Here is a 48,825-nt window from a genome sequence, read left to right as displayed (position 1 = left end):
GCGGCGTTGGCGATGCTTGGTTCGCTGCGCGGCCGACGACGGCGCACGCTGGCCGCGGACAAGGGGTACGACACGGCGGACTTCGTCGCGGGCTGCCGGGCCATGGGTATCACCCCGCACGTTGCGCAGAACACCTCGCACCGCCGCAGCGCCATCGATGGCCGCACTACCCGACACGCCGGGTATGCGATCAGCCTGCGGACGCGCGCCTGGATCGAAACGCACTTCGGCTGGCTCAAGGCGGCTGCCGGAATGCGTCAGGTCAAGCAGCGCGGCCTCGCGAAAGTCGAGGCGCTGTTTCAGCTGGCGATGGCGGCGAGCAACCTCGTCCGCCTGCCGAAGCTGATCGCCGCGGGGGCCGCGTGATGGCGGCCCCGGCGGGCAAGGTGCGCCCGGAAGCCCGAAATCGGGCTTGTTTCAGAGCGCGGGACGCGCTTGCGGAGCGCTTGAGCAGCGAGAAATCCGCGCTGCCGACCGAGTCGGGGCTTCGCCGGGTCGAATTTCAACAGGCTGCTAGCCGCAGTCCCCGTACAGTGCCTGCAGCGCGGCGATTGCCGCCAGCCCGGCGGTCTCGGTGCGCAGGATGCGCGGACCCAGACGCAGGCCGCGGAAGCCGGCGGCGCGCAGCGTCGCCCGGTCGCGCTCGGACAGCCCGCCCTCGGGACCGACCGCCAGCGCGACTTCCGCGTTCGCGGGCAGCGCCAGTGCGGCCAGCGTGCATTCGCCCTCGGGGTCGAGCGCCAGCTTGATCGTGTCCTGCGGCAGCGCCGCCGCCCACGCCGCCAGCGCCTGCGGTTCGGCCAGCGACGGCAGCCGCGCTCGGCCGGACTGCTCGCAGGCGGAAGCGAGCACACCTTGCCAGTGGGCAAGGCGCTTGCCGGCGCGCTCGGCGTCGAGCTTGACCTCGGTGCGCTCGGTGATCAGTGGCGCGACGGCGGCCACGCCCAGTTCCGTGGCCTTCTGCAGCACCAGGTCCATCTTCTCGCCGCGCGCGAGGCCCTGGCCGAGGATGATGCGCAGCGGCGACTCGCGATCGATCTCGCGCTGGCGAAGGACCTCCGCCTGCGCGCTTTTCTTCGCCACCGACACCAGCCGCGCGTCGTAATCGCAGCCGTCGCCATTGAACAGCACGCAGGCGTCGCCGACGCCCAGCCGCAGCACGCGCAGCAGATGCGCGCTGGCGGCCTCCGGCAGCGTCACGGTGGCGCCGATGGAAAGCGGCGCGTCGATGTAGGTCCTGGTCAGTCGCATGGCGTCGGATAAACGGGCTGGATCGGGAGCAACGGCACTCACGGAGAAAGAAAGAGATCAACGCAGGACGCGGACAAGCACCGGACCGGAAGGGCCGGCAGTCGCTGGATGACGATGCCGCTTCCGCCTCCTCGCCCGCTGTTCCTCCCGCATTCTCCGTGCGCGCAACCGCTGTCCGGTCGTCGGCTCAAGCTGTCGCCGCGGCGATCGCCGTGGCGGTGACATCGGCCAACAGCGTCAGTTCCTCCTCGCCGACGCAGTAAGGCGGGAACCAGTACAGCACGTCGCCGAGCGGGCGCAGCACCACGCCACGCTCGATGGCGTGGCGGTAGGCGCGCAGACCGCGACGGTCGGCGGCGGGGAAGGGGGTCTTGCTGGCCTTGTCGGCAGCAAGCTCGATGGCGAGGATCATGCCGGTCTGGCGCACGTCGGCGACCTGCGGATGGTCGGCGAACGGCGCCGCCAGCTCGGCCATGCGCGCGGCCAGCAGGCGGTTGCGGCCGAGCACGTCCTGCTCGCGGAAGATCGCCAGCGTCGCCAGCGCCGCCGCGCAGGCCAGCGGGTTGCCGGTGTAGCTGTGCGAGTGCAGGAAGGCGCGCTCGCGCGAGTCGTCGAGGAAGCTTTCGTAGATGCGCTCGTGGGTCAGCACCGCCGCCAGCGGCAGGAAGCCGCCGGTCAGCCCCTTCGACAGGCACATGAAGTCCGGCGCGATGCCGGCCTGCTCGCAGGCGAACAGGGTGCCGGTGCGGCCGAAGCCCACGGCGATCTCGTCGGCGATCAACAGCGTGCCGTGCGCGTCGCAGATTTCGCGCGCACGGCGCAGGTACACCGGGTGGTACATGCGCATGCCGCCGGCACACTGCACCAGCGGCTCCAGGATGAGGGCGCAGATTTCGCCCGGATTGGCGGCGAACAGCGCCTCCAGCTCCTCGGCGCGGCGCAGCGCGCACGCTTCCGGCGATTCGCCCGGTTCGGCCTCGTAGGCATCGGGCGAGGGCGCGAACAGCGGCTGCAGCAGCAGCGGCGCATAGACGCGGCGGTACAGCGGCACGTCGGTGACCGAGAGCGCGCCGATGGTTTCGCCGTGGTAGCCGTTGCCGAGTGCGACGAACTTGCGGCGCTGCGGCTGGCCACGGTTGACGAAGTGGTGGAAGGCCATCTTCAGCGCCACCTCGACGCCGGCCGAGCCGTTGTCGGCGAAGAACACCCGCGTCAGGCCGGGCGGGGTGATCCGCACCAGCTCCTCGGCCAGCTGCACCGCCGGGGCGTGCGAGAAGCCGGCGAGGATCACGTGCTCCAGCGTGCGCGCCTGCTCGGCGATGGCCTCGGCGATGCGCGGGTTGGCATGGCCGAACAGGTTGGTCCACCAGCTGCTCACCGCGTCGAGATAGCGCCGGCCGTCGCGGCCGATCAGCCAGGCGCCTTCGCCGCGGGCGATCGGCACCAGCGGCAGGGTGTGCGGGTGCTCGGCCATCTGCGTGCAGGGGTGCCAGAGCACGGCCAGGTCGCGCGCCTGCCATTGCGCGGCCTCTGCTAGCATCGCGGCATCGTCTTTGGTGGTGTCCATACGCAAATGATCCGGGCCCGGCGCATGCAAGTCCAACCCCGCGGTTTCACGCTGATCGAGATCCTGGTGGTCGTGGTCATCCTCGGCATCCTCGCCGCCGTGGTGGTGCCGCGGCTGATGGATCGCCCGGACGAGGCGCGGGCGGTGCGCGCGCAGGCCGACATCCAGGCCATCGTCAGCCAGCTCAACACCTTCCGCCTGCACAACTTCCGCTACCCGACCACCGACGAGGGCCTGGAGGCGCTGGTCAGGGCGCCGGCCTCGCTCGCCGCGACCTGGAAGGGGCCGTATCTCGACCGCGTGCCGAAGGACCCGTGGGGCCGCGAGTACCTTTACCTGCATCCCGGCCGGCACGGCGAGATCGATGTCTGGACGCAGGGCGCCGACGGCCGCCCGGGCGGCGAGGGCGCCAATGCCGATATCGGCAACTGGGAGTAGCCGGAGTTCGGCGCCGGCAAGAAGCATCGCGGCGGCTGGGCGGGTCCGGGTAATTCCCAAACACCGGGACGGGAACGGGATGGCCTTGAGCGAGCACCGAGCGCGTTTCCCGGGTCACGGCTCCCGGTTTCCGGCTCCCGGCTTCACCCTCATCGAACTGCTGGTGGTCGTGGTGATCCTCGCGGCGCTGATCGGAGCGGTGACGCTGGCCTTTCCCGATCTGGGCACGCGTCGCGGCGACAACGCCGCCGCCCGCGTCGAGGCCCTGCTGCGGCTGGCCTGCGAGCGCGCCTTGGCGAGCGGGCACGATGTCGGCATCGCGGTGTCGCGCAGCGGCTTCGCCTTCGGTCATTTCCGCGCGGGCCGCTTCGAGCCGGTGGCGGACTCCCCGGCCGAAGCCTTGCGTCCACGCCGTCTCGATGAGGGCACCACCCTGGCCCTGCAGGTGGACGGCCGCAGTCTCGTCCTGGACGCGCTGCCGCCGGCACGGCCACAGCTCGCCTGCCTGGCGTCCGGCGAGCTCACCCCGTTCGTGCTGGAGCTGAGCCTGCCGGGCGGCGCCACACGCCGCCTGCGTGGCTACCCAAGCGGTGCGTTGGTCTGGGAGGGTGACGATGCGCGTCGCTGAGCGCCAGCGCGGCTTCACCCTGCTGGAAGTGCTGGTGGCGCTGGCCATCCTCGCCGTCGCGATGCTGGCGCTGGTGCGCACCGCGTCGATGGAGGCCGCCGCGCTGATCCAGTCGCGCGAGCACACCCATGCACAGTGGGTCGCGTCCAACGCGATCGCCGAGGCGCGGCTGGCGCGCGACCTGCCGGCGCAGGGCCTGCGCGAGGGCGAGGAGACGCTGGGCGGGCGCCGCTGGCACTGGCAGATGTCGATCGCGCCGACGCCGACGCCCGGCATCCGCCGGCTCGACGTGGCGGTGCGGCCCGACGGCGCGCGCGAGCCGGTGCTGGTGCTCACCGGCTTCGTGGGAGGCTGAGATGGACTTGCGCTGTCTGGACAAGGGCAACAGCACGCACGCCGTGCGTGCTTCTGCTCTTCACCCAATCCAGCGCGGCTTCACCTTGCTGGAAGTGATGGTGGCGGTGGCGATCTTCGCCGTGGTCGCCGCGCTGGCCTGGGGCGGGCTGGACACGCTGGCGCGCAGCCGCCACGCGCTCGATGCCGAGAGCGCGCGGCTCGCCGCCCTGCAGCGCGCGGTGGCGATGTTCGAGCGCGACCTGCGGCAGGCGGCGGCGCGGCCGGTGCGCGATGGTTTCGGCCAGACGCGACCGGCATTGCTCGCCGGTGGTGATGGCATCGAGCTGAGCCGCTTCGTCGGCCAGGGCGGCTGGGTCGGCCCCGCACCGCAGGTCGAGCGGATCGACTGGCAGTGTCGCGACGGCCGGCTGCTGCGCGCGCGCTGGCCGGCGCTGGATCGCACGCCGGCGACGCGGCCCGAGACCGAGGCCCTGCTCGACGGCATCGACGACTGCCGCTGGCGTTTCGTCGATGACGGCGCGGTGATCGCGGTGTGGCCGCCGCAGGAGGCCGATGCCGCGAGGCTGCCGCGCGGCGTCGAGTTCCGCTTCCGCCTCGATGGCGTCGACTACCGGCGCCTGCTCGAATTGCCGCACAACGCGGAGCGCGCGCCATGAGGCGGCAGCGCGGCGTCGCGCTCATCGTCGCCATGCTCGCGGTCGCGCTGGCGGTGCTGCTGGTGGCGGCGCTGCTGGATCGTGGCGAAACCTCGCGCGCGCAGTTGCGCGACCACTGGCGCGCCGAGCAGGGCTGGCAGCTGATGGCCGGGCTGGAGGCATGGGCGGCCGAGATCCTGCGCGAGCAGGCCGCACGCTCCGGTGGCGTCGATGCGCTCGGCGATCCGTGGGCGCAGCCGATGCCGCCGGTGGACATCCCAGGCGCGCGCATCACCGGCCGGCTGCGCGACCTCGGCGGCTGCTTCGACCTCAACTCGCTGGCGCCGCATGGCGTGGCCGACGAGCAGGCCATCCGCCGCTTCGAGCGCCTGCTGCGCACGCTCGGACTCGACCCGCGACTGGCCGCCGAGGCCGCCGACTGGATCGATGCCGACCACGAGCCGCGCGCCGGCGGCGGCGAGGACAGCGCCTACGCCACGCTGGCGCCAGGCTATCGCGTCGGCAACCGCCCCTTGGCGCACGCCAGCGAACTCAAGCGGCTGCGCTCGATGGACATGCGCAGCTGGCAGGAGTTGTCGCCCTATGTCTGCGCGCTGCCGACGCCGGCCCCGCTCAACCTCAACACCGCGCCGTGGCCGCTGTGGACGACCCTGGATGACGCGGTCAACGAGAACATCGCCCGCCGACTCGCCCGCGAACCCGGCAGCGCCTACGGCTCGATGGAGTCGCTGCAGCTCGCCCTGCAGCGCGAAGGCATCGCCGCCGACCTGCGCGGCTACGGCCTCGGCAGCACGTACTTCCTCGCCGAGGCGCAGATCGAGGCCGATGGCATCCCGTTCGCCTACAGCAGCCTGCTGCAACGCCAGGGCCTTGCAGTGCGTGTGGTGGCGCGGATGCGGGGGGCTTATTGACAGGCGGTTGAGAGAGATCCTGTGCTTGGCCAGATCCTGGTCGCCTCCATCGAACTACCGCAAGGTCGATGTGCAGTCTTGGCACACAATAGCCAGGGGTGTTTTCCTGACATTTCGGCCGAGGGTCGCCCGCGGAGGGGTCACTGGCTGTGCAAGCTTCGCGTTCTGCAGCTGCAGGTGGTTTGCGGCGTACGCCGCCGGTGGCTGCTGATGAAGCAGCTCCCGAAAGAGCTGGTCGGGCATGTTCTCGACATGCCAGCCGGAGGCTGCGCTCAGGTGCTTCTCAGCGCGGAGGTGGCGATGCAGGCTCGCCAAGCCGGGCGATATGGAACTCCTCCAGACGGACATTGAGCCGTTCCATGGTCTGCAGATCGAGTTCCTGCCCGCGGAGTTCAGCCGGCAGGTCCATCGTGAGACAGAACACTCGCGCTCCGCGCGAGCAGACAGCCGCAGCAACATGCAGGGGCAGGGTGCCGAAAACCTCGTCACCGGGCATGACCTGTTCGTGGTCCAGGTGACGGACCTCGTTTGCCTGGATCCCGCGTGACCTCAGCCACGCGATGGCTCCCGGGTGCCGGCTCACCAGCCAGCGGTTCATGGCAGGTTCTCCAGGCGCAGGCGCGCGGGCTCCAGCGCCAATCGATAACGCTTCGCGCCACGAGGGCCCTCAGAGACGATGCCGTAGCGCTCCTTTCCTACGGCGCCATAGGTTTTCGAGATGGCCTGGTTGATGCGGCTGATCAGTGGTTCCAGCCACTTGATCGGCTCCCGCGCGGGTTTGCTGCCATCTGGGTCCTCGAAGCTGTTCTCCAGGCTGATGCGGGCATCGGAGTGAAGCCCATAGTGGCCTGCCAGGTCATAGATTTCGTTCAGGTAGCCGAGGTTCTTGACGCTGTTGCGCGCAAATGCAAAGGCATTGCGTTCGATCCATCCACCGTCGCCGTTATGCTGACCTGACAGGCGGCGCATGGCGAGCCAGTGCAAGACCAAGACCTCGCTCTGCTTGAGGGTGAGGTTTTCATCGCCCAGGGTGGCGACCGCTCGCCCCGCCTGGTGGCCAGCCGATCGGTCGATGCGGATGGTCAGCTCGATTCCGCGCGCGGTTCGTTCGGCCCGTTCCACGGCCTCGGAAAAGCTCAGGCGGCGTTCGCTCATGGCTGCAAACGCACAGCTTCCGAGGCGAACGATGGGGATCTCGGCAAGATGGATCTCCGCGTTGGTCGTGCACATTTCCAAGCCTTGTGAATTGCGCAGCGTAACGGGCTGGCGTGGCTTGTAGAAGAAGTCACGATGTTCGGTGAAGCCCTCCGACACCAGGACGTGTGAGACGCGGTCCTGTTCACGACCGAACAGACTCAGGGCATAGCCAAGATAGAACCCCATCGTCTTTCTCCCACCAGCAATCGAAGCGTGGATTGCGGTATCGGGATCTTCCGTCAACTCGGCTACTCGCCGGGTGATGTGGTCAGCGGCAATCTGGTTGTCCTGCGGCGTGATGATGTCGGTCAGCTGCTGGCCGCTGGCATCGCGGAAGATTTCGATGCAGTCGGCATCGAAGTGGATTCCAGTCAGGCCGTATTCCGCACACAGGCGATGGAACATCGCACGGTCGGGGGCCAGCAGAGAAAGTCGAGTCTGCTCGGCACCACGCGAGGTGGTCAGCACCCGGATTTCAGTCGGGATGAAAGGGGGGCGGCTCTTGGCTTCCACTGCCAGTGCATAAAGCGTTTCGGTGATGATCTGCGGGCTGTTGCCGCTCACGCACAACAGTACACGGCGTGGAAACTCGTGGGGCTCCATGACGATGCGGATGGGTACGTGGGTGTGGTGGCGATAATTTAGTGGCCGATCGGATGACTGGCCTGGTCACAAGCTTGCAGAGTCTGCGGTCGTGACGGCAGCGACCCGGTAGCGGCCATTGCCGAAGGCGGCCTGCTTCCCGACATGCAGGTGTACTCCGATCTGGAGCAGCTTCTCGAATGGAGCCAGCGGGCCAGACATCCGGAAACGGCCGACAATGCCGCTGGTCGGGTGGCACTGTCCCTGTCGGCTTGACCAGCGAGTCTCGTGCATCCAGCGAAGCTCGGCCTCGGGCATGGTCACCTCACGTGACCATGCCGTCATCTGGGCGAAGTCGAGTCCCAGTGGCTTGCCGTAAAGGTCGCAAAGCAGTCCCAGTCGGCGTACCAGCCCGATCAGCCAGCGGCTGGCCGTGAATCGGTCCGGTCGCAGGATCTGGCCTCCTTCCTGAAGCCGGAGCGGGCTTTGCAACTCGATGACCAGCTCGCCTCGTTCCCGTGGCGCAGCCACGGTCAGGGGGCCCAGACACAGACTCGGCGCCTGCGTCGGGACCGAGGAGTCCGGGCACCAGCGCCCCTGCTCAAGGCGCATGAGCCGGTCCGGGGCGTACATCAACCGGGCTTTGCCAACCCCGTTGCGGCCAGTCTTCGCCAAGGACGCCAGCACGAGTCCGATCTGTTCCTGGGCGGGGCCCATAAGCACAAACTCCAGACAGCATCCGCTTGCAGTCGCGCTGACCTCATTGAGCACATAGGGAGGAGGCACTGCTGACAGCGAGCCAAGCGCATGAGCCGGTGGTGGCAAGGGGTCGAAAATCCGCCGGTAGTTACAGCTGGCAGGCACTGGGCAGCCGGTGCACTGTTTTGCTCCCGTCACACAGGCCATCTGGCGCAGTGCTGCACCCCAGGCGCTGCGCCAGATGGCCAGCGGGGGCGGTGTGGCAACGGCTCCGCTGCCACGCAGATGCAGACGGTAAACAGAGAGTTCCAGCATCAGCCGGGTGGAAGCTCGCAGTGGCTGATTTCGATGGCCCTGCCTGTCCGCGAGAAGCGGATGCGGACAGGGAGTTTGCCATCCGTGGCCCGCTCCATCTGTTTCTTGCTCAAGCGCTCACGTAGCGATTCCCAGATCGGCTTGGGCACCATTCCCTCGGAATTGCCCACCCGTGCGTAGGCCTTGCCGGTGGGTTTCTCGAACCGGAGCAGAGCGTCGGCTTCCTCATCCTCACTCCGCTCGACATTGCCGTAACGCTCATCGGCCTTGGCCGTGTGCGTGGTCTGCATGGCTTCACTTCCCATCGCACCATAGCCCACGGCCGTCTTGGCACCGAAGCCGAGCCACTCGAAGGCGTGCTGCATCGCTGCTTCCAGCAGCGGTTTCCAGGCTCCGTTTTCAGCAAGGTCTGGAACCAGGCGGCGGAGGCGGACCATGTCACAAGTGACATGAAAGACAAAACGCGAGCCCGGGGGCACCGTGAGGAAGGGGATGGGGTTCGGCTGCCCGCTCTCGTGGGGGCTGGAACTGTTTCCAGCCTTCGTTGCCAGTGTCTGCTGGTAGTAGTGCCCCTGATGCGGCGTCATGATTTCGACCATGAGCGCATCCCCCGAAACCTGCGGAATCACGTCCCAGAACTGCAGCAGACCGCGGAACGCCGGTGAAGCATCTTCACGGCCGAAGAACAGGTCGATCAGTGACAGCCGCACCGGCTGCTTGCTCTCCGGATCGAGCAGCGCCTTGCCGCTGGCATCCGTCAGGAGATGGCTGCACTCCAGGCTCCAGCTGGCCGTGCCGCCCCAGCCGCCATCGGCGAGTTCCTCGGCAGCGCGGCGCACCACCCCTTTCACACCGCTACCGGGCAGGTAGGGCAGGCCGTAGGGGTTCAGGAAGGCAAAGCCGTTTTCCAGCGGATGCTCATTGCCCAGCCCTGTGGTGAAAGGGGAAACGGCCTGAGTATCCAGCACCAGGCGGGCATCTTCGGTGGCCATTGCGGCAAGAGCCTGTTGTTGGCGTTCGAGCAGCGCCCGCATCGTCTGGCGGTCGTCACTACCAAGCCGGGCAGCCTGTTTGAGGGCCGTGCTCTTGTTTTCTTCCTTTTCCTCGCCCCGGCCTTCGTAAACGGTATCGGAGGTGCTCCAGTTGCACTCCCCGGAACGCCGGTCAACGCCCCAGAGCCTGAGGTAGAGCCCGAAACGCAGCCCCGGCGACGCCGTGTCGAAGTTCTGGCCGAGATAGTGGGGGACGGCGGCGATCGGCATGGCTTCAAGCCCCCTTGCGCGCGGAGGCCATCTGGCGCAGCCACTTCAGCCAGGCGAAGGTTTCCACCGTGACCTGACGGTAGCGTTCCGGCTTGCATTTCATCAGCTCTTCCATGAACTTCGGGAACTCCGCAGGGAGGTCCGGGAACTGCGACGCAAGCCAGGCGCGCAGATCCTGTGCCACCTTTTCCTGCGCACCTTTCTTTTCATGGCAGAAGGCCATGACCTGCATCAGTCCGCTGTTCATGATCAGGGCCGGCAGGCCCTTGGCGAAGTTGACGTGCTCCTTGTCGTAGCTGGCGCTCTTGTTCCAGGCATCCTGGGCGCGCTTCTGCTCGAGGGTCGCCATGGCCTTCAAACCTCCATCTTCGCCAGTACCAGGCCGCGGCCGGTGGTGGCGTCACCTCCCACCTGCAGCAACCGGCCATCCAGCACCGTACGCAGTTGCGCCATCACGGCCTCGGCCGGCAGTTGTTCGCCTTCTCCGGTCCGGGTCTGGCTGGCGAGTACCGGGGCGATCAACAGCGATTCGGGAGGCAGGTTTTCGGTGTAGAAGAGCCCGCCATCATCGGCGGTTCCGGTGTCATCATTGATCCGGACGTGAGGCTCGACCACGGTGGCGTGTCCGCTGAAGTAGGCGAAATCGGTATCCGACAACAGCACCAGGTCGGCCTTGAACTTGTCGCGGAAGAACGCGTGTGCGGGGTCCGCCGGCAGGGCACGGCTGGCGAGGTCGTCGGCGATCTTTGCCAGCGCTTCCGATGCCTTGGCGGTGTATTCGAAGGCTTCCAGGTGGAGCCGGTCACCCGTGAGCAGATCCGGGTTGATGATCGCGGCCTGCCCGGAGTCGATGTCCGGAATCTGCCATTCGACGGGGCGGCCCAGTGCTTGCAGCAGACGCTGAGTGCGGGCCAGCGCCTGCGGGCAGCTGGCATAGACGAAGCCGCGCCGCAGGCTGCGCACCGGCATGGCAATCAGCTGTGCGTCTCCAAAGCTGATGGCGCCGGCGTGCAGCCGCGGGCTGCCGGCATCCGGACCGAACAGCGCATCCAGGCGGGCCTGGAGTGCCTCAGGCTGGGCTGCATCCACCAGGGCGGACAGTGCTTGCCAGGCATGACGGACAGCGCCTTTGAGGCCGGAGCCGGCGAATACCGGATGCCCGGTATGGCGTTCGCGCTGGATGGGGTTGTCGATCACGCCCACGGCTTGACCGGCGCCCATATGCACCGGGCTGACGGCGTACAGGAACAGGGCGGCGCGTTGCTCGAACATCGAGTGTCTCCCGGGTCGGTGTCAGACGGTCAGTAAACGGCGAAACAGAAACGGTTGAAGCCCTGGACACGACGCTCGTCATCTTCGCAGGGGCTCGACCACAACCCTTGGTCGGCAAGCTTGGCGAGTGCTTCGGCGGTGGTGCCAGGTTCCAGCTCCAGCCAGTACACGCTGCCGGCGGGAGCCACCCGTTGCGCAGGGCGTGGTTGCTGGGTGGCCAGGTTCCAGCCTGAAACCACCTCGCTGCGAGGCACGGCCGAACACACGATGCGGCCGCGAATGCCGTGCAGCTCGAAAGCAGCGCCCCGAGTGGCATCAGGCGTGCCGCTTCCGGTGGGCAGCCAGCCTTGCGGGAACAGGCCAGGGGTGGTGAGGACCATCCGGCAGCGCCCCGCTCGTGCGATGTGGTCGTAATCCGGGATCGGCCACTCGGCATCGGCCGCGGTCAGTGTGGCCGGGTGGCCATCGCCACCGAAGCGGACGACGGCGGGCGCCGGCAACGTGGCTCCGGTCACGGCGGCCAGAAAGCCCACGCCGGGCGTCATGGCCACCGCCTGCGAAGAGAAGAGGCGGTGATCCTCCGCCGCGCCACGGCTGGCATCCAGCCCGACCCCCACGCGAAGCTCCGTCTTCCAGAGCCGGGCCTGTTCCACCCAGGCGCTCTCCGGAATGGGAGAACCTGCGAGATAGGCGCGCCAGCCCGAAGCACTCAGCCACCACCCGCCCTCGGGCTTGATCCGCTGGGCCTGCGCCAGTACCGGGGCCTTCGGAAGCGGGCAGGAAACCGCGATTCCATGGCCAAGCGCTTGCGGAAGCATTCGGGAAGCCTTGGGTGGGCAACGGCGATCTCCGTCATTCCGGGCCTCACCCAAGCTTTCCTCACCCGGGCTCAGTACCAGATCGGCCGGGGGCGCAAACAGGGGTTCGACCCTGCCGTTGGCCATGCGCCGGGCCAGGTGGAAGGCGGTGAGCGTGAAGGGGCCGGGTTGCGCCGGCGTGCCAAGCGCCGGATGTGGCTGGTCGCCTCTGGCATAGCGCTGCAGATCCACCCGGTCGCAGGCCAGCAGATGGCTGCGCAAGGCACCGGCAGCAACGGAAGGCCAGGGCGGCACGAGGCTTTCGCCAACACTGCCGGCATCACCGAACAGCTTGTTTCCACGCAGGACCAGTACGTCCAGTGGTTCGAGAAAGTAAGCCGCCTGGCTCATGCGCGCATCCTCTCCTGGGCAGGGCCGCTCCCTTCATTTCTTTCCGGCGAACGAAGCCGGACCTCGCGGGCCAGAAATTCGGCAACGCCCAGCAGGTTGGCCATCCATTCGCGGGGCTCGGGGTGCCCGATGGCGGCCTTCACCAGCGCATTGGCAAGGGAACGGGCCTCGGGGTGACTGCTCTGCCGCTGGAACTGGTAGGCCAGCAGCGCGCTCACCATGTCCGGGGCCTCAGCCGGGTCGGGAAGATCGGAGAGCCAGCCCAGGCTGTGGTAAACGGCACGGCGCGAGGTGTCCTCATCGCCAAGGAAGGCAATGCAGCGTTCGAGCAGGAACGCCTGGTTCCATTTGAGCGAAACGTCCAGCTTGCCCCCGGAGCGCTTGATCACACTCAGGCAGAAGGCGTCCCGGCCACCTTCATTCTTGGCGCGCTTTTCGGCCGTCCGGAGTTCACGCAGCACCGCATTCAGTGGGGCCTGATGATGGGCCACCACCAGTCCGGCCGAGGCGGTGGCATGCCTGCCCATCATCCGCATCAGCCGGCCCTTGAGCCAGGCGAAGCCATTCCGGCAGTGCAGGCCATCCCTGTCCTTGCCCAGTTCGCCCCAGTCGGTGTCCTGGTCCTCCGGCAGGGTTCCGCTGTAGGCGTGGCGCAGCCGCTGGGCGCAGGGCAGGAGATCGCGCGCCGGCATGACCGCCAGCACGTCGTCACCGCCCGCATAGATCAGCCTTCCCAGGTGCTCTTCCTCGACCACATGGCGTGCCACGTGTTGGGAAAAGTCATTGAGCGCGGAAGAGACCGCCAGATGCCGGCCCGGCGAGACAGCACGGCGCTGCTCGCCGTAGGCGCGGATCTTGGGGTGCGCCTGGGCGATGCGGTCGAAGCCCACGCGCACCTGCTCGTGGAAGCTCTGCCTGTAGGGGATGGCCGTCTCGCCTTCGCCGCCCAGGATGGCGCCCATGCGGTCGCCGTCGAGCATCAACAGGGCGTAGTAGGTCTCCAGGCGGAAACGCTGGCGCTGCTCGTCCGCGACGGCCGTGGCGAGTGTCCGCCGCACGGCATCGTGGAGACCGGAGGCTTTTTCTTCATTCTCCAAGTCGAGCAATGCCGGGAGAAGCCGTGCCTCCTTGAGCGCTTTCGCATTCGCAGCATGCCGCCGGATCAGCCGGCGGGGCAGGGCCACGGCTTCCGCTTTCAGTTCTTCGGCTTTCGGGAGGGCGTCGGTCAGCCCGCCCTTCTCCAGCCAGGCATCGAGCTGCGCGGCCAAGGCCATGGTGTGGGTGCTGACGGTGAACCGGCCGATATCGTCACGTCCGAGCGCCCTGGCCACTTCCCCGGCGAACAGGGAGGGCCATAGCCGCTTCAGGGCGGCAAGGCCTCCCAGATGTTCGCCCTCTTTCGCCCATGCGCGGCGCTTTTCGTTCACCTGGGACCAGAGCGTGCCCGCCTGCTTGCGTTTGCCCGGTGGCAGATCAAGGTGCTGACGGTCGAGGGTCAGCCATTCCACCTCGCCGCTCAGCGAGTCTCGCCAGCCCGTCTGCTGCAAGAGCGTGAATGGGCGGGTGGCCTTGGCCGCTGCCAGCGCGCGTTCGGCCAACTCGAAGATGGCGGGGTACAGCACCCCGGGGTTGGGGGCGAAGAAACGGACCGGCTTGCCGTCCTCATCCCACTCGATTGCCTCGGAGAGCACCTTCCATGCCGGGGAGGCAAGGAAACCGGCGTCTTCTTCCGTCTGGTTGCCAAAGAAGGGGGCCATGGCCTCACGCAGGGCCGACAGATCGAGGTCGCGCTGCTTCTCGGCATCGCGGCAGCGGATCAGTGCGAAGGGCACGCTGGCCCAGTGCACCTCCGGGAAGCCTTCGAGCTGCTCGCGCATCTGGGCATAGGCCGGGCAGTCCTCCTGCAGCGGCTTGCCGATGGCCTCGAGCAGGGCATCCACGGTGGCCTTGCCTTGAGCCTGAATCCAGTCCCGCGCGGCCTTGGTGCAGGCGTCGGCCAATTCAGCCGCCCGGCTGGCCGGCACCACGGCCACGAAGCGATTGGGCAAGGCAGCGGCGAACAGCGGATTGGCATCACTGGCCCCCTTCTTCCACTCGCAATTGGCGAACAGCGCATCGGGCAGTCCCATGGCATCGCGCAGCCAGAGGTCCACCTGGGCCAGGCCGCGCAGGCGTGGGAACAGGATGGCATCAGGGCCGAGCGCCTCGGCCAGTGGGCGCATGGTTTCCCAAGCCAGTCGCGAAAGCAGGTGCGAGCCGGCCCAGAGATCGTCCAGCTTGCGCGCCTGGGCAATGAAGCCCTGCACCGGCCCGATGCTCAGGGTGAGCAGGGCCGGCTCGCCCTCGGGGTCGCCAGCAAAGGCGCCGGCGAAAGCGGATGTGAGATCCAGGTGATCCCAGATCGAATGATCGGGCACCCGGGTGTCGGCAGGCAGCAACGACCAGAGCGGGCCGAACTTGCCGAGGTCGGTATCACCACACAGCTCCGGCCCGAAGCGCCAGAAGGCCAGGGCCAGTTTGCGCCAGTCGGTGCTGGTTCCATCCCCGGCGCCAAGCGCGACGAGCAGATTGCTGAAATGCTCGAAGGCGGTCTGCTTGGCCGTCTCGATGCTCACCTCGGCCAGTTTTCCGAGGTCGAGCGATTCACCCGTGAGTGGATGCACCAGTTGTGGGCGCTCGGTCCAGCGGACCTGATGATGCGGATCGACAGCGATGGTCTTCTGCTCGCCGGCCTTCGTGGTGACGGTGATCTCCCGCATCGGCCACTGTGGCCGGTCAGCTGCGGCCGCCCACCAGTCGGCACGCTGGACATGCCGGTACATGGACCGGGGAATCTGGCTGCCGAAGCCAGTGCGTTGTGCCAGCAACCGGATCAGCGCTTCGTCATTGTCCGGATCGATGGCATCGGGCAGCGTGTGGTAGCCGAGCAGGCGCGTCAGTGCGCGGGAGGTGCCATTTTCATGGCCAGCTGGGTCGCGCATCAGTACCAGCGCCTTCTCCGCCGGGTCGTGCAGGCGGGCCGCGAGTTTGGTCTGCCAGAGCATGATGTCAGTCATGGTCATGCCTTGATGCGCGAAAGGTTCTGGTGATCGAGATGAGCGTGGACACGCGCCCACACCTGTTCGATGACGAGGCGCTTCGGGGCGAAGGCAGGTGGCGGGAGGTGCGGCAGATGGACGACGAGTCCCCGGACGCGGCCGTCATCGAGACGCTGCAACTTGAAGCGCAGCTGGTTGGGAAGCCGGGCTTCCTTGGGCCAGCTGCCCACGGCATGCTTGGTGACTGGGTAAGCCAGCCAGTGGCGTTCCTGCGGTTGCTGGCCATCGCCTCTGACACGCAGCTGCGAGCGGAGGCTGATCTTGAGACTTGCCAGATCCTGCATCGCCTCGCGCCAGTTCTTGACTGGCCTCGTTGCCCAGATCAGCGGGCCGGCGGCATCCTGGCCGATGGCATGCGGCCAGTCGCGGTCCAGGCAGTCCTGCCAGTTGCGCAATGGAACCTTTCCGGTCAGTGCGGCCGTGCCTTCCCCGGGAGCCAGAGCATAGGAACCCCAACCATTCCGGCTGCGCCCGCCCACGGTGCCGAAACGGTGCATCAGCCAGAGAGTCTGTTCCAGCAGGTCGGCGCCCGGGGCGTCCTCAGGCCATGCCAGAGAAAACAGGGCTGTCTCACCCTCCTGGATCGCCGCATTGGCTTTCAGCGTCTCGCCCTGGCGGCTGTTGCTCACCGGCCCGTAGCCGAGGTAGGTGCTGGCCGAGACCCGGTTCCTGCCATCGGCGGTCGCCACCCTGGGAAGGCTGGTCCAGTCTTTTTTCTTGAGCCTGCCCTCGCTCCAGGGCGCGAGGCGCAAGCGAACCCGGCTCTTGCAGGACTCATCCAGCCAGGCATTGCCGAACAGCTGGCCCTCGACTTCGCGCAGGCGCCGGAAGTCCTCCGGGAAATCATTCTGGGCAGCCCACGCCACCCGGAACCACTGCCGCAGCTGTGCCTTGTAGGGTGGGGTGCGCCAGCGGCCATTCTGTTCCGCATCGCCGAGGAAGGCGGGGCTGTCCATCCGGAGGGTGAAACGCTTGATCTGCATGCCAGGCTCCATGGTGGCAAGCATGGGCCGATGAGCCGTGATGTGCGCATCGGCAAGCTTGCGGCGACTCTCAAGTGTTGTTCATCCGGTTCAGGGTGGCCTCGAGTTCCCGACGAAGCCGCTCCGGGTTCTTCATCAGCTCGGCATGCTTCCGGAAACGTGGCACGGTGCCATGGGCACAGGCATTGCGGACGTTCTTGAGCAGCCAGTAGGCCTCACGTTTCCAGTCGGGGTGTTCGTCGTCCTTCAGTTCCTGCCGGAATGCCTGATCGGCGCGCTCCCGGTCCTCATGCCGGAGCGGGTCACCCTGCATCTCGTGCGTGGCACGGGAGAGAAAAGCCTCCAGCCCGAACACGCTGGCGCGCAGGATGTCGCCTCGTTGCAGAGCCTGCAGTGCCAATGCGTGCTGCCAACCGGCCAGATCCGGTTTCCTGCACCATTTCAACCGCTCCTGCAGCCGCTTCCGGAACAGCTCGGAAGCGCCGGAGAGGGGAGATTCCAGGCGTTCCAGCAAGGGCCTGAGCTCTCGTACCGCATCCTGCACATTGGTCTGGTTCAGCGCGAGCCAGGCCCGTTCCAGCCGCTTGGCCTCGAGCTCGTCCAGACCATCGCGGCAAAGCAGGGGGGCGAAGGCGGAGAAGTCGCCGCTGGCATCCAGCCGCACGAAGGCCGACAACCACTGCTCGATGCCCAGTAGGCCATCGAGGGCAAGAACCGGCGTGATGCCCGGATCGCGCCCGGTCATGTCGAGCGCGCCGTACCAGAGCCCCTTCACCGCAAGCCTGCGTGCATGCGTGAGCATGAGGGCCGAGAGCATCCCCAGCATGGCGAGGTGCCGGAAGCCGTGGGTGACGTCGAAGCTGACTTCGCCCGTTTTCACCTCATCGGCCACGATGTCGAGGATGGCCAGCTGGTCCTCGAAGCTGCTGGCATAGGGGATCAGCCTGGGGCGGACCTTGAAGCCGAAGTGCTGGCCAAGTAACGGCTCGATCTGATCGAGCAGGGCCTGACTGACGGCACCGGCTTCACTCGCATCGATCAGCTCGAGGCGCAGTTCGTCGTTGCCCTCGAGCGGCAGGAACTCCACCAGTGCCGGCCACATGCTGCCCGCAGTGCCGAGGATCAGCATCGCATCCGGCCTGAGGTAGTCGGCCAGGCTCAGGCCAAAGAACGGAGTCTCGCGGATTCCCCCGTCCGGGAAGCGGTAGCGGGCCCTGCGGTACCCGGTGTTCCTGTCCAGCTGCGACTTTCCGAGAAAGCTCACCAGGGTGTGCACACGACGACTCCAGTCCATGGGGCGTGGCGATTACATACGGCATCCGCAACCCGGCCGCAACCGCAAGCTTGCCGTTCGTGCATCGTTCCAGGGCTGGGCCATGCTGGAGCGGCACGGAAGCCAATGCGCCATGGATGGCGCCCGATCGGTCATGGGGGAGTGATGAGCACCCTGCGGCGACTGCACATCGTCTGCTACGACGTGAGCTGCCCGAGGCGGCTGCGGACTGCGCTTGTCCTGGCGCGCCGATATGCCAGCGGTGGGCAGAAATCCGTGCACGAGTGCTGGCTGAATGCCCGCGAGCAGGGCGATTTGCTGGCCGACCTTGCCCGGCTGATCGATGAGGATCGGGACCGCATCCTGTGCGCACGCCTCGATCCGCAGAGATCACCCATGTTTCGCGGTGCCGGCCGCCTCCCGTGCGACGACGACTTCCTGCTGGTGGCCTGACTCATGCGGACTGTCGTGATCGACCGCCAGAATCTGATGCTGCGCCATGAGGGAGGCGCCTTGTGCCTGCGTGACGGGCAGGGCGCAGTGCAGCGCATCCCGCTCGGGCAGATGGACCGGCTGGTGGTCGAGAACGAAGCCCTGATCAGTGCCAATCTGATCCGCCAACTTGCGGGTAATGGGATCCCGCTATTGGTGGCGCGTGGCCGCAGCCGCAGTTCGGCCGCAATCCTCGCCCCTGCGGGCGGCGATGCCGCGCGCCGGCTCCGGCAGATGCGGGCCTGGCTCGACCCGGACCTGCGTCTGCATTTTGCACGTTTGGTCGTGCGTTCACGGATCGCAGGCCAGATCTCCGCTCTGCGTGCCTGGGCCAACATGGTCCCCGTGCACCGCTATCCCCTGAGCCGCACCATGCGGGCCCTGCGCAAACTTTCGCAGAGGCAGCACGCACGTTCCGGGATCGCAACCCTGCGGGGCATGGAAGGTGTCGCCAGCCGCATGTACTTTGCCGCCATGCGCCTGCTGCTGCCGAAGGCGCTGGATTTCCCGGGCCGCCGCCGCCGACCGCCTACCGATCCGGTCAATGCCAGCCTCTCACTGGGCTTCACCCTGCTCCACGGCCGCATTCTGGAGGTAGTGCATCGGGCCGGGCTGGATCCGTCCATCGGTGCCCTGCACGAGCTTGCCTACGGACGGCCCAGCCTGGTTTGCGACCTGGTCGAGAGCGAGCGCGCGCAGATCGAGCGCTGGGTGGTGCGGGCGTTCCGGCAGCAGACCCTGCAAGCCTCCCACTTCAGCCGCACCGCGAGCGGCGTGATCTTGCGCAAGGAAGGGCGGGGCCCATTCTTCGCCACGATCGAGCCGTTGTTGTGCCGCTGTGCCCGACGCAGTGCCCGGCGTGTCCAGCAGCTGATCCAGAACCTTCCGGAGCTGTGACAGATGGCTGCAGACGCCCGGAAGACCCTCTGGATCGACCTTTCCCGCGGCTATCAGCTGCGCTGTGACGGCCCGGCCCTGCGCGTGCAGGCCGAGAGCGGGCAGTCGAGCTGGGTGCCTTGGCACCGGTTGGCCCTGCTCATCCTCGAAGGGCGTGGCGAGATCGGCACGGATGTGCTGATCATGGCGGCGCGCCATGGTGTGAGGCTGCGGGTGATGTCGGCGGGGCAGTCGGTATGCGATCTGGAGCCGGCCGAACCCATAGTCGACCCACTCGATGCGCAGTGGGATGAACTGCTCGAAAATCCCGACTGGCGGCGCTCATGGGCTGCGTTCCGTTTGCGGCAGACGCTCTGGGCAGTGGCGCGCGCCGTGGGGCGGCCAATCCGCCTGGACCTGGCTCTTTTCCTGCGGCAGCCGGGGGCCTTGGCCGCCCGAATCGGTCTGTCGCCTGCCGCTGCCTGCGACGCCCTGCGGCACCTCACCGCGAGCTTCAAGCTGGACGCGCGCTGCCTGCTGTTGGACGCCGGATGGAGTGTTGCCCGGTTGCGCAGGCCCCGGCCCGGCCCCGACCTGTCCGGCTATCTGCGCCGGCAATTCGCCTACGAGGCGCTCGGCCTCTGGCGCAGCACAGGCATCCCAGATGTTCCATCCCGCTGGCACGCCCGGCACCGTGAGCGGTTCCTGGCTCGTGGCCGGTCCAGCATCGATGGCGCATTGCGCTGGCTCGCTGACATCACCTGCCTGCGATGAGCGAACGCCCCCTGCCCTGGCTGATCGCCTACGATGTGCGCTGCCCCCGGCGGCTGCAGCGCCTGCGCCGCTTTCTCAGTCGGGTGGCTGCGCCGGTGCAGTACTCTGTATTTCTGCTCTATGCTCGCAGCAGCGAGATGCACGCGCTGATGGATGTCATGGCCGCAGGCTGGATTTCCCCAGAGGATGATCTGCGGGCCTATCCGGTGCTCGAGTCAGGCGTCACCGCCTTCGGGCGGCCGCGCTGTCCCGAGCAGTGGAGTGGCTGGCTAGCCCTCATCCAGCAGCAGGGAAACTCCGACCAGGGGCAGCCGCTGTAAGGTGTGTTGACCAGGATCAGGATGCAGCACCGGAGCCGGCCGACCACGGGAACCGGTTTTCGTCTTCAAGCCAGATGTGCCCGCAGCCTGCAAGCCCGGAAGATGGTCCTGCCTGGGCCAGTTTGTGCAGGAGCTTGTGATGTCTCGAAACCAAGCCAGACGGCATGATCCATCTTTCGAATCGAAGCAACCAGCCATCGGGCCCGGGGGCTGCGGCAACTTGCTCGCCCCCATCGGTCTGCGCCAAGTGGTCCCGGTAGCAAAGGGGGTGTTGCAAGTTGTTGATGCGGAATGTAAAAATCAGCCGGAGCGGTTCAGATCGCCCCCCCACCAATCGGGGATTAAGAGGCTGGCCAGACGCTCAGCCAGCTCAACGCGGTACGTTCAGATCGCCCCCCCACCAATCGGGGATTAAGAGTCGGTCCCGCCTTGCGATAGCGTCGCTTCGCCTCGTTCAGATCGCCCCCCCACCAATCGGGGATTAAGAGTCATTGCTCGTCCTCCATGCGCCGCTCGACTTCGGTTCAGATCGCCCCCCCACCAATCGGGGATTAAGAGTGTGTGATTGCGATATATCTGTTCATGTCACCCTCGTTCAGATCGCCCCCCCACCAATCGGGGATTAAGAGGCTCGCCCCGCACGCCGCTCAGGTTGCCACGCACGGTGTTCAGATCGCCCCCCACCAATCGGGGATTAAGAGGCAGGTCGCGCGGCAACAGCGCATCGACGGCCAGCGTTCAGATCGCCCCCCCACCAATCGGGGATTAAGAGGAGACCACCGCGTGCTGCAGGTGATAGCGGAATGTTCAGATCGCCCCCCCACCAATCGGGGATTAAGAGGGATGCCAATCTCGCAGATCAACACGCCATCGGCGTTCAGATCGCCCCCCCACCAATCGGGGATTAAGAGTGCGGCCGAACATCATCGCCGGCGTGTCGCCGGTGTTCAGATCGCCCCCCCACCAATCGGGGATTAAGAGGCATCCAGCGCCGCGACCGCATCCTCCGCGCTCGGTTCAGATCGCCCCCCCACCAATCGGGGATTAAGAGCCATTCGATACAGTGCGTTACGCGCAGCATATGGTTCAGATCGCCCCCCCACCAATCGGGGATTAAGAGCGGGGTGGGCCGTTGGGTGGATTGAGCCTCAGCGTTCAGATCGCCCCCCCACCAATCGGGGATTAAGAGGTGTGGGTTGCGCCGGATTACACGCCGGCGCCCGGTTCAGATCGCCCCCCCACCAATCGGGGATTAAGAGGCGGGCTTCACCCGCTTCCGCTCTCGCCTGAGCTGTTCAGATCGCCCCCCCACCAATCGGGGATTAAGAGCTGGAGGGTGCGCGGGTGAGCGGGCAGGCGGGTGATGTTCAGATCGCCCCCCCACCAATCGGGGATTAAGAGCCGATGGTCAGGGTGATGTGCTGGTTCTCCAGCGTTCAGATCGCCCCCCCACCAATCGGGGATTAAGAGGCCTCGAATTCATCGGGTGTCACATCGCGCTCGGCGTTCAGATCGCCCCCCCACCAATCGGGGATTAAGAGTCTCCTGTGGCGTGTGGGTTGCGCCGGATTACACGTTCAGATCGCCCCCCCACCAATCGGGGATTAAGAGGTTGCGGCTGGCGTCGGGGTGGTGGTCGACGAGCGTTCAGATCGCCCCCCCACCAATCGGGGATTAAGAGCGCAGTCCGCGCGCGTAGATGCCGACCGCCACACGTTCAGATCGCCCCCCCACCAATCGGGGATTAAGAGCTCCTATGCGCCACGACACTTTCGACGGATGAAATGTTCAGATCGCCCCCCCACCAATCGGGGATTAAGAGCCGCATATCAGCCAACAAATGCGCCACCCTCGCCCGGTTCAGATCGCCCCCCCACCAATCGGGGATTAAGAGCGACAACATGGCCGCGCAGTTCGCCGTAGCAGATTTGTTCAGATCGCCCCCCCACCAATCGGGGATTAAGAGGTCTGCGCAGGATTCGAGTTCGCGGGCGACGCTGGGTTCAGATCGCCCCCCCACCAATCGGGGATTAAGAGTGGCCGGGCTGGCCGAACACGTCGGGCCGGAGCTGTTCAGATCGCCCCCCCACCAATCGGGGATTAAGAGTGCCCGCCGGTGGCCTGCTCGATAGCAACGCAGCGTTCAGATCGCCCCCCCACCAATCGGGGATTAAGAGCGAGGTTTTCGGTGCTGTCGCCCACCGGGCACTCGTTCAGATCGCCCCCCCACCAATCGGGGATTAAGAGTGTTCATGGGGGGGCTTTACGCCGATGTCGGCGTTTGTTCAGATCGCCCCCCCACCAATCGGGGATTAAGAGTTGCACGCGGCAGACGAGTCGCGCAGGCTGATGTAGTTCAGATCGCCCCCCCACCAATCGGGGATTAAGAGCGCGGAACAGTCCGGCATTGGTACGAGCCCGCGGTTCAGATCGCCCCCCCACCAATCGGGGATTAAGAGCCGGCGACGGCACCGAGCGTCACCCACAGCCACGCGTTCAGATCGCCCCCCCACCAATCGGGGATTAAGAGATCCAAAGCGCCCACGGCCTGAGCCACACAGCATGTTCAGATCGCCCCCCCACCAATCGGGGATTAAGAGAAGCGCGCAGATGGGCCAATTGACGGGCGGTCAGGGGTTCAGATCGCCCCCCCACCAATCGGGGATTAAGAGAGCTGTCCCCCTCGCCGCTGACGATGTAGTAGCGTTCAGATCGCCCCCCCACCAATCGGGGATTAAGAGGGGACGGACGGAAATTGCCATGACATTTCTCCTCGGTTCAGATCGCCCCCCCACCAATCGGGGATTAAGAGGCGCACGAGTGACACGAGACACCGCGCGGACAGCGTTCAGATCGCCCCCCCACCAATCGGGGATTAAGAGAAAATGCGGATGAAGTGTTCGCGCTGCCTTTGGATGTTCAGATCGCCCCCCCACCAATCGGGGATTAAGAGGCCCGCGTCGGCGTTCAGCAGCGCCACAGCTTCTTGTTCAGATCGCCCCCCCACCAATCGGGGATTAAGAGGCTGCGCCGCCTCACGGATCAAAAAGGTTTTGCCGAGTTCAGATCGCCCCCCCACCAATCGGGGATTAAGAGGGTGGCCGAGCTCACCGATGAGCTCGTAAGCGCCGGGTTCAGATCGCCCCCCCACCAATCGGGGATTAAGAGGAGGGCGACACCGCAGACCTGGCAGCGAGCGTCCTCGTTCAGATCGCCCCCCCACCAATCGGGGATTAAGAGGCAAGGGCCGCATCCGCCTTGTCGGCGGACGCGGCGTTCAGATCGCCCCCCCACCAATCGGGGATTAAGAGGGCCAGCTCGGCGCGGTATGCCTCGATGGCGTGTTCAGATCGCCCCCCCACCAATCGGGGATTAAGAGGCCGCGCGGCGGCTGCATTGCAGCCAGCTGGCGGTTCAGATCGCCCCCCCACCAATCGGGGATTAAGAGACCCACCGTGTACGGGTGAGCGTAGGACAGCAGTTCAGATCGCCCCCCCACCAATCGGGGATTAAGAGGCCAACCTGGCTGCCAAGTTGAAACTTGCAGCGTGTTCAGATCGCCCCCCCACCAATCGGGGATTAAGAGAGCAGTGGCTACTGCGCACAATCCGGAGTGTGGCAGTTCAGATCGCCCCCCCACCAATCGGGGATTAAGAGCACAGTGGGCGGACGGAAATTGCCATGGCGTTTCGTTCAGATCGCCCCCCCACCAATCGGGGATTAAGAGCCGGCCGGAGGGGTAGGTGATCCTATATGCCGGGCGTTCAGATCGCCCCCCCACCAATCGGGGATTAAGAGGCCAGTGAACGGAACGAGTAGTTCCATGCGGGCCTGTTCAGATCGCCCCCCCACCAATCGGGGATTAAGAGGTCGCGCTCTACCTGAGCGACGTAGTCGGTTCAGATCGCCCCCCCACCAATCGGGGATTAAGAGCATGGCGACGATGGCGGAAGCGATCTGGTAATAGTTCAGATCGCCCCCCCACCAATCGGGGATTAAGAGCGAGGGATAGCAAAAAGAATTACCGGATGGAGTGTTGTTCAGATCGCCCCCCCACCAATCGGGGATTAAGAGCGCGTGTAGCGCCAGCGCGTGACGCAACGCGGCCGTTCAGATCGCCCCCCCACCAATCGGGGATTAAGAGGCGAGACACCGCGCGGACAGCAGAGACGAGGCTGGGGTTCAGATCGCCCCCCCACCAATCGGGGATTAAGAGGCGCCTGATTTATCTTCTGGCTCATGATTGGTTTCGGTTCAGATCGCCCCCCCCACCAATCGGGGATTAAGAGAGTGACCCCCGCACGGCGCGAGCCACGGCCGCAGGTTCAGATCGCCCCCCCACCAATCGGGGATTAAGAGGTGAGCCTCTCGATGAGGTAATCTTCCTGCGCGATGTTCAGATCGCCCCCCCACCAATCGGGGATTAAGAGATGAAGTCGCGGAACTGCTGGATCAGGTCTTGGTTGTTCAGATCGCCCCCCCACCAATCGGGGATTAAGAGCCAGCCGGGCCGGGCTGGACCGATCAATGTCGATCGTGTTCAGATCGCCCCCCCACCAATCGGGGATTAAGAGGGTCCTGAACGTCGCGGGCGCACGCAACCGCGAAGTTCAGATCGCCCCCCCACCAATCGGGGATTAAGAGGGCCCATGATTTCAAGGCGCGCGCGACGGCTTGGTTCAGATCGCCCCCCCACCAATCGGGGATTAAGAGCCAAGGTTCGGCCGCGCCTTCAGCACGTCGGCCGCGTTCAGATCGCCCCCCCACCAATCGGGGATTAAGAGTTCGAGATCTTCGATCACTGCTAATTCCTCTCGTGTTCAGATCGCCCCCCCACCAATCGGGGATTAAGAGCGAGGACGAGGCGACGCGGTAAACGTCTGTGCGAGGTTCAGATCGCCCCCCCACCAATCGGGGATTAAGAGCGGGCTGGACCGATCGATGTCGATCGTCGGGGTAGGTTCAGATCGCCCCCCCACCAATCGGGGATTAAGAGCGAGTTCGTTGTTCAGGTACATGGCATTTCTCCGTTCAGATCGCCCCCCCACCAATCGGGGATTAAGAGATACGCGCGGATTCGATCCGCGCGGCCGCCTCGAGTTCAGATCGCCCCCCCACCAATCGGGGATTAAGAGCGTGACGCGTGAGCGTATGTAGCGCACCATTACGGTTCAGATCGCCCCCCCACCAATCGGGGATTAAGACGTGCGCAGAGGCGCACCAGTGACGCGACCCACGGCGCGTTCAGATCGCCCCCCCACCAATCGGGGATTAAGACCAGGCTTCAACTTCCTTCGTGGGTAAGCGTCTGGCCACGACACCTACCGCAGCGCCAACGTGTGATCGGGCACCACACTCGTAGACAATCGCATCCAATCCACCAGCCGATCCATGCCGCAGCGCAGATCGATCGGCTCGACCGCCAGGAACCACTGCGACGGCAGCCGCATCAGCCGTCCCTCCGCACGATCGGCAGCAGCCGCAGCGGCGCCACCTCCTGCCCCCACAGCCGACGCCGCCACGCGGCGAACTCCCACCGCGGAATGCCCCACAGCCGGCAGTACACCACCTGGCTCAACCCGCTGCGCACCTGCGAGCGCACATGCGCCCGCCACCGCCACACCTCCGAACACGCCATCGACCGGTCCTCCGTTGGGGAAACCAGCGACGGTCGGGAGATTCAGGTCAGGAAGGAGGGTGTCGTGGCCGGACGCTTACCGCTCGGCCATGGCCTGCATGATCCGGTGCCTGAGCGTCCACGCCGTGCGGTAGCACACGCCCAGGTGCCGCATGAGTTCCAGCGCCAACAGGTTGGTCTTGCTGGCCGTGAGCAGGTGCAGGGCCAGAAACCAGGTGGTCAGGGGCAGCTTGCTGGCCGCGAACACTGTGCCGCTGGTGAGGGTGCTCTGGTGGTGACAGCCACGGCACGGGTAGTACACCCACCCCGCGCGCCGGAACCGCGAGCGCGCCCGGCCGCCGCAGGTCGGTCAGCAAAAGCCGCGGAGCCAGCGTGCGCGATACAACGCCCGGCAGCACTTGGCTCGGCCCCGTACCGCTGGATGAACTCCGCCATCGACAGCCCCGCTCGAAACTGCACCCGGTTCATCGCCATGGCCGCTCTCCTCCCCGGAACATGACGGCCAGCCCGTGCTTCGCGTATCTCAAGTCATGCGACCGCCGGCTGAGCTTCGTCGCTCATCAGGTCGATGTATCGAAACGACAACGAGTCTGACACTGGGGTGCGCGCCTGTGCCTCGACCGGTTCGATCGGGCTTGCCGTGTGCGATCACCACTTGGGACACGTCAGGCCCTTGGGATGCGCTCTGCCGCATGGGCCTTCCGGACGGAAACAGGAAGGGCCTGTTTGCTTCTCCATCTCCCGCGAAAGCGGGAGTCCAGTGTCTTGCACCGACGTCCCAAGTTGCCGCCGTGACTCGGAGCGCGACGCAGCCAAGCTCTTCCGGTTACCGGTTACCGGTTTCCGGCTACCGGCTACCGGCTGCCGGCTTCCGACACCCGCTAGAATCCACCCCATGCCCCGCCTCCTGATCCGCCTGCTTCCCGATGGCCGTGCCGCCTGGCTTGCGCTCGGCCGCGACGGCTGTCCGCTGGGCGCGGTGACGGCCGGTCTGCCGCCTGCCGGTGCGCACGACGAGGTGGTCGCGATTGCGCCGGCCGAGGACGTGCTGCTGCTCGGTGCGCCGCGGGTGGCGCGCAGCGAGAAACAGCTCGCCCGGGCGCTGCCCTATGCCATCGAGGATCGACTGGCGATGCCGGTGGAAACCCAGCACGTCGCCTGGGCGCCGGCGAGTGATCCGGCGCGGGTGCTGGTGGCGGTGATCGCCCGCGAGCGGCTCGACGCACACCTGGCGACCCTGCGTGCGGCCGGGCTGGAGCCGGACGCGCTGGTGCCCGAGCCGCTGCTGCTGCCGGTCGGCAGCCTGCTGGCCGAGCCAGGCCGTGTGCTGCTGCGCGGCGACGAGAGCCATGCGCTGGTGCTGACGCCGGAGGAGCTGCCGGCCTTTCTGCCGGCCGGTCCGGTCGAGGCGACGCTGGCGGCCGGCGCGCAGCCCGATCTGCCTGCGACGGTGATCACACGCCGCGTCGACGACGCGCTGCATGCCTATGCCGCCGCGTTGGTGGACGGGCTTCCGCTCGATCTGCTGCAGGGCGGCTACGCGCCGCGTCGCCGCCGCGAGGGGGCCGCGCGGGCCTGGCGCCACGCCGCCCTTGCCGCCGGCGTCGCGGTTGCGCTCGGCGTCGTGCATCTGGCGGTCGAACGCCAGCAGCTCGCCGCGCACGTCGCGGCGCAGCGCGAGGAAATGGCGCAGCTGTTGCGCGCCGCCGTGCCCGGCACGCAGCGCATCGTCGATCCCGTCCAGCAACTGCGCGCCGCGCTGGCGGCGGGCGGCGAGGGCGGTGGCGATGCCGCGCTCGACCTGCTCGCCGCCGCCGCGCCGGCGCTGAGCGCCGATGCCGCGACCGTGCTCGATGCGCTCGACTACCGCAACGGCGTGCTCGAGCTCACCGTCACCGCGCCCGATGTTGCCGCGCTCGATGCCTTGCGTGCACGCCTGGCCGCCGCCGCGCTGCGGGTGGAGCTGACCGCCGCCACGCCCGGCAGCCGCGGCGTCGAGGGCCGGCTGCGGATCGGGGGCGGCGCATGAGCGCCTGGCTGGCTTCGCTGTCGGCGCGCGATCGCCGCATCCTCGCCGTCGGCGCGGTGCTGGCGGCGGCGATGCTGCTGTGGGCCTTCGTCTGGGATCCGCTGGCGCGCTCGCGCGAGGCCTTGCGCGCGGAAGCCGCCGACAACGCCGCCGCGCTGGCCTGGATGCGCCCGGCCGCCGAACGGCTGATCGCGCGTGGCGGTGTGGTCGTGACGCCCTCGGCCGATGGCCGCTCGCTGCTCGCCCGTGTCGACGCCGGTGTGCGCGAGGCGGGGCTGGCATCGAGCCTGCTCGCCGTCGAGCCGCAGGGCAGCGACCGTGTGCGGGTGCAGTTCGGCGGCGCCGACTTCGACCTGCTGGCCGGCTGGCTGGAACGTGCCGCCGCCGCCGGCATCGTGATCGAGGAGTTTTCCGCGCAGCGTGCCGCCGCGGCCGGGCGTGTCGATGCCCGCCTGCTGCTGCGCGAAGGAGCGCGCTGATGCGGCGTGCGTGGTGGGTCGCCGCGTTCGTGCTGGTCTTCGTGGCCGCGCTGCTGGTGTTCCTGCCCGCGTCGGTCGCCTTGCGGCAGGTCGAGTCGCGCGTTCCCGGGCTGCGCTTCGAGGAGGTGTCCGGCACGGTCTGGCGCGGCCAGGCCGGGCGGGCGCTGATCGGCATGCACGATTACGGCCGCCTGCAATGGCGCGTCCGTCCGCTGGCGCTGCTGCGCGGGATCCTCGATGTCGAGCTCGACTGGCAGGGCGGCGACCGCCATGCGCGGGGCCGGCTGGCCTACGGCTTCGGCGTGCTGCGCGCCGACGCCGTGCGTGCCGAGTTCCCCGCCACGGTGCTGCAACGGGTGCTGGACACGCCGGCGCTGCAGCCGCACGGCCGCGTCGAGGTGAACGTCGCGCGCGCCGAGTTCGCCGGCCGCGAGCCGCGCCTGCTCGAAGGCGATGCCGTCTGGCGCCAGGCCGCCGTCAGCGGCGCGGCGCGCGCCGCGCTCGGCGGGATCCATGCCCGTTTCGGCCTGCAGCCGGATGGCGGCATCGGCGGTACGCTCGACGACGACGGCGGCCCGCTGGCCGTGGCCGGCGATTTCCGTCTCGATGCCGGCGGCTACCGTGCCGAGCTGCTGCTCGACGCCCGCGACGCCGCTGCGGCCGAAGCGCTGCAATGGGTCGGTCAGCCGTTGCCCGGGGGCGGACGTGTGTTGCGGCTGGACGGGCGCTGGCTGGAATTTCCCCGGAGGGAATCGCGTTGAACAGGCAATTGCCGACCATCCACGGCATCGTCGAACGCGACGAGGGCCGCAACCGCATCGAGGAGCTGGACCTGGAGTTCAGCAACGGCGAGCGTCGCCGCTACACGCGCATGAAGCCGCGCGGCCCCGGCGCGGTGATCATTGCCGCGGTTCCCGATCCGGATACGGTGCTGCTGGTCCGCGAATACGCCTGCGGCGTGCATCGCTACGAGCTGGGCCTGCCGAAAGGGCGCATCGACGCCGGCGAGACCCCGCTGCAGGCCGCCAACCGCGAGCTGAAGGAAGAGGCCGGCTTCGGCGGCCGTCGCCTGACGCTGTTGCGCCCGCTGACGCTGGCGCCCGCGTACATGGGCCACCAGACCCATCTGGTGCTGGCCGAGGATCTGTATCCCGAGCGCCTGCCGGGCGACGAACCCGAACTGCCCGAGGTGATTCCGTGGCGCTTCGACGCCCTGCACGAGCTGATGCTGCGCGAGGACTTTTCCGAGGGACGCGCGCTGGCCGCGCTGTTCATCGTCCGCGAATACCTGCAGCGGCGTGGCAGCGGGGGTGGTGATGCCTGAGCTGCGCGAGGGCTGCATCCGGCTGGCGCGACAGGCTGGCGCCGCCATCCTGGCCATCTACCGGCAGGATTTCGACGTCACCGCCAAGGACGACCGCTCACCGCTGACGGCGGCCGACCTGGCCGCACACCGGCTGATCGTGGCCGGACTGACGGCGCTGGCGCCGGACATCCCGGTGCTGTCCGAGGAAGGCGCCGATATCCCCTGGGAGGTGCGCCGGTCGTGGCGCCGTCACTGGCTGGTCGATCCGCTCGACGGCACCCGCGAGTTCGTCAAGAAGAACGGCGAATTCACCGTCAACATCGCCCTGGTCGAGGACGGCGAACCGGTGCTGGGCGTGGTGTATGCGCCGGTGCTCGACCACATGGTCCACGCCGAACGTGGCGTCGGTGCCTTCCTGCGCCTGCCCGACGGCTGCGACGAGCCGCTGCGTACGCAATGCCCCGCGCGGGCGCCGTTGCGTGTGGCCGCCAGCCGCTCGCACCTGGACGAGCGCACCGCCGCCGCATTGGCGCGGATGGGCGAGGTGCAGACGTTCGGCCTGGGTTCCTCGCTCAAGTTCTGCCGCATCGCCGAAGGCCTGGCCGATGTCTATCCGCGCTTCGGCCCGACCAGCGAATGGGACACCGCCGCCGCCCAGTGCGTGCTGGAAGCCGCCGGCGGGGCCGTGCTCGCCCTCGACGGCTCGCCGCTGCGCTACAACCGCAAGGCATCGCTGCTCAACCCCGACTTCATCGCGCTCGGCGACCCCTCGCTGCCGTGGCGGGAGTGGGTGGTTGGAAGCGGGGAACCGGCAGCCGGCAGCCGGTAGCCGGAAGAGCGCGTTGCGCTGTCCCGGCCGCAGCGGGGAAGCGGGCGGGGCGATGGCAAGATGACACAGCACTCCCGCTTTCGCGGGAGTGGCGAAGCAAGCATGTTTTTCCGGTTTCCGGTTTCCGGTTTCCGGTTTCCGAGTCCCGAGTCCCGCCCCCATGTCCACCGACATCGACCGCCTGCTCCACATCATGGCCCGTCTGCGCGATCCCGGGCGCGGCTGCCCGTGGGACGTGAAGCAGACCTTCGCGACCATCGCGCCCTACACCGTCGAGGAGGCCTACGAGGTCGCCGACGCCATCGACCGCGGCGACTTCGACGACCTGCGCGACGAGCTGGGCGATCTGCTGCTGCAGGTGGTTTTCCATGCCCGCATGGCGGAGGAGCAGGGCCGCTTCGACTTCCGCGACGTGGTGGCCTCGATCTGCGACAAGATGGAGCGCCGTCATCCGCACGTGTTCGGGGATGCCAGCGTCGAGGACGCCGAGGCGCAGACCGTGGCCTGGGAGGAGCACAAGCGCCGCGAGCGTGAGGGCAAGGGCGAGGACCGCAGCGTGCTGGCCGGCATCGGCCGCGGCCTGGCCGAGTGGCAGCGCGCCACCAAGCTGCAGCAGCGCGCCGCCCGGGTCGGCTTCGACTGGCCGGGCATCGAGCCGGTGATCGCCAAGCTGCACGAGGAGATCGACGAAGTGCGCGAAGAGCTCGAGGCCGGCGCCGACCGCGACCGGCTGGAGGACGAGATCGGCGACGTGCTGTTCGTCTGCGTCAATCTCGCCCGCCACGCCAGGGTGGACTTCGGTGCCGCGCTGCGCCGCGCCAACCACAAGTTCGAGCGCCGCTTCCGCCGCATGGAACAGCTCGCCGCCGCCGACGGCGTGGACCTGGCCACGCTCGCGCTGGAGCAGCAGGACGCCTACTGGGACCGCGCCAAGGCCGAAGAGAAGAGCAGGAGTGAGTGAGGAGGAGTGAGTGAGGAGGAGTGAGTGAGGAGGAGTGAGTGAGGAGGAGTGAGTGAGGAGGAGTGAGTGAGGAGGCGTGAGTGAGGAGGCGTGAGTGAGGAGGCGTGAGAAACCAGGCTGGACAGCGGCTGCTCCGGGCGTCCGGGTTCTCGTCATCCCGACCAACGCCGGGATCCATTGAAAGGCCACGTCGCGGCCACGGCCGCGTCAGTGGCAACGACGCCGGGCTTTCCCTCGTTTCTCACGCCTGTTCACTCGTTTCCGGGCGCTGTCCGTTCGCTGCGGTGCAGCTTGAACCGCACAGGCGCAGGGCGCACGCTGCCAACCGGAGGTGAGCCTCGATGCCCCAGCGTTACGCCAGCTTCCGCGAGTTCTATCCCTACTACCTGAGCGAACACAGCGACCGCACCTGCCGGCGGCTGCACTTCGTCGGCAGTGCCTTGGTGCTGGGCGTGCTGGGCGCGGTGATCGCCGGCGCGCTTTCGCCGTGGTGGCTGCTCGGCCTGCCGGTGATCGGCTACGGCTTCGCCTGGGTCGGGCATTTCTTCTTCGAGAAGAACCGCCCGGCCACCTTCACGTATCCGCTGTATTCGCTGGTCGGCGACTGGGTGATGTTCAAGGACATGCTCACCGGCCGCATCCGGTTCTGATCCAGTCCAGGGTTCAGTCCAGGATTCAGTCCAGAAGATCAGCCACGCCGCCAGCACCATCAGCGCGAAGCCGGCCAGGTGGTTCCACTTGATCGGCTCGCCCAGGTACCAGACCGAGAAGCCGACGAACACGGTCAGCGTCACGAACTCCTGGATCGTCTTGAGCTGCACCGCCGAGTAGACGCCGTGGCCGATGCGGTTGGCCGGCACCTGCAGCGCGTATTCGGGCAGCGCGATCAGCCAGCTCACAGCGATCACCGTCAGCAGCGGCGCGGCCTTGAACTTCAGGTGGCCGTACCAGGCGAAGGTCATGAACACGTTCGAGGCGAACAGCAGCGCGATCGGCAGCAGGTAGGGCGTCAGCGGGGCGGGCATGGCGGTGTCCGGGGCGGGGCCGGCGTCGCAGGGTGCCGGCGGATCGCGCGGATTCTACGGTGTGCCGGCAGGGTGGGTGATGAATGTCTTCCCCAGCCCGGTCCCGTCACTCAGGTCGCCTCGCGCAGTGCCCGCGCTGGCGGCGTGCGGACGATGCGGCGGGTGCCCCACCAGCCGGCGAGCATGGCGATGGCGATGCCGCCGAAGCCGCCGGCCAGCAGGCGATCCCACGGCAGCGCCGGGGCGAGCTGGAACAGCTCGCGCGCCACCAGCCAGCCGGTCGCCGCCGCGCCGCCCACCGCCAGCAGCGCGGCCATGCCGCCGAGCACGGCGAATTCGACCAGCACCGCGCCACGCAACTGCGCGCGGCGGGCGCCGAGCGTGCGCAAGACGGCGCTTTCGTGGCGGCGCTCGCCGCCGGTGGCCTGCAGTGCGGCCAGCAGCACCAGCACGCCGGCGGCGAGGCTGAAGGCCAGCACCAGCTGCACCGCCTCGACCACGCGGCCGATCACCTCGCGCACCCGCGACAGGATGGCGTCGATGTCCAGCAGCGACAGGTTGGGATGGGCGCGGGTCAGCGCCGCCAGTTCGCGGTCGCGGCCGGGCGGCAGGTGGAAGCTGGAGATCAGGTTGTAGGCGGGCGCGTCCTCGCCCAGCGCGCCGGGGTTGAGCAGCAGGAAGAAGTTCACCCGGAAACTGTCCCAGTCGGCCTTGCGCAGGTTGCTGATGGTCGCGGTGAAATCGCGCTCGCCCAGACGCAGGGTGAGCGTGTCGCCCACTTTCAGGCCGAAGCGCCGCGCCCAGCCGGTTTCCACCGACACCTCCGCCGCGCGGCTGCCAGGCCGCCAGTACTCGCCCGCGACCAGCGTGTTGGCGGGCGGGAAATCCTCGCGCCAGCTGAAGTTGATCGGGCGGTCCAGCCAGTTGGCGGCGCTGGCGTCGGGGAAGCTCAGCTCCGCCGGCGGGCGGCCGTTGATCGCGACCAGCCGGCCGGTGGCGAACGGTTCCAGCCGTGGCGCGTCCACACCGAGGTCGCGCAGCGCGGCGAGCACATCCTGCGCCTGTGCCGGCTGCACGTTGAGCAGGAAGTAGTTGGGCGTGTCGGCCGGCAACTGGTCGCGCCACTGCTGCAGCAGCGCCGGGCCGACGGCGGCGAGCAGCAGCAGCGCGCACAGCGACAGCGACAGGCCCACCAGCTGCACCACGCTCAGGCTGCGGCGGCGGGCGAGCGCGGCCAGCCCCAGCCGCCACGGCCCGCGCAGGTGGCGCTGCAGGCGCTTGAGCACGACCAGCATCGCCCAGCCGAGCAGGCCGGCCGCGGCGGCGAGCGCGGCCAGCCCGCCGAGCACGTACTGCGCCAGCCGCGGGTCGCGGGTGGCGAACACCACCAGTGCGACCGCCGCGGCCAGTGCGGCCAGATACACCAGCACCGGCAGCGCCGGCCGTGCGCCGAGACTGCGATTGAGCACCCGCACCGGCGGCACGCCGCGCAGCCGCAGCAGCGGCGGCAGGCCGAAGCCCAGCAGCAGCACACCGCCGATGGCGATGCCGGCCAGCGCCGGCGTGGCCTGCGGCAGCGGCAGGCGGTCCGGCAGCAGCGTGCCCAGCGCCTCGACCAGCCCGGCCTGCGCGATCAGGCCGAGCGCGAGGCCGAGCAGCGAGGCCGGCACCGCGAGCAGCAGCAGTTGCAGCGCCAGCGCGCCGAGCACGCGGTTCTGCGGCGCACCCAGGCAGCGCAGGATGGCGACCGCGTCGATCTGCCGCAGCGCGAAGCGGTTGGCGGCCAGCGCGGTGGCGACGCCGGCCAGCAGCACGGCGAGCAGGGCGGCGAGCGCGAGGAAGCGTTGCGCGCGCTCGAAGCTGCCGCGCAACTGCTGCTCGGCATCGGCGATGGAGATCAGCCGGTGGCCGTCGAGCCGCGGGCGCAGCCAGTCGCGGAAGGCGTCGATCTGCGCGGGACTGCCGGCGAACATCAGCCGGTGCTGGGCGCGGCTGCCCGGGCCGAGCAGGCCGGCCGCCTCGACATCGGCGAGATTGACCAGCAGCCGCGGCGCGAGCTGGAACAGCTCGCCGCTGCTGTCCGGCTCGGCATGCAGGCGGCGGGTGATGCGCAGCTCGCCGTGGCCGAATTCCAGCGTGTCGCCGGGGCGCAGGCCCAGCGCATCGAGCAGGCGGGCGTCGGCGTAGGCTTCGCCCGGTTGCGGCGCGGGCGTGGCCTCGGGATCCAGGCCGGCGAGGTCGGCGGTGGTTTCCAGCGTGCCGCGCAGCGGGTAGCCGGCATCGACGGCCTTGATGTCGGCGAGCTGGCTGCGCTCGCCGGCGAACAGCACGCTCGGGAAGCTCACGATGCGTGCCGTCTTCAGGCCGCGGCGACTGGCTTCCCCGGCCCAGTCTTCCGGCAGAGGCTGGCGTGCAGCGACGCCGAAGTCGCCGCCGATGATCTCGGCCGCGCTCTGCGTGAGCGCCAGCGTGACGCGGTTGACCAGGGTGCCGACCGCGGTCATCACCGCCACGCCGAGCACCAGCGCGGCGGCGACGGTGAGCAGGTCGCCGCCGCGCAGTTCGCGGCGCAGCGAGCGCCAGGCGAAGGGCAGCATCCTCATGCCGCGGCCTCTTCGCGCAGCCGGCCGCCGTCGAGGCGGTAGACGTGGTCGCAGCGGCGGGCAAGGGCGAGGTCGTGGGTGACCAGCACCAGGGTGGTGCCGTGCTCGCGGTTGAGCTGGAACAGCAGGTCGGAGATCTGCCGGCCGGTACTCTGGTCGAGGTTGCCGGTGGGCTCGTCGGCGAACAGGATGCGCGGCCGGGTGACGAAGGCGCGCGCCAGCGCCACGCGCTGCTGCTCGCCGCCGGAGAGCTGGCGCGGGTAGTGGCGGCGGCGGGCGGTGAGGCCGACCAGCGCCAGCACCTCGTCCACGCGCGCGGCGTCGACGCCGCCGTTGAGCTCCAGCGGCAGGGCGACGTTCTCCTCGGCGGTCAGCGCCGGCAGCAGGTGAAAGCTCTGGAACACGAAGCCGACCTGCTCGGCGCGCAGCGTCGCGCGGGCTTCCTCGTCGAGCCGGTCGAGCCGCGCGCCGGCCAGCGTGATTTCGCCGCGGGTGGGCAGGTCCAGGCCGGCGAGCAGGCCGAGCAGCGTGGTCTTGCCCGAGCCGGAGGCGCCGACGATGGCCACGCTTTCGCCCGCGTTCACGGACAGCTCGACCGCGTCCAGTATCTTGAGCTCGCCCTCGGGCCCGACCACCGACTTGCCGACCTGCCTGGCGCGTATGACCGCATTGCCTTCCGTCTTCATCCGTTCGCTGTTCCTGTTCGTGTGCCTGGTGGGCGCGGCGCTGGCGCGTCCGGTGCTGGTGCTGGGCGACAGCCTCAGCGCCGCCCACAACATGCCGGCCGAGGCCGGCTGGGTGGCCCTGCTGCAGGATCGCCTCAGGCAGGAGATGGCGGCAGCGCCGGAAGTCATCAATGCCAGCATCAGCGGCGAGACTACCGCGGGCGGGCTGAGCCGGTTGCCGGCGCTGCTGGAGACACACCGTCCCGGCGTGGTGGTGATCGCGCTCGGCGGCAACGACGGCCTGCGCGGGCTGCCGCCGGCGCAGGTGCGCGCCAACCTCGAGCGGATGATCGTGCTCAGCCGTGAAGCCGGGGCGAAGGTGCTGCTGCTGGGCATCGACATCCCGCCCAACTACGGTTCGGCCTATCGCGACCGCCTGCGCGCGGTTTTCGACGAGCTGGCCGCCGAACACGGCGTGCCGTTGCTGCCGTTCCTGCTCGACGGTGTCGCGCTGGACCCGGCGCTGATGCAGGCCGATGGCATCCATCCCACCGCCGAGGCGCAGCCGCGGCTGCTGGAGAACGTCTGGCCGCTGCTGCGGCCGCTGCTCTGACGCCGCCCCGGCATCACCGCGGCGGCTTCACGCCGTGCTCACCGTCGCCCGCGTCTACTCTTCACAAAGCTGAAGACCCCTTCGGCATGGAGATTGGCCATGCGCTCACGCGAAGAACCCGCCGGTCTGGTCCTGCTGGTCGAAGACAACCGCAACATCGCCGAGATGGTCAGCGAGTATCTGGAGGGCCGCGGCTTCGGCGTGGACTACGCCGCCGACGGCCTGGACGGCTACCGGCTGGCGGTGGACAACAGCTACGACGCCATCATCCTCGACCTGATGCTGCCGCGGCTGGACGGCATCGAAGTCTGCCGACGGCTGCGCCACGACGCCAAGAAGTCCACGCCGGTGCTGATGCTCACCGCCCGCGACACGCTGGATGACAAGGTCACCGGGCTGGACGCCGGTGCCGACGACTACCTGGTCAAGCCCTTCGCCATCCAGGAGCTGGAGGCCCGCCTGCGCGCGCTGATCCGCCGCGAGCGCCGCCAGGTCAGCGCCGAGGTGCTGAAGGTGGCCGACCTGGTGCTGGACACCGCCAGCCTGCGGGTGACCCGCGCCGGTCGGGAAATCACCCTGTCGCCGATCGGGCTGCGCCTGCTGTCGATCCTGATGCGCGAGTCGCCGCGGGTGGTGAGCCGGCGCGACATCGAGCGCGAGATCTGGGGCGACGCGCTGCCCGATTCGGACACCCTGCGCAGCCACCTGTACAACCTGCGCAAGGCCATCGACAAGCCGTTCGGCAAGGAGCTGCTGCACACCGTGCAGAGCGCGGGCTACCGCATCGCCGATCTCGACGCGCCGCCCAGCACGTGAGCCGTCGCCCCGCCGTCCCCGCCGCCGGTCGCGCGCCAGGCCCGTCATGACCATCGAACGCAGCGGTCTGCGCCGCAAGATCTGGGTCGCCTTCATCCTGCAGGTGGCGGCGATCAGCTTCGCCACCATCCTCGGCGTCTACGGTGCCTCGGCGGTGCTCAAGCACGTGCTGATCAACCGTGCCCTGCAGGAGGAGGCGGCGCACTTCTGGAGCCGCTACGCGGCCGATCCCGGCGTGGGTCTGCCCGACACCTACAACATGAAGGGCCATCTGGTGCCACCGGGCGGGGACGACGGCCACCTTCCCGCCGACCTGCGCCCGCTGCCACCCGGCTACCACAGCCTGCCGCGTTCGCAGGGCGGGGCGCTGGTGCATGTCGAGGACGGGCCGGGCGGGCGGCTGTACCTGGTGTTCAAGCAGACCCAGGTCGATGCGCTGGCGTTCTGGTTCGGTGTGGTGCCGCTGGTGCTGGTGCTGCTGGTGATCTACGTGATCGCCTGGGCCACTTACCGCATGTCCCGGCGCGCGGTGTCGCCGATCATCTGGCTGTCGAACATCGTCAGGCATTGGGATCCGAAGCGGCCGGACACCACGTCGCTGGACCCGGCCGCGCTGCCCGTCGACGTGGAAGGCGAGACGCTGCTGCTGGCTTCCTCCCTGCACGACTTCGCCACCCGGCTGGAGAGCTTCGTCGAACGCGAGCGCAACTTCACCCGCGACGCCAGCCATGAGCTGCGCACACCGATCACCGTGATCCGGATGGCCAGTGATCTGCTGCAGACGGTCGAGGGACTGCCCGCGAGCGCGCAGCGCTCGGTGGGCCGGATCCAGGCTGCCGTGCGCGACATGGAGGCGCTGGTCGAGGCCTTCCTGATCCTCGCCCGCGAGGGCGATGTCGGTCTCCCGGACGAGGATTTCGTGGTCAATGACGTGGTCCGCGACGAGGTCGACAAGGTGCGTCCGCTGATCGGCCACAAGCCGGTCGCGCTGCGCATCGAGGAGTCGGCCGCGTTTGCCCTGCGCGCGCCGGCGCGGGTGTTCGCCGTGCTGTTCGGCAACCTGCTGCGCAACGCCTGCAAATACACCGATCAGGGCGAGGTCGTCGTGCGGGTGCTCGAGCGCAGCGTGGAGATCGAGGACACTGGCATCGGCATGAGCGAGGAGGAGCTGCGCCGTGCCTTCGAGCCGTTCTACCGCGGCGGCGACGGCCAGCGCGGCGGCCATGGCATCGGGCTGTCCATCGTCCGCCGGCTGTCGGAGCGTTTCGGCTGGCCGGTGACGCTGGAGAGCGTGCCCGGCCGCGGCACCCGCGCGTGCATCCGCTTCCCCACAGCCAGGCCGTTGCGCGAGTGATGCCCGCGTGCCGCCGCCTGCCGGCCACCGGCAGCCATCGGCTGCGACGGATTTTCCGTTCGTGCATCGTTGACACGAGTCCGGCCGTCCAGCCGGCGACCGCCGAACGGAATCCCGCCCCCCACGCCACGGAGACACGCCACGCATGACCAGCCCCGCCCACCGTCCCCAGTCCTCGTTCTTCCGCCGTCGCTGGCCGATGCTCGCGCTCGCCGCCGTCGCCGTGGCCGCCGCCGGCTGGTACTGGTCGGGGCGCGACGCCAATCCGCCGCGGGCCTGGCGCACCGCCGAGGTCGAGCGTGGCACGGTGCGGGTGTCGATCTCGGCCACCGGCAGCCTGCGCGCGCTGTCGACGGTCGACATCGGCTCGCAGGTGTCCGGGCAGATCCTCAGCGTGCATGCCGATTTCAATGACCGCGTCGAGCGCGGCCAGGTGATCGCCCGCATCGACCCGGCCACCTTCCAGGCGCGGCTGACCCAGGTCCGCGCCGACCTCGCCAGTGCCCGCGCCTCGCTGGAGGAGGCGCGCGCCAGCCTGCGCAACGCCGAGGCCGATTACCGCCGCAAGCGGGAACTGGCCGAGCGCCAGCTGATCGCCCGCAGCGAGGCCGATCTCGCGCTCACCGTCCGCGACCAGGCGCGCGCCCGGGTCGGCTCGGCCGAGGCGGCGGTGGCGCAGCGGCAGGCGGCGGTGGCCAATGCCGAGCTCGACCTGTCGCATACCGAAATCCGCTCGCCGGTCGACGGCGTGGTGCTGTTGCGCGCGGTCGAGCCGGGGCAGACCGTGGCCGCCAGCTTCCAGACCCCGGTGCTGTTCCAGATCGCCGAGGATCTGGCCAAGATGCAGATCGAGCTGTCGATCGACGAGTCCGATGTCGGCCAGATCCGCGCCGGGCAAGGCGTGCGTTTCACCGTGGATGCCTTTCCCGGGCGCGACTTCCACGGCAGCGTGCAGCAGGTGCGGCTGGCCGCCAGCAACACCCAGAACGTGATCACCTACCCGGTGGTGGTGCTGGTCGACAACCCCGATGGCAGCCTGCTGCCGGGGATGACAGCGAATGCCGAGATCGAAGTGAACCGCCGCGAGAATGTGCTGCGTGTGCCCAATGCCGCGCTGCGCTTCCGCCCGGCCGACGCGCCGGCCGAGACGCCGCCCGCCCGCGGCGGCCGGATGGGCTTCAACCTCGGCGAGGATCTGCCGCGCATCGTCGACGGTCTGGGTTTGAGCCCGGCGCAGCGCGAGGCCTTCGAGCGTGATCATGCGGCCCAGCGCGAGCGCATGGCGCAGGCGCAGGGCCAGCGCCCGCCCGGCGGTCCGGGCGGTCCGGGCATGGCCGGCGGAGGCGGCGGCATGATGGTGATGGGCGGCAACGCCGGAGGCGCCGCGCCGTCGCCCGAGATGATCCGGCAGATGGTGCTCAAGCGCGTGCTCGACAGCTATGGCGATTTCCGCGCCAGCCTCGACGACGGCCAGCGTCGCCGCTTCGAACAGGCCGTGGCTGAGCTGCTCACGGCGCGCCGGGTGACCCTCTGGAAGGAGGAGAACGGCCGCGCCGTCGCCGTCGAAGCGCGGGCCGGCCTGTCCGACGCCACCCACACCGAGATCGTCGGCGGCGCGCTGGCCGAGGGCGAGCGCGTCATCGTCGGCCAGGAGCGCAGCGCGCGATGAGTGTGAGTGGCCGCAATCCCGTCATCGCCATCGACGGCCTGCGCAAGGTCTACGCCGAGGGCACGCCCGCCGAGGTGGTCGCGCTGCGCGGCGTGTCGCTGCGGGTCGAGCACGGCGAGTTCGTCGCCATCATGGGGCCGTCCGGCTCGGGCAAGTCCACCCTGATGAACCTGATCGGCTGCCTCGACACGCCCAGCGGCGGTTCCTACTTCTGCGACGGCGTCGATGTCGCCACGCTCGACGCCGAGCAGCGCGCGCGGCTGCGGCTGGAAAAGATCGGCTTCGTCTTCCAGGGCTTCCACCTGCTCGCACGGATGAGCGCGCTGGACAACGTGATGATGCCGCTGATCTACGCCGGCGTGCCGCGCGCCGAACGCCGCCCGCGCGCCGAACGCGCGCTGGCCGAGGTCGGCCTGGCCGAGCGTGCCCGGCACAAGCCGAGCGAGCTGTCCGGCGGCCAGCAGCAGCGTGTCGCCATCGCCCGCGCGCTGATCAACGCCGCGCCGATCATCCTCGCCGACGAGCCCACCGGCGCGCTCGACACCCGGACCAGCGAAGAGATCATGGCCCTGTTCAAGCGTCTGCAGGCGGCCGGTCACACCATCGTGGTCATCACCCACGAGCCGCCCATCGCCGCTTACGCCGACCGCGTGTTCCACATGCGCGACGGCGAGCTGCACGAAGCGACCCGGGAGGCCGCATGAGCGCAGATGGTGGTCACACCCGCTCCGCGCCTGGCATCGCCAGCGCGACCCTGCTCGACATCCTCGGCATGGCCGCCTTCGCCCTGCGCGGCAACTGGCTGCGCAGCGTCCTGACCGCGCTGGGCGTGATCATCGGCATCGCCGCGGTCATCGTGATGGTGTCGGTGGGGCAGGGCACCCAGGCCGAGCTCGACCGCACCATCTCGCGGCTGGGCTCCAACCGGATCGAGATCTTCCCCGGCTCCGGCCGACAGGGCGCGGTGCGCATCGGCGCCGGCAGCATCATGTCGCTGACCGAGGGCGATGCCGACGCCATCCGCGCCGACATCCCCGAGGTGCAGTACGTCGCCGCCAGCCTGCGCGGCGGCACCCAGGTGGTGAATGCCGAGCAGAACTGGTCCACACAGTGGGTCGGCGTGCAGCCGGACTGGTTTCCGATCAACGGCTGGGAAGTCGCGCTGGGTGAACACTTCGACGAACGCGACTACGGCGCCGCCGCCAAGCGCGTGCTGCTCGGGCAGACCGTACGCGAGCGGCTGTTCGGCGATGCCGATCCCACCGGCGCCACGATCCGCGTCGGCCGCGTGCCGTTCACCGTCGCCGGCGTGCTGTCGCCACGCGGGCAGAGCGGCTGGGGTGGCGACCAGGACGATGTCATCGTCGTGCCGCTGGAAACCGCGCGCCGCCGGCTGATGAGCAACCTCAACATCGGCCCCGGGCGAGTGATGCAGATCTCGGTCAGCACCGCCCGCGCCGAGGATCTGCCGCACGTCGAGCGCGAGCTCGTCGAACTGCTGCGCCAGCGCCACCGCATCCCGCCCGGCGGCGAGGACGACTTCGTCGTGCGCAACCTCACCGAGATCGTCAGCGCCCGCACCCAGACCACCCGGCTGATGTCGCTGCTGCTCGGCGCGGTCGCCTCCATTTCGCTGATCGTCGGCGGCATCGGCATCATGAACATCATGCTGGTCTCGGTGACCGAGCGGACCCGCGAGATCGGCCTGCGCATGGCGGTCGGCGCCGGCCCGCGCCAGGTGCAGGCGCAGTTCCTGGCCGAGGCGATGATGCTCTCGCTCGGCGGCGGCGTGATCGGCATCGCCATCGGCATCGCCGGCGCCCTGCTGACCAGCCGCTTCGGCGCGCTTCCGGTCGAGCTGAACCTCAACGTGATCGCCCTGGCGACCGGCTTCTCGGTCGCCACCGGCCTGTTCTTCGGCTACTACCCGGCGCGCAAGGCCGCCCGGCTCGACCCGATCGAGGCGTTGCGGCATCAGGGGTGAGGGCAGTTGAGGCGCTCGGCTACGCCTGCCAAGGGTCGAGCAGTTGAAGCCCGGCGTGCGCGAAATCGCGCAGGTTGCGCGTCACCAGCGTCAGCCCGTGCGTGATCGCGGTGGCGGCGAGCAGGCTGTCGATGGCGGGCATGGGGCGGCTCGCGCTCGCCAGCAGACGGCCCCAGCGATCCGCCACGGCCGCGTCCACCGGCAGGATGCGGCCGGCGAAGAATCCCGGCAGGTCCACTTCCAGCCAATCGAGCAGGGTGCGCTTGCGGGGACTCTCGGGCAGCGCCTCGATGCCCTTGCGCAGCTCGCCCAGGGTGAGCACGCTCAGGTGCAGCGTCGTGGCCGGGCGTTCGGCCAGCCAGCGGCTCACGTTGACATCGGGCTCGCGCCGGCGCAGCTCCGAGAGCACATTGGTGTCGATCAGATAGCTCAAAGCGGCACCTCGCGCGTGGGGCTGCGATCGCGGTCGAGGTCGATGTCCTCGGCACCATGCAGCGGCGAGCGGCGCATGAATTCGACCAGCGACTGGCCGGTGCCGGTGAGCCGTTCGTATTCGCTGCGCGAGAGCACTACCGCGACCGGCCGGCCGTGCCAGGTGATCTCCTGGGGGCCGTCCTGCTCGGCTTCGCGCACGAGTTCGGAGAAGTGGGCTTTCGCTTCCTGGATCTGCCACGCGCGCATCGGGATATTCCGCGATATGACTAGAATGGTCAGATGGTAATTCGTGCCGGGTCCGTTTGCCAGTCGCGCCTGAACGTTCCGGCTCGCCAGCGGTCGGAGGATGCGCTACCGTCCCCGCCTTGTTCGCCAGAGTTCGCTGTCCGATGAGCTTCAATCCCTTTGCCTGGCCGTTCCGTGCGCAGTACCTGCTGGGCGCGCTGCTGTGCGCGGCACTGCTGGGTTATGCGCTGTACGCGCAGCATGTGATGTTCCTCGACCCGTGCCCGCTGTGCATCTTCCAGCGGGTGGCGTTCATGGTGCTGGGGGCGGTGTTCCTGCTCGGTGCGATCCATGGGCCGAAGTCCGCCGGCGGGCGGCGTGCCTACGGCGTGCTGGCGGCGCTGGCGGCGGCGGGCGGCATGACGGTCGCCGGGCGGCATGTGTGGCTGCAGTCGCTGCCCGCCGACGAGGTGCCGGCCTGCGGGCCGGGGCTGGAATACATGCTGGAGGCCTTCCCGCTGCGCGAGGTGCTGGTCAGGGTGTTCAGCGGTTCGGGCGAGTGCGCCGAGGTGGACTGGACCTTCCTCGGCCTGTCGATGCCGGCCTGGACGCTGATCTGGTTCATGGCGCTGGGCACGGCCGCGCTGTGGGCGGGTTTCCGCCGGCGCTGAGCCTGCGTGCCGCCGGGCTTGCGGCGTCGGTGCGCTGTGGCATGATGCCTTGATGCAGCGCAACAAACCCCGGACTTTCCTCATGCCTCCCGTCGATCGCGGCCCGCAACCGGTCAACCTGCCCACCGACTGGGCGCCCGATTCGTGGCGCACCAGGCCGGCGGCACAGATGCCGAGCTGGCCCGACGCCGGCGCGCTGGCCGAGGCCCTGGCCGAGCTGCGCCGGTTGCCGCCGCTGGTCACCTCGTGGGAGATCCTGGCGCTGAAGCGCCAGTTGGCCGAGGCGCAGGAGGGGCGGCGCTTCCTGCTGCAGGGCGGCGATTGCGCCGAGAGCTTCGCCGACTGCGAATCCGGGCTGATCTCCAACCGCCTGAAGGTGTTGTTGCAGATGAGCCTGGTGCTGGTGCACGGGCTGCGTCTGCCGGTGGTGCGGGTGGGGCGCTTCGCCGGGCAGTACGCCAAGCCGCGCTCGGCCGACAGCGAGACCCGCGACGGCGTCACCCTGCCGAGCTACCGCGGCGACTTCATCAACGCCCCCGAGTTCAGCGAGGCCGCACGGATCCCCGATCCGCGCCGGATGATCAAGGGCCACGCCCGCTCGGCGATGACGATGAATTTCGTCCGCGCGCTGATCGACGGCGGCTTCGCCGACCTGCACCACCCCGAGTACTGGGATCTGGGCTGGGTCACGCACTCGCCGCTGGCCGAGGAATACCAGCGCATGGTCGCCGCCATCGGCGACGCGGTGCGCTTCATGGAGACGCTGTCGGGCGAGGAGGTGCACAACCTCAACCGAGTCGATTTCTACACCTCGCACGAGGCACTTTTGCTGCCCTACGAGGAGGCGCTGACCCGGCAGGTGCCGCGTCAGTGGGGCTGGTTCAACCTGTCCACGCATTTTCCCTGGATCGGCATGCGCACGGCGGCGGTGGACGGTGCGCACGTGGAGTACCTGCGCGGCGTGCGCAACCCGGTGGCGGTGAAGATCGGCCCGGCGGTGACGCCCGACGTGCTGCTGCGCCTGATCGACGCCCTCAACCCGGACGACGAGCCAGGCCGGCTGACGCTGATCCACCGCATGGGGGCAGCGCAGATCGCCGAGCGGCTGCCGCCGCTGCTGGACGCGGTGCGGCGCGAGGGGCGGCGCGTGCTTTGGGTCTGCGACCCGATGCACGGCAATACCGAATCCGCCAGCAACGGCTACAAGACGCGCCGCTTCGGCAACATCCGCAGCGAGCTGGAGCAGGCCTTCGACCTGCACGCCGCGGCCGGCACGCGGCTGGGTGGTGTGCATCTGGAGCTGACCGGCGAGAACGTCACCGAATGCACCGGCGGCGCCCGCGAACTGACCGATGCCGATCTCGAGCGCGCCTACCGCTCCAGCGTCGACCCACGGCTGAACTACGAGCAGTCACTGGAGATCGCCATGCTGATCGTGCGCAAGCGCGCGCAGCTGCTGGCCCCGGCGGCCGGCTGACCGGCCGGGCGGTCAGGGTGGTCAGGGCGGTCAGGGCGCCAGGGTGGGGAGCAGGCGCGGCGGTCGGCGCGCCCGGGTGGCCTGCTCGAAGGCGTGGGCCAGCGCGATCAGCCGGGGTTCGCTGAAGGCGCGGCCGATGAACACCACGCCGACCGGCAGGCCGTGCACCTCGCCGGCCGGCACGGTGATGCTCGGGTAGCCGGCCACCGCGGCGGCGGAATAGCCGGCACCGAGGAAGTGGTCGCCGTTGACCGGGTCGATCGGCCAGGCCGGGCCGACGGCCGTGGTCAGCAGTGCGTCCAGTCGATGCGCGTCCATGGCCGCGTCGATGCCCTCGCGGCCGGCGAGGCGGCGGGCGCTGTCGCGCGCTTCGAGGTAGGCGGCCTCGGTCAGCGGGCCTTTCTTCGCCGCCATCTCGAACAGCTCCTGGCCGAACCAGCGCAGCTCGTGCTCGGCATGCGCCGTGTTGAATGCCATCAGCGCCTCCAGGGTGCGCAGCGGTGCGCCGCTGTCGGCGAGGTAGTCCTCCAGCGCGGGGCGGAACTCGTACAGCAGCACCTCGAACGCGTGCTTGCCGAACCGGCCATGGCTGGGCAGGTCGGCCGGGTCGACGATCTCGGCGCCGGCCACGCGCAGGGCGGCGATGCTGGCTTCCATCACGCGATCGACTTCACTGTGGAAGCCCATCGCCTTGCGCATCACGCCGATGCGCGCGCCGCGCAGTGCGTCGGCGTCGAGGAACGCGGTGTAGTCGGGTACGAGGTGCGCTTCGGCGGCTTCGGTCGCCGGGTCGCGCGGGTCGGCGCCGGCCAGCGCGCCGAGCAGGGCGGCGGCATCGGCGACGCGCTGCGCCATCGGGCCTGCGGTGTCCTGCGAAGGCGAAATCGGGATGATGCCGTGGCGGCTGACCAGGCCGACCGTGGGCTTGATGCCGACCACGCCGTTGACCGCCGCCGGGCAGATGATCGAACCATTGGTTTCGGTGCCGACCGCCAGCGGCGCCAGGCCGGCGGCCACGGCCACGCCCGAGCCGGCGCTGGAGCCGCAGGGGTTGCGGTCCAGGACGTAGGGATTGCGGGTCTGTCCGCCGCGCCCGCTCCAGCCGCTGACCGAGCGGGTGGAGCGGAAGTTGGCCCATTCGCTGAGGTTGGTCTTGCCCAGGATCACCGCGCCGGCCTCGCGCAGCCGCGCGACCAGGTGCGCGTCCCGCGCCGGGCGGTGTTCGGCCAGTGCCAGCGAGCCGGCCGAGTTGGCCATGCCGGTCGCGTCGATGTTGTCCTTGAGCAGCACCGGGATGCCGTGCAGCGGACCGCGCACGCGGCCCGCGGTGCGCTCGGCGTCGAGGCGTTCGGCCTCGGCGAGGGCGTCGGGGTTGATCTCGATCACCGCGTTCAGGCGCGGGCCGTCGTCGTCGAGCGCGGCGATGCGCTCGAGGTAGAGCGTGGTCAGTTGCCGGGCGCTCAGCCGGCCGTCGCGCATGGCGGCCTGTAGCTCGGCCACGCTCGCATCGTCGAGCGCGAAGGGCGACCCGGCGGCGGGTGGCGGCACGGCCTCGTGCGCACAGGCGGCGAGCAGCAGGGGCAGCAGGCAGGGTGCGAGTCGGTGCATCGGCAGGTCCTCAGGCGGCGGGGCGTTCTTCCATCAGCGCCAGCATGTTGCCTTCGGTGTCGCGGAAGAAGGCCAGCCACAGTGCGTGGTGCGCGTCACGGTGGACCAGTGCGGGTTCGCGCAGGATCTGCGCGCCGCCGGCGCGCAGCGTGGCGAGCTGTGCGGCGATGTCGTCGCTGCGGAAGTACAGGATCGAGCCGGGAGGGGCGAGGTCGGGCGAGCTGGGCAGGGACAGCATCAGCCGGGTCGGACCGCACTGGAAAAAGCTCATGCCGCCGGCTTCGAACAGCAGCGGCAGGCCGAGGACATCGCGGTAGAAGGCGGTGGCGCGGGCGACGTCCCGGCAGGCGACAGCGATCTGGGCGATCTCGCGCGGTGCGGTGGGCATGGCGGCGGCTCCGGGGCGGCGGTGCCGCCGATGCTAGCGCGTGGCGGCCGTGGCCGCCGGGTCGCGGCCGCCGTCAACTGCGCAGGCGCAGGTAGAGCTGCCAGCCGGCGTAGTCCAGGTCGAGCTCGCCGCGCAGCGTGTCGCCGCGCCGGCCTTCGGCTTCGAGCCGGGTCCAGGTGTAGCGCAGGCCGATGCCGAGTCGATGCGCGGGGAAGTATTCGGCGGCGGCGCTGGCTTCGAGGATCGTGCCATGGATGCCGGCGTGGCGCAGGCGCATGGCGCCGGCGTCGAGCCGGTAGCGCCAGCGCTCGCCCGGCGCGGCCTTGAAGGCGAGGCCGAGGCTCGGCGCATAGAGATGGCGCGCATAGTCGGCGCGCAGCGGCTCGGGCGGGCCGCCGTCGTTGCGCGCCTCGCCGTCCAGGTCGATGCCGGCGCGCAGGCGGGTCAGCCCCAGCACCAGGCCGCTGGCGCGCGTCGCCTGGCGCCAGCGCCACCAGGTGTAGTCCAGATCGAGCACGTCCAGCCCGAAGCGGCCGCGCACGTCGGCGTCGACCGGAAAAACGACGCCGGAGAAGACCAGCTCCTCGGTCAGCGTGGTGTCGTGGCGGCGGCGGTCGCGGAAACCGCGCAGGCGCAGCTCGTGGTCCTGGGTGGGCGCAAGCGTGAGTTCGGCCATGCGCAACCGCTCGTGCCGGTCGAAGCCGAAGCTGTCGTCGAAATCGAAGGGCGTGCCGCGGACGTCGGTGTTGCCGTCGATCCGGCCGTCGAGCCCGAGCCGGTTGCCGTAGCCGCCGAAGGCCAGGCTCCAGCGCTCGTGCAGCAAGCCGTCCGCGGCCGGCGTGGCGGCCGGCAGCAGCGTCGCAAGCAGGAGCGCCGGCAGGCGGAAGCGCATGGCTCTCACGCTGCGCGCGAGGCCCGCTTGCGGTCCACCTCGTGGCGCAGCTTCTTGCGCAGGCGGATCGCGACCGGGGTCACTTCGACCAGCTCGTCGTCGTCGATGAACTCCAGCGCCTGCTCCAGGCTCATGCGCAGCGGCGGGGTGAGCGCCAGCGCGTCGTCCTTGCCGGCGGCACGGAAGTTGGTGAGCTGTTTGGCGCGCAGGGCGTTGACGGTGAGGTCGTTGTCCTTGGCGTGGATGCCGACGATCTGACCCTCGTAGACCTCCTCGCCCGGCTCGATCATCAGCCGGCCGCGCTCCTGCATGGCGAACTGGGCGTAGGCGGTGGAGGTGCCGGTGTCGTTCGAAATCAGCACGCCGTTGGGGCGCTTGCCGATCACGCCCTCGGCCTTGGGGCCGTAGTGGTCGAAGACATGGAACAGCAGGCCGGTGCCGGCGGTGAGGGTGCGGAACTCGGTCTGGAAACCGATCAGGCCGCGCGCGGGAATGATGAACTCCAGCCGCACCCGGCCCTTGCCGTCCGGCTCCATGTTCTGCAGCAGCGCCTTGCGCTCGCCGAGCCGCTGCATCACGCCGCCCTGGTACTGCTCGTCCAGGTCCACCACCAGCGACTCGAACGGCTCCATGAGCTGGCCGTCGATCTCCTTGACGATCACTTCCGGGCGCGACACCGCCAGCTCGTAGCCCTCGCGGCGCATCGTCTCGATCAGGATCGACAGGTGCAGCTCGCCGCGGCCGCTGACCTTGAACTTGTCGGCATCCTCGGTGTCCTCCACGCGCAGCGCGACATTGTGCTGTGTTTCGCGGATCAGGCGGTCACGCAGCTGGCGCGAGGTCAGGAACCTGCCGCCACTGCGTTCCTTGTGGCCGGCGAACGGCGAGTCGTTGACCTGGAAGGTCATGCTGATGGTCGGCTCGTCCACGGTCAGTACCGGGAGCTGCTCGACCGCGGACGGATCGCAGACGGTCTCGGAGATGCCCAGGCCCTCGATG

At 68.7% G+C, this 48,825-nt stretch carries 46 protein-coding genes, 2 pseudogenes and 3 CRISPR repeat arrays (1 of these 51 cut by a window edge); of the genes and pseudogenes, 25 read left to right on the top strand and 23 right to left on the bottom strand.

Annotated features, from left to right (window positions below; all coding sequences use genetic code 11):
- A partial coding sequence (locus tag HNQ58_RS08965; protein ID WP_183948569.1) for a transposase occupies nt 1-366 on the top strand: 366 nt, incomplete at its 5' end.
- Between the two features lie 147 nt (nt 367-513).
- Here the strand turns inward: HNQ58_RS08965 and HNQ58_RS08960 are convergent.
- Nucleotides 514-1,251, bottom strand: a complete 738-nt coding sequence (locus tag HNQ58_RS08960; protein ID WP_183948568.1) for a 16S rRNA (uracil(1498)-N(3))-methyltransferase — start codon at nt 1,249-1,251, stop codon at nt 514-516.
- 187 nt (nt 1,252-1,438) lie between these two features.
- Nucleotides 1,439-2,818, bottom strand: a complete 1,380-nt coding sequence (bioA, locus tag HNQ58_RS08955; RefSeq protein WP_246417265.1) for an adenosylmethionine--8-amino-7-oxononanoate transaminase — start codon at nt 2,816-2,818, stop codon at nt 1,439-1,441.
- 24 nt (nt 2,819-2,842) lie between these two features.
- On the opposite strand from bioA, the gene gspG reads away from it, so the two are divergent.
- The 5 genes from gspG (at nt 2,843) to gspK (ending at nt 5,808) form a co-directional block, all read left to right on the top strand.
- The gene (gene gspG, locus HNQ58_RS08950) at nt 2,843-3,256 is read left to right on the top strand and encodes a type II secretion system major pseudopilin GspG (protein WP_281379592.1); all 414 of its coding nucleotides are present in this window, start codon (nt 2,843-2,845) and stop codon (nt 3,254-3,256) included.
- Between the two features lie 85 nt (nt 3,257-3,341).
- The gene (locus HNQ58_RS08945; protein WP_183948575.1) at nt 3,342-3,884 is read left to right on the top strand and encodes a GspH/FimT family pseudopilin; all 543 of its coding nucleotides are present in this window, start codon (nt 3,342-3,344) and stop codon (nt 3,882-3,884) included.
- The gene (gene gspI / locus HNQ58_RS08940) at nt 3,871-4,239 is read left to right on the top strand and encodes a type II secretion system minor pseudopilin GspI (RefSeq protein ID WP_183948566.1); all 369 of its coding nucleotides are present in this window, start codon (nt 3,871-3,873) and stop codon (nt 4,237-4,239) included. The genes HNQ58_RS08945 and gspI overlap by 14 nt, the downstream gene beginning before the upstream one ends.
- Nucleotide 4,240: 1 nt before the next feature.
- Nucleotides 4,241-4,897, top strand: a complete 657-nt coding sequence (gspJ, locus tag HNQ58_RS08935) for a type II secretion system minor pseudopilin GspJ (protein ID WP_183948565.1) — start codon at nt 4,241-4,243, stop codon at nt 4,895-4,897.
- Nucleotides 4,894-5,808 carry a type II secretion system minor pseudopilin GspK gene (gspK, locus tag HNQ58_RS08930; RefSeq protein WP_183948564.1) on the top strand — a complete coding sequence of 305 codons (915 nt, stop codon included), beginning with the start codon at nt 4,894-4,896 and terminating at the stop codon, nt 5,806-5,808. Before gspJ ends, gspK begins: the two co-directional genes overlap by 4 nt.
- A gap of 283 nt (nt 5,809-6,091) precedes the next feature.
- Here the strand turns inward: gspK and csx16 are convergent, their stop codons facing one another.
- The 10 genes from csx16 to csx2 form a co-directional block, all read right to left on the bottom strand.
- On the bottom strand, nt 6,092-6,406 hold the full coding sequence (gene csx16 / locus HNQ58_RS08925; protein WP_183948563.1) for a CRISPR-associated protein Csx16: 315 nt from the start codon (nt 6,404-6,406) through the stop codon (nt 6,092-6,094).
- Nucleotides 6,403-7,569 (bottom strand): CRISPR-associated ring nuclease Csm6, encoded by a 1,167-nt coding sequence (csm6, locus tag HNQ58_RS08920; RefSeq protein WP_183948562.1) that lies wholly within the window; start codon nt 7,567-7,569, stop codon nt 6,403-6,405. The genes csx16 and csm6 overlap by 4 nt, the downstream gene beginning before the upstream one ends.
- A gap of 105 nt (nt 7,570-7,674) precedes the next feature.
- Nucleotides 7,675-8,601, bottom strand: coding sequence for a CRISPR system precrRNA processing endoribonuclease RAMP protein Cas6 (gene cas6 / locus HNQ58_RS08915; RefSeq protein ID WP_183948561.1), 927 nt, complete (start codon nt 8,599-8,601; stop codon nt 7,675-7,677).
- Nucleotides 8,601-9,863 (bottom strand): type III-B CRISPR module RAMP protein Cmr6, encoded by a 1,263-nt coding sequence (gene cmr6 / locus HNQ58_RS08910; protein WP_183948560.1) that lies wholly within the window; start codon nt 9,861-9,863, stop codon nt 8,601-8,603. Before cmr6 ends, cas6 begins: the two co-directional genes overlap by 1 nt.
- 4 nt (nt 9,864-9,867) lie before the next feature.
- Nucleotides 9,868-10,212 carry a type III-B CRISPR module-associated protein Cmr5 gene (locus HNQ58_RS08905; RefSeq protein WP_183948559.1) on the bottom strand — a complete coding sequence of 115 codons (345 nt, stop codon included), beginning with the start codon at nt 10,210-10,212 and terminating at the stop codon, nt 9,868-9,870.
- 5 nt (nt 10,213-10,217) lie between these two features.
- Entirely contained in the window at nt 10,218-11,135 is a 918-nt protein-coding gene (gene cmr4, locus HNQ58_RS08900; RefSeq protein ID WP_183948558.1) for a type III-B CRISPR module RAMP protein Cmr4, read from the bottom strand.
- A gap of 29 nt (nt 11,136-11,164) precedes the next feature.
- Nucleotides 11,165-12,343 (bottom strand): type III-B CRISPR module-associated Cmr3 family protein, encoded by a 1,179-nt coding sequence (locus tag HNQ58_RS08895; protein ID WP_183948557.1) that lies wholly within the window; start codon nt 12,341-12,343, stop codon nt 11,165-11,167.
- On the bottom strand, nt 12,340-15,405 hold the full coding sequence (gene cas10, locus HNQ58_RS08890) for a type III-B CRISPR-associated protein Cas10/Cmr2 (RefSeq protein ID WP_221301230.1): 3,066 nt from the start codon (nt 15,403-15,405) through the stop codon (nt 12,340-12,342). Before cas10 ends, HNQ58_RS08895 begins: the two co-directional genes overlap by 4 nt.
- Nucleotides 15,402-16,424: an RAMP superfamily CRISPR-associated protein gene (locus HNQ58_RS08885; protein WP_183948556.1), complete on the bottom strand. Its 1,023-nt coding sequence runs from the start codon at nt 16,422-16,424 to the stop codon at nt 15,402-15,404. The genes cas10 and HNQ58_RS08885 overlap by 4 nt, the downstream gene beginning before the upstream one ends.
- A 70-nt stretch (nt 16,425-16,494) precedes the next feature.
- Nucleotides 16,495-17,700: a TIGR02221 family CRISPR-associated protein gene (csx2, locus tag HNQ58_RS08880; protein WP_183948555.1), complete on the bottom strand. Its 1,206-nt coding sequence runs from the start codon at nt 17,698-17,700 to the stop codon at nt 16,495-16,497.
- Between the two features lie 162 nt (nt 17,701-17,862).
- On the opposite strand from csx2, the gene cas2 reads away from it, so the two are divergent.
- From cas2 to HNQ58_RS08860, 4 genes are read left to right on the top strand one after another with little or no spacing between them, the layout of a single operon-like run.
- The gene (cas2, locus tag HNQ58_RS08875) at nt 17,863-18,150 is read left to right on the top strand and encodes a CRISPR-associated endonuclease Cas2 (RefSeq protein WP_183948554.1); all 288 of its coding nucleotides are present in this window, start codon (nt 17,863-17,865) and stop codon (nt 18,148-18,150) included.
- A gap of 15 nt (nt 18,151-18,165) precedes the next feature.
- Nucleotides 18,166-19,086 carry a CRISPR-associated endonuclease Cas1 gene (cas1, locus tag HNQ58_RS08870; RefSeq protein ID WP_183948553.1) on the top strand — a complete coding sequence of 307 codons (921 nt, stop codon included), beginning with the start codon at nt 18,166-18,168 and terminating at the stop codon, nt 19,084-19,086.
- A gap of 3 nt (nt 19,087-19,089) precedes the next feature.
- Entirely contained in the window at nt 19,090-19,839 is a 750-nt protein-coding gene (locus tag HNQ58_RS08865; RefSeq protein ID WP_183948552.1) for a hypothetical protein, read from the top strand.
- Nucleotides 19,836-20,159, top strand: a complete 324-nt coding sequence (locus HNQ58_RS08860; protein ID WP_183948551.1) for a hypothetical protein — start codon at nt 19,836-19,838, stop codon at nt 20,157-20,159. Before HNQ58_RS08865 ends, HNQ58_RS08860 begins: the two co-directional genes overlap by 4 nt.
- Nucleotides 20,160-20,471: 312 nt before the next feature.
- Nucleotides 20,472-20,788: direct repeats of the CRISPR family, unit length 36 nt; unit sequence GTTCAGATCGCCCCCCCACCAATCGGGGATTAAGAG.
- 106 nt (nt 20,789-20,894) lie between these two features.
- A CRISPR array of direct repeats spans nt 20,895-24,375; the repeat unit is 36 nt; unit sequence GTTCAGATCGCCCCCCCACCAATCGGGGATTAAGAG.
- Between the two features lie 106 nt (nt 24,376-24,481).
- A CRISPR array of direct repeats spans nt 24,482-25,437; the repeat unit is 36 nt; unit sequence GTTCAGATCGCCCCCCCACCAATCGGGGATTAAGAG.
- 171 nt (nt 25,438-25,608) lie between these two features.
- Here HNQ58_RS08860 and tnpA read toward each other — a convergent pair.
- Together tnpA and HNQ58_RS13420 are read right to left on the bottom strand one after the other, a co-directional pair.
- A complete protein-coding gene (gene tnpA, locus HNQ58_RS08855) occupies nt 25,609-25,797 on the bottom strand; it encodes an IS66 family insertion sequence element accessory protein TnpA (protein ID WP_183948550.1) in 189 nt (62 codons plus the stop codon).
- Nucleotides 25,798-25,876: 79 nt separating this feature from the next.
- A pseudogene (locus tag HNQ58_RS13420) lies at nt 25,877-26,271 on the bottom strand (transposase); the annotation flags it as partial.
- Nucleotides 26,272-26,692: 421 nt separating this feature from the next.
- On the opposite strand from HNQ58_RS13420, the gene gspL reads away from it, so the two are divergent.
- The 7 genes from gspL to HNQ58_RS08815 all read left to right on the top strand — a co-directional run bounded on the left by gspL (nt 26,693) and on the right by HNQ58_RS08815 (nt 32,051).
- A complete protein-coding gene (gene gspL / locus HNQ58_RS08845) occupies nt 26,693-27,826 on the top strand; it encodes a type II secretion system protein GspL (protein WP_183948548.1) in 1,134 nt (377 codons plus the stop codon).
- On the top strand, nt 27,823-28,305 hold the full coding sequence (gene gspM, locus HNQ58_RS08840) for a type II secretion system protein GspM (RefSeq protein WP_183948547.1): 483 nt from the start codon (nt 27,823-27,825) through the stop codon (nt 28,303-28,305). Before gspL ends, gspM begins: the two co-directional genes overlap by 4 nt.
- A complete protein-coding gene (gene gspN / locus HNQ58_RS08835) occupies nt 28,305-29,066 on the top strand; it encodes a type II secretion system protein N (protein WP_183948546.1) in 762 nt (253 codons plus the stop codon). The genes gspM and gspN overlap by 1 nt, the downstream gene beginning before the upstream one ends.
- Nucleotides 29,063-29,629 carry an ADP compounds hydrolase NudE gene (gene nudE, locus HNQ58_RS08830; protein ID WP_183948545.1) on the top strand — a complete coding sequence of 189 codons (567 nt, stop codon included), beginning with the start codon at nt 29,063-29,065 and terminating at the stop codon, nt 29,627-29,629. The genes gspN and nudE overlap by 4 nt, the downstream gene beginning before the upstream one ends.
- Nucleotides 29,622-30,440, top strand: coding sequence for a 3'(2'),5'-bisphosphate nucleotidase CysQ (cysQ, locus tag HNQ58_RS08825; RefSeq protein ID WP_183948544.1), 819 nt, complete (start codon nt 29,622-29,624; stop codon nt 30,438-30,440). The genes nudE and cysQ overlap by 8 nt, the downstream gene beginning before the upstream one ends.
- Nucleotides 30,441-30,600: 160 nt before the next feature.
- Nucleotides 30,601-31,401: a nucleoside triphosphate pyrophosphohydrolase gene (gene mazG / locus HNQ58_RS08820; RefSeq protein WP_183948543.1), complete on the top strand. Its 801-nt coding sequence runs from the start codon at nt 30,601-30,603 to the stop codon at nt 31,399-31,401.
- Between the two features lie 341 nt (nt 31,402-31,742).
- Entirely contained in the window at nt 31,743-32,051 is a 309-nt protein-coding gene (locus HNQ58_RS08815; RefSeq protein WP_183948573.1) for an Mpo1-like protein, read from the top strand.
- A 33-nt stretch (nt 32,052-32,084) separates the two neighbouring features.
- On the opposite strand, the pseudogene HNQ58_RS08810 reads toward HNQ58_RS08815, so the two are convergent.
- From HNQ58_RS08810 to HNQ58_RS08800, 3 genes and pseudogenes are all read right to left on the bottom strand, one after another.
- Nucleotides 32,085-32,426 (bottom strand): annotated as a pseudogene (locus HNQ58_RS08810) (DMT family protein); the annotation flags it as partial.
- Between the two features lie 110 nt (nt 32,427-32,536).
- A complete protein-coding gene (locus HNQ58_RS08805; RefSeq protein ID WP_183948542.1) occupies nt 32,537-35,029 on the bottom strand; it encodes an ABC transporter permease in 2,493 nt (830 codons plus the stop codon).
- On the bottom strand, nt 35,026-35,715 hold the full coding sequence (locus tag HNQ58_RS08800) for an ABC transporter ATP-binding protein (protein ID WP_246417255.1): 690 nt from the start codon (nt 35,713-35,715) through the stop codon (nt 35,026-35,028). The genes HNQ58_RS08805 and HNQ58_RS08800 overlap by 4 nt, the downstream gene beginning before the upstream one ends.
- Between HNQ58_RS08800 and HNQ58_RS08795 the strand changes: the two genes are divergently transcribed.
- The 6 genes from HNQ58_RS08795 to HNQ58_RS08770 all read left to right on the top strand — a co-directional run bounded on the left by HNQ58_RS08795 (nt 35,690) and on the right by HNQ58_RS08770 (nt 42,130).
- Nucleotides 35,690-36,307, top strand: coding sequence for an arylesterase (locus HNQ58_RS08795; RefSeq protein ID WP_183948540.1), 618 nt, complete (start codon nt 35,690-35,692; stop codon nt 36,305-36,307). The genes HNQ58_RS08800 and HNQ58_RS08795 overlap by 26 nt on opposite strands.
- A 99-nt stretch (nt 36,308-36,406) precedes the next feature.
- Nucleotides 36,407-37,123, top strand: coding sequence for a response regulator transcription factor (locus HNQ58_RS08790; RefSeq protein WP_183948539.1), 717 nt, complete (start codon nt 36,407-36,409; stop codon nt 37,121-37,123).
- Between the two features lie 46 nt (nt 37,124-37,169).
- The gene (locus HNQ58_RS08785) at nt 37,170-38,477 is read left to right on the top strand and encodes a sensor histidine kinase (RefSeq protein ID WP_183948538.1); all 1,308 of its coding nucleotides are present in this window, start codon (nt 37,170-37,172) and stop codon (nt 38,475-38,477) included.
- Between the two features lie 145 nt (nt 38,478-38,622).
- Nucleotides 38,623-40,146, top strand: a complete 1,524-nt coding sequence (locus tag HNQ58_RS08780) for an efflux RND transporter periplasmic adaptor subunit (protein WP_183948537.1) — start codon at nt 38,623-38,625, stop codon at nt 40,144-40,146.
- A complete protein-coding gene (locus HNQ58_RS08775; protein ID WP_183948536.1) occupies nt 40,143-40,850 on the top strand; it encodes an ABC transporter ATP-binding protein in 708 nt (235 codons plus the stop codon). The genes HNQ58_RS08780 and HNQ58_RS08775 overlap by 4 nt, the downstream gene beginning before the upstream one ends.
- A complete protein-coding gene (locus HNQ58_RS08770) occupies nt 40,847-42,130 on the top strand; it encodes an ABC transporter permease (protein WP_183948535.1) in 1,284 nt (427 codons plus the stop codon). Before HNQ58_RS08775 ends, HNQ58_RS08770 begins: the two co-directional genes overlap by 4 nt.
- A gap of 19 nt (nt 42,131-42,149) precedes the next feature.
- Here HNQ58_RS08770 and HNQ58_RS08765 read toward each other — a convergent pair whose 3' ends face one another.
- On the bottom strand, nt 42,150-42,563 hold the full coding sequence (locus HNQ58_RS08765) for a type II toxin-antitoxin system VapC family toxin (RefSeq protein ID WP_183948534.1): 414 nt from the start codon (nt 42,561-42,563) through the stop codon (nt 42,150-42,152).
- A complete protein-coding gene (locus tag HNQ58_RS08760; RefSeq protein WP_183948533.1) occupies nt 42,560-42,811 on the bottom strand; it encodes a type II toxin-antitoxin system Phd/YefM family antitoxin in 252 nt (83 codons plus the stop codon). The genes HNQ58_RS08765 and HNQ58_RS08760 overlap by 4 nt, the downstream gene beginning before the upstream one ends.
- A 143-nt stretch (nt 42,812-42,954) precedes the next feature.
- On the opposite strand from HNQ58_RS08760, the gene HNQ58_RS08755 reads away from it, so the two are divergent.
- Both HNQ58_RS08755 and HNQ58_RS08750 read left to right on the top strand, forming a co-directional pair.
- Entirely contained in the window at nt 42,955-43,461 is a 507-nt protein-coding gene (locus HNQ58_RS08755; RefSeq protein WP_183948532.1) for a disulfide bond formation protein B, read from the top strand.
- Nucleotides 43,462-43,543: 82 nt separating this feature from the next.
- Nucleotides 43,544-44,938 carry a class II 3-deoxy-7-phosphoheptulonate synthase gene (locus HNQ58_RS08750; protein ID WP_183948531.1) on the top strand — a complete coding sequence of 465 codons (1,395 nt, stop codon included), beginning with the start codon at nt 43,544-43,546 and terminating at the stop codon, nt 44,936-44,938.
- 30 nt (nt 44,939-44,968) lie between these two features.
- On the opposite strand, the gene HNQ58_RS08745 is transcribed toward HNQ58_RS08750, so the two are convergent.
- The 4 genes from HNQ58_RS08745 to typA form a co-directional block, all read right to left on the bottom strand.
- Complete coding sequence (locus HNQ58_RS08745) at nt 44,969-46,546, bottom strand: amidase (RefSeq protein ID WP_183948530.1); 1,578 nt, start codon at nt 46,544-46,546, stop codon at nt 44,969-44,971.
- Between the two features lie 10 nt (nt 46,547-46,556).
- Nucleotides 46,557-46,934, bottom strand: a complete 378-nt coding sequence (locus HNQ58_RS08740; RefSeq protein ID WP_183948529.1) for a VOC family protein — start codon at nt 46,932-46,934, stop codon at nt 46,557-46,559.
- A gap of 73 nt (nt 46,935-47,007) precedes the next feature.
- Complete coding sequence (locus tag HNQ58_RS08735; RefSeq protein ID WP_183948528.1) at nt 47,008-47,826, bottom strand: hypothetical protein; 819 nt, start codon at nt 47,824-47,826, stop codon at nt 47,008-47,010.
- A 5-nt stretch (nt 47,827-47,831) separates the two neighbouring features.
- On the bottom strand, nt 47,832-48,825 hold the 3' portion of the coding sequence (gene typA, locus HNQ58_RS08730) for a translational GTPase TypA (protein ID WP_183948527.1). The gene runs 851 nt beyond the window's last position; 994 of the gene's 1,845 nt are visible here — the last part of the coding sequence; its start codon lies beyond the right edge, outside the window — the gene reads right to left on this strand; its stop codon occupies nt 47,832-47,834.

The organism is Rehaibacterium terrae (genome assembly GCF_014202935.1).
Taxonomy (GTDB): domain Bacteria; phylum Pseudomonadota; class Gammaproteobacteria; order Xanthomonadales; family Xanthomonadaceae; genus Rehaibacterium; species Rehaibacterium terrae.
Note: the sequence above shows the minus strand (reverse complement) of the source record. Positions and strands in the feature narration are given on the sequence as shown.

Bases quoted from the DNA above. Each gene is read 5' to 3' on its own strand.
- cas10 (WP_221301230.1), bottom strand. From the start codon at position 15,405: ATGACCATGACTGACATCATGCTCTGGCAGACCAAACTCGCGGCCCGC.
- HNQ58_RS08790 (WP_183948539.1), top strand. From the start codon at position 36,407: ATGCGCTCACGCGAAGAACCCGCCGGTCTGGTCCTGCTGGTCGAAGAC.
- HNQ58_RS08895 (WP_183948557.1), bottom strand. From the start codon at position 12,343: ATGAGCCAGGCGGCTTACTTTCTCGAACCACTGGACGTACTGGTCCTG.
- gspK (WP_183948564.1), top strand. From the start codon at position 4,894: ATGAGGCGGCAGCGCGGCGTCGCGCTCATCGTCGCCATGCTCGCGGTC.
- HNQ58_RS08755 (WP_183948532.1), top strand. From the start codon at position 42,955: ATGAGCTTCAATCCCTTTGCCTGGCCGTTCCGTGCGCAGTACCTGCTG.
- HNQ58_RS08805 (WP_183948542.1), bottom strand. From the start codon at position 35,029: ATGAGGATGCTGCCCTTCGCCTGGCGCTCGCTGCGCCGCGAACTGCGC.
- gspN (WP_183948546.1), top strand. From the start codon at position 28,305: ATGCGGCGTGCGTGGTGGGTCGCCGCGTTCGTGCTGGTCTTCGTGGCC.
- mazG (WP_183948543.1), top strand. From the start codon at position 30,601: ATGTCCACCGACATCGACCGCCTGCTCCACATCATGGCCCGTCTGCGC.
- cysQ (WP_183948544.1), top strand. From the start codon at position 29,622: ATGCCTGAGCTGCGCGAGGGCTGCATCCGGCTGGCGCGACAGGCTGGC.
- gspJ (WP_183948565.1), top strand. From the start codon at position 4,241: ATGGACTTGCGCTGTCTGGACAAGGGCAACAGCACGCACGCCGTGCGT.
- HNQ58_RS08780 (WP_183948537.1), top strand. From the start codon at position 38,623: ATGACCAGCCCCGCCCACCGTCCCCAGTCCTCGTTCTTCCGCCGTCGC.
- gspL (WP_183948548.1), top strand. From the start codon at position 26,693: ATGCCCCGCCTCCTGATCCGCCTGCTTCCCGATGGCCGTGCCGCCTGG.
- HNQ58_RS08770 (WP_183948535.1), top strand. From the start codon at position 40,847: ATGAGCGCAGATGGTGGTCACACCCGCTCCGCGCCTGGCATCGCCAGC.
- csx16 (WP_183948563.1), bottom strand. From the start codon at position 6,406: ATGAACCGCTGGCTGGTGAGCCGGCACCCGGGAGCCATCGCGTGGCTG.
- tnpA (WP_183948550.1), bottom strand. From the start codon at position 25,797: ATGGCGTGTTCGGAGGTGTGGCGGTGGCGGGCGCATGTGCGCTCGCAG.
- gspM (WP_183948547.1), top strand. From the start codon at position 27,823: ATGAGCGCCTGGCTGGCTTCGCTGTCGGCGCGCGATCGCCGCATCCTC.
- HNQ58_RS08735 (WP_183948528.1), bottom strand. From the start codon at position 47,826: ATGCGCTTCCGCCTGCCGGCGCTCCTGCTTGCGACGCTGCTGCCGGCC.
- HNQ58_RS08740 (WP_183948529.1), bottom strand. From the start codon at position 46,934: ATGCCCACCGCACCGCGCGAGATCGCCCAGATCGCTGTCGCCTGCCGG.
- cas2 (WP_183948554.1), top strand. From the start codon at position 17,863: ATGAGCACCCTGCGGCGACTGCACATCGTCTGCTACGACGTGAGCTGC.
- gspI (WP_183948566.1), top strand. From the start codon at position 3,871: ATGCGCGTCGCTGAGCGCCAGCGCGGCTTCACCCTGCTGGAAGTGCTG.
- HNQ58_RS08795 (WP_183948540.1), top strand. From the start codon at position 35,690: ATGACCGCATTGCCTTCCGTCTTCATCCGTTCGCTGTTCCTGTTCGTG.
- cmr4 (WP_183948558.1), bottom strand. From the start codon at position 11,135: ATGTTCGAGCAACGCGCCGCCCTGTTCCTGTACGCCGTCAGCCCGGTG.
- HNQ58_RS08760 (WP_183948533.1), bottom strand. From the start codon at position 42,811: ATGCGCGCGTGGCAGATCCAGGAAGCGAAAGCCCACTTCTCCGAACTC.
- HNQ58_RS08960 (WP_183948568.1), bottom strand. From the start codon at position 1,251: ATGCGACTGACCAGGACCTACATCGACGCGCCGCTTTCCATCGGCGCC.
- cas6 (WP_183948561.1), bottom strand. From the start codon at position 8,601: ATGCTGGAACTCTCTGTTTACCGTCTGCATCTGCGTGGCAGCGGAGCC.
- HNQ58_RS08815 (WP_183948573.1), top strand. From the start codon at position 31,743: ATGCCCCAGCGTTACGCCAGCTTCCGCGAGTTCTATCCCTACTACCTG.
- HNQ58_RS08905 (WP_183948559.1), bottom strand. From the start codon at position 10,212: ATGGCGACCCTCGAGCAGAAGCGCGCCCAGGATGCCTGGAACAAGAGC.
- bioA (WP_246417265.1), bottom strand. From the start codon at position 2,818: ATGGACACCACCAAAGACGATGCCGCGATGCTAGCAGAGGCCGCGCAA.
- cmr6 (WP_183948560.1), bottom strand. From the start codon at position 9,863: ATGCCGATCGCCGCCGTCCCCCACTATCTCGGCCAGAACTTCGACACG.
- HNQ58_RS08885 (WP_183948556.1), bottom strand. From the start codon at position 16,424: ATGCAGATCAAGCGTTTCACCCTCCGGATGGACAGCCCCGCCTTCCTC.
- HNQ58_RS08750 (WP_183948531.1), top strand. From the start codon at position 43,544: ATGCCTCCCGTCGATCGCGGCCCGCAACCGGTCAACCTGCCCACCGAC.
- HNQ58_RS08775 (WP_183948536.1), top strand. From the start codon at position 40,143: ATGAGTGTGAGTGGCCGCAATCCCGTCATCGCCATCGACGGCCTGCGC.
- HNQ58_RS08860 (WP_183948551.1), top strand. From the start codon at position 19,836: ATGAGCGAACGCCCCCTGCCCTGGCTGATCGCCTACGATGTGCGCTGC.
- HNQ58_RS08800 (WP_246417255.1), bottom strand. From the start codon at position 35,715: ATGAAGACGGAAGGCAATGCGGTCATACGCGCCAGGCAGGTCGGCAAG.
- HNQ58_RS08745 (WP_183948530.1), bottom strand. From the start codon at position 46,546: ATGCACCGACTCGCACCCTGCCTGCTGCCCCTGCTGCTCGCCGCCTGT.
- gspG (WP_281379592.1), top strand. From the start codon at position 2,843: ATGCAAGTCCAACCCCGCGGTTTCACGCTGATCGAGATCCTGGTGGTC.
- HNQ58_RS08865 (WP_183948552.1), top strand. From the start codon at position 19,090: ATGGCTGCAGACGCCCGGAAGACCCTCTGGATCGACCTTTCCCGCGGC.
- HNQ58_RS08785 (WP_183948538.1), top strand. From the start codon at position 37,170: ATGACCATCGAACGCAGCGGTCTGCGCCGCAAGATCTGGGTCGCCTTC.